General features: G+C 73.0%; 37 protein-coding genes, 6 tRNA genes, 1 pseudogene and 1 riboswitch. Of the genes and pseudogenes, 25 read left to right on the top strand and 19 right to left on the bottom strand.

The window, feature by feature from the left end; translation table 11 throughout:
* Positions 1 to 5 precede the first annotated feature (5 nt).
* The 3 genes from purL to A4V12_RS27350 all read left to right on the top strand — a co-directional run bounded on the left by purL (position 6) and on the right by A4V12_RS27350 (position 3912).
* Complete coding sequence (gene purL, locus A4V12_RS27360; RefSeq protein WP_064072112.1) at positions 6 to 2279, top strand: phosphoribosylformylglycinamidine synthase subunit PurL; 2274 nt, start codon at positions 6 to 8, stop codon at positions 2277 to 2279.
* 137 nt (positions 2280 to 2416) lie between these two features.
* On the top strand, positions 2417 to 2941 hold the full coding sequence (locus tag A4V12_RS27355) for an ArsR/SmtB family transcription factor (protein WP_064072111.1): 525 nt from the start codon (positions 2417 to 2419) through the stop codon (positions 2939 to 2941).
* A gap of 143 nt (positions 2942 to 3084) precedes the next feature.
* Complete coding sequence (locus A4V12_RS27350) at positions 3085 to 3912, top strand: M23 family metallopeptidase (RefSeq protein ID WP_064072110.1); 828 nt, start codon at positions 3085 to 3087, stop codon at positions 3910 to 3912.
* Here A4V12_RS27350 and A4V12_RS27345 read toward each other — a convergent pair.
* Complete coding sequence (locus A4V12_RS27345; protein ID WP_064072109.1) at positions 3900 to 4304, bottom strand: nuclear transport factor 2 family protein; 405 nt, start codon at positions 4302 to 4304, stop codon at positions 3900 to 3902. The two genes, A4V12_RS27350 and A4V12_RS27345, sit on opposite strands and share 13 nt — an antisense overlap.
* 85 nt (positions 4305 to 4389) lie before the next feature.
* On the opposite strand from A4V12_RS27345, the gene A4V12_RS27340 reads away from it, so the two are divergent.
* The 4 genes from A4V12_RS27340 (at position 4390) to purM (ending at position 9243) form a co-directional block, all read left to right on the top strand.
* Positions 4390 to 5193 carry a maleylpyruvate isomerase family mycothiol-dependent enzyme gene (locus A4V12_RS27340; protein WP_064072108.1) on the top strand — a complete coding sequence of 268 codons (804 nt, stop codon included), beginning with the start codon at positions 4390 to 4392 and terminating at the stop codon, positions 5191 to 5193.
* A 236-nt stretch (positions 5194 to 5429) separates the two neighbouring features.
* Positions 5430 to 6281, top strand: coding sequence for an META domain-containing protein (locus A4V12_RS27335; RefSeq protein WP_064072116.1), 852 nt, complete (start codon positions 5430 to 5432; stop codon positions 6279 to 6281).
* A 316-nt stretch (positions 6282 to 6597) separates the two neighbouring features.
* Positions 6598 to 8124: an amidophosphoribosyltransferase gene (purF, locus tag A4V12_RS27330; protein WP_064072107.1), complete on the top strand. Its 1527-nt coding sequence runs from the start codon at positions 6598 to 6600 to the stop codon at positions 8122 to 8124.
* 45 nt (positions 8125 to 8169) lie between these two features.
* Positions 8170 to 9243 carry a phosphoribosylformylglycinamidine cyclo-ligase gene (gene purM, locus A4V12_RS27325; RefSeq protein ID WP_064072106.1) on the top strand — a complete coding sequence of 358 codons (1074 nt, stop codon included), beginning with the start codon at positions 8170 to 8172 and terminating at the stop codon, positions 9241 to 9243.
* 57 nt (positions 9244 to 9300) lie between these two features.
* On the opposite strand, the gene A4V12_RS27320 is transcribed toward purM, so the two are convergent.
* Both A4V12_RS27320 and A4V12_RS27315 read right to left on the bottom strand, forming a co-directional pair.
* A complete protein-coding gene (locus A4V12_RS27320) occupies positions 9301 to 9561 on the bottom strand; it encodes a DUF3073 domain-containing protein (protein WP_064072105.1) in 261 nt (86 codons plus the stop codon).
* A 314-nt stretch (positions 9562 to 9875) separates the two neighbouring features.
* Complete coding sequence (locus tag A4V12_RS27315; protein ID WP_064072115.1) at positions 9876 to 10958, bottom strand: Leu/Phe/Val dehydrogenase; 1083 nt, start codon at positions 10956 to 10958, stop codon at positions 9876 to 9878.
* A 154-nt stretch (positions 10959 to 11112) separates the two neighbouring features.
* On the opposite strand from A4V12_RS27315, the gene A4V12_RS27310 reads away from it, so the two are divergent.
* Positions 11113 to 11958: a hypothetical protein gene (locus A4V12_RS27310; protein ID WP_064072104.1), complete on the top strand. Its 846-nt coding sequence runs from the start codon at positions 11113 to 11115 to the stop codon at positions 11956 to 11958.
* A 612-nt stretch (positions 11959 to 12570) separates the two neighbouring features.
* Complete coding sequence (gene bldC / locus A4V12_RS27305; protein ID WP_003949541.1) at positions 12571 to 12777, top strand: developmental transcriptional regulator BldC; 207 nt, start codon at positions 12571 to 12573, stop codon at positions 12775 to 12777.
* Between the two features lie 275 nt (positions 12778 to 13052).
* Here bldC and A4V12_RS27300 read toward each other — a convergent pair whose 3' ends face one another.
* The 3 genes from A4V12_RS27300 to hrpA form a co-directional block, all read right to left on the bottom strand.
* Positions 13053 to 13268 (bottom strand): DUF6274 family protein, encoded by a 216-nt coding sequence (locus A4V12_RS27300; RefSeq protein WP_064072103.1) that lies wholly within the window; start codon positions 13266 to 13268, stop codon positions 13053 to 13055.
* A gap of 131 nt (positions 13269 to 13399) precedes the next feature.
* Positions 13400 to 13473 (bottom strand) — tRNA-Asp (locus A4V12_RS27295).
* A gap of 98 nt (positions 13474 to 13571) precedes the next feature.
* Positions 13572 to 17507 (bottom strand): ATP-dependent RNA helicase HrpA, encoded by a 3936-nt coding sequence (gene hrpA, locus A4V12_RS27290; protein ID WP_064072102.1) that lies wholly within the window; start codon positions 17505 to 17507, stop codon positions 13572 to 13574.
* A gap of 135 nt (positions 17508 to 17642) precedes the next feature.
* Between hrpA and A4V12_RS27285 the strand changes: the two genes are divergently transcribed.
* Genes A4V12_RS27285 through A4V12_RS27275 form a run of 3 tightly spaced genes read left to right on the top strand, consistent with a single transcriptional unit; the run spans position 17643 to position 19764 of the window.
* Entirely contained in the window at positions 17643 to 18155 is a 513-nt protein-coding gene (locus tag A4V12_RS27285; RefSeq protein WP_064072101.1) for a hypothetical protein, read from the top strand.
* A 56-nt stretch (positions 18156 to 18211) separates the two neighbouring features.
* Positions 18212 to 18943: a DsbA family protein gene (locus A4V12_RS27280; RefSeq protein WP_064072100.1), complete on the top strand. Its 732-nt coding sequence runs from the start codon at positions 18212 to 18214 to the stop codon at positions 18941 to 18943.
* On the top strand, positions 18940 to 19764 hold the full coding sequence (locus A4V12_RS27275; RefSeq protein ID WP_064072099.1) for a cytochrome c biogenesis CcdA family protein: 825 nt from the start codon (positions 18940 to 18942) through the stop codon (positions 19762 to 19764). The genes A4V12_RS27280 and A4V12_RS27275 overlap by 4 nt, the downstream gene beginning before the upstream one ends.
* Positions 19765 to 19897: 133 nt before the next feature.
* Here A4V12_RS27275 and A4V12_RS27270 read toward each other — a convergent pair whose 3' ends face one another.
* The 6 genes from A4V12_RS27270 to A4V12_RS27245 form a co-directional block, all read right to left on the bottom strand.
* On the bottom strand, positions 19898 to 20140 hold the full coding sequence (locus A4V12_RS27270) for a hypothetical protein (protein ID WP_159028945.1): 243 nt from the start codon (positions 20138 to 20140) through the stop codon (positions 19898 to 19900).
* Positions 20141 to 20294: 154 nt separating this feature from the next.
* Positions 20295 to 21113, bottom strand: coding sequence for a DUF2637 domain-containing protein (locus A4V12_RS27265; RefSeq protein WP_064072097.1), 819 nt, complete (start codon positions 21111 to 21113; stop codon positions 20295 to 20297).
* A gap of 671 nt (positions 21114 to 21784) precedes the next feature.
* Positions 21785 to 21858: transfer RNA gene (locus tag A4V12_RS27260), tRNA-Phe, on the bottom strand.
* A gap of 22 nt (positions 21859 to 21880) precedes the next feature.
* Positions 21881 to 21955, bottom strand: a tRNA-Asp gene (locus tag A4V12_RS27255).
* A 39-nt stretch (positions 21956 to 21994) separates the two neighbouring features.
* Positions 21995 to 22067, bottom strand: a tRNA-Glu gene (locus A4V12_RS27250).
* A gap of 81 nt (positions 22068 to 22148) precedes the next feature.
* On the bottom strand, positions 22149 to 23756 hold the full coding sequence (locus A4V12_RS27245) for a metallophosphoesterase family protein (protein WP_064072096.1): 1608 nt from the start codon (positions 23754 to 23756) through the stop codon (positions 22149 to 22151).
* Positions 23757 to 23815: 59 nt separating this feature from the next.
* Between A4V12_RS27245 and A4V12_RS27240 the strand changes: the two genes are divergently transcribed.
* The 9 genes from A4V12_RS27240 (at position 23816) to A4V12_RS27200 (ending at position 34605) form a co-directional block, all read left to right on the top strand.
* Positions 23816 to 24166: a metallopeptidase family protein gene (locus tag A4V12_RS27240; RefSeq protein WP_064072095.1), complete on the top strand. Its 351-nt coding sequence runs from the start codon at positions 23816 to 23818 to the stop codon at positions 24164 to 24166.
* 82 nt (positions 24167 to 24248) lie between these two features.
* Positions 24249 to 24905 (top strand): hypothetical protein, encoded by a 657-nt coding sequence (locus A4V12_RS27235; RefSeq protein WP_064072094.1) that lies wholly within the window; start codon positions 24249 to 24251, stop codon positions 24903 to 24905.
* A 667-nt stretch (positions 24906 to 25572) separates the two neighbouring features.
* Positions 25573 to 27741: a DEAD/DEAH box helicase gene (locus tag A4V12_RS27230; RefSeq protein ID WP_199831399.1), complete on the top strand. Its 2169-nt coding sequence runs from the start codon at positions 25573 to 25575 to the stop codon at positions 27739 to 27741.
* Positions 27742 to 27955: 214 nt separating this feature from the next.
* Complete coding sequence (locus tag A4V12_RS27225) at positions 27956 to 31051, top strand: FG-GAP-like repeat-containing protein (RefSeq protein ID WP_064072092.1); 3096 nt, start codon at positions 27956 to 27958, stop codon at positions 31049 to 31051.
* Between the two features lie 22 nt (positions 31052 to 31073).
* Positions 31074 to 31259, top strand: coding sequence for an FG-GAP-like repeat-containing protein (locus tag A4V12_RS27220; protein WP_064072091.1), 186 nt, complete (start codon positions 31074 to 31076; stop codon positions 31257 to 31259).
* Positions 31260 to 31355: 96 nt separating this feature from the next.
* A tRNA-Lys gene (locus A4V12_RS27215) sits at positions 31356 to 31428 on the top strand.
* 179 nt (positions 31429 to 31607) lie between these two features.
* A tRNA-Met gene (locus tag A4V12_RS27210) sits at positions 31608 to 31681 on the top strand.
* Positions 31682 to 31921: 240 nt separating this feature from the next.
* Positions 31922 to 33076, top strand: a complete 1155-nt coding sequence (locus A4V12_RS27205) for a PP2C family protein-serine/threonine phosphatase (RefSeq protein WP_064072090.1) — start codon at positions 31922 to 31924, stop codon at positions 33074 to 33076.
* A 276-nt stretch (positions 33077 to 33352) separates the two neighbouring features.
* Positions 33353 to 33487: riboswitch (cyclic di-AMP (ydaO/yuaA leader) on the top strand.
* 11 nt (positions 33488 to 33498) lie between these two features.
* Positions 33499 to 34605 carry a M23 family metallopeptidase gene (locus A4V12_RS27200; protein WP_064072089.1) on the top strand — a complete coding sequence of 369 codons (1107 nt, stop codon included), beginning with the start codon at positions 33499 to 33501 and terminating at the stop codon, positions 34603 to 34605.
* Positions 34606 to 34852: 247 nt separating this feature from the next.
* On the opposite strand, the gene A4V12_RS27195 is transcribed toward A4V12_RS27200, so the two are convergent.
* From A4V12_RS27195 to A4V12_RS27180, 4 genes are all read right to left on the bottom strand, one after another.
* On the bottom strand, positions 34853 to 36178 hold the full coding sequence (locus tag A4V12_RS27195) for a PrsW family intramembrane metalloprotease (RefSeq protein ID WP_064072088.1): 1326 nt from the start codon (positions 36176 to 36178) through the stop codon (positions 34853 to 34855).
* Between the two features lie 165 nt (positions 36179 to 36343).
* On the bottom strand, positions 36344 to 37108 hold the full coding sequence (gene trmB / locus A4V12_RS27190) for a tRNA (guanosine(46)-N7)-methyltransferase TrmB (protein WP_064072087.1): 765 nt from the start codon (positions 37106 to 37108) through the stop codon (positions 36344 to 36346).
* 58 nt (positions 37109 to 37166) lie between these two features.
* Positions 37167 to 38375: an L-2-hydroxyglutarate oxidase gene (gene lhgO / locus A4V12_RS27185; RefSeq protein ID WP_064072086.1), complete on the bottom strand. Its 1209-nt coding sequence runs from the start codon at positions 38373 to 38375 to the stop codon at positions 37167 to 37169.
* Positions 38376 to 38445: 70 nt separating this feature from the next.
* On the bottom strand, positions 38446 to 39882 hold the full coding sequence (locus A4V12_RS27180; protein WP_064072085.1) for a hypothetical protein: 1437 nt from the start codon (positions 39880 to 39882) through the stop codon (positions 38446 to 38448).
* Positions 39883 to 40555: 673 nt separating this feature from the next.
* On the opposite strand from A4V12_RS27180, the gene A4V12_RS27175 reads away from it, so the two are divergent.
* A complete protein-coding gene (locus A4V12_RS27175) occupies positions 40556 to 42679 on the top strand; it encodes an asparagine synthase-related protein (protein ID WP_107415524.1) in 2124 nt (707 codons plus the stop codon).
* 113 nt (positions 42680 to 42792) lie between these two features.
* Here A4V12_RS27175 and A4V12_RS27170 read toward each other — a convergent pair whose 3' ends face one another.
* Both A4V12_RS27170 and A4V12_RS27165 read right to left on the bottom strand, forming a co-directional pair.
* Entirely contained in the window at positions 42793 to 44748 is a 1956-nt protein-coding gene (locus tag A4V12_RS27170) for a sigma-70 family RNA polymerase sigma factor (RefSeq protein WP_064072084.1), read from the bottom strand.
* A 149-nt stretch (positions 44749 to 44897) separates the two neighbouring features.
* Positions 44898 to 45707, bottom strand: coding sequence for a TetR/AcrR family transcriptional regulator (locus tag A4V12_RS27165; protein ID WP_064072083.1), 810 nt, complete (start codon positions 45705 to 45707; stop codon positions 44898 to 44900).
* Positions 45708 to 46057: 350 nt separating this feature from the next.
* Here A4V12_RS27165 and A4V12_RS27160 point away from each other — a divergent pair, with 350 nt between their 5' ends.
* Both A4V12_RS27160 and A4V12_RS27155 read left to right on the top strand, forming a co-directional pair.
* On the top strand, positions 46058 to 47461 hold the full coding sequence (locus A4V12_RS27160; protein ID WP_064072082.1) for an NAD(P)/FAD-dependent oxidoreductase: 1404 nt from the start codon (positions 46058 to 46060) through the stop codon (positions 47459 to 47461).
* A gap of 216 nt (positions 47462 to 47677) precedes the next feature.
* Positions 47678 to 49329, top strand: a pseudogene (locus A4V12_RS27155) (ATP-binding SpoIIE family protein phosphatase).
* Here the strand turns inward: A4V12_RS27155 and A4V12_RS27150 are convergent.
* Positions 49326 to 50591, bottom strand: coding sequence for an MFS transporter (locus A4V12_RS27150; protein WP_064072113.1), 1266 nt, complete (start codon positions 50589 to 50591; stop codon positions 49326 to 49328). The pseudogene A4V12_RS27155 and the gene A4V12_RS27150 overlap by 4 nt on opposite strands.
* 142 nt (positions 50592 to 50733) lie before the next feature.
* Between A4V12_RS27150 and A4V12_RS27145 the strand changes: the two genes are divergently transcribed.
* On the top strand, positions 50734 to 51273 hold the full coding sequence (locus A4V12_RS27145) for a MarR family winged helix-turn-helix transcriptional regulator (protein WP_064072081.1): 540 nt from the start codon (positions 50734 to 50736) through the stop codon (positions 51271 to 51273).
* Positions 51274 to 51615 lie beyond the last annotated feature (342 nt).

Below are 51615 nucleotides of genomic sequence, written 5' to 3'. Positions count from 1 at the left end.
ATCTGATGAGCCTCGACACCGTCAAGCACGCCACCGAGACCCCTGATGTCGAGCAGCCGTGGGCCGAGCTCGGTCTGAAGAAGGACGAGTACGAGCGGATCCGGGAGATCCTGGGCCGGCGCCCCACGGGGGCGGAGCTGGCGATGTACTCGGTGATGTGGTCCGAGCACTGCTCGTACAAGAGCAGCAAGGTCCACCTGAAGCAGTTCGGTGAGAAGGCGCCGGAGAACGATGCGCTGCTCGTCGGCATCGGTGAGAACGCCGGTGTGGTGGATGTGGGTCAGGGGTATGCGGTGACCTTCAAGGTCGAGTCGCACAACCACCCTTCCTACATCGAGCCGTACCAGGGTGCGGCCACCGGTGTGGGCGGCATCGTCCGCGACATTCTCGCCATGGGTGCCCGTCCGGTCGCGGTGGTGGACCCGCTGCGGTTCGGTGCGGCCGACCATCCCGACACCAAGCGTGTCCTGCCGGGTGTGGTCGCGGGTATCGGCGGTTACGGCAACTGCCTGGGCCTGCCGAACATCGGCGGCGAGGTGGTCTTCGACTCCTGCTACCAGGGCAATCCGCTGGTCAACGCCGGCTGCATCGGTGTGATGCGGCACGAGGACATCCACCTGGCCAAGGCGTCCGGCCCGGGCAACAAGGTCATCCTCTACGGCGCCCGCACCGGTGGTGACGGCATCGGCGGCGTCTCGGTCCTGGCGTCCGAGACGTTCGACGCTGCGGGCGACAGTGCCTCCGGCACGGGCAAGCCCACCAAGCGTCCGGCGGTGCAGGTCGGTGACCCGTTCCAGGAGAAGCTGCTGATCGAGTGCACCCTTGAGATCTTCAAGGAGAAGCTCGTCGCCGGCATCCAGGACCTGGGTGGCGCGGGCCTGTCCTGCGCAACCTCCGAGCTCGCCTCCGCCGGTACCGGCGGTATGCGGGTGGAGCTGGAGACGGTGCCGCTGCGTGATGCGTCGCTCTCGCCGGAGGAGATCCTCATGAGCGAGTCGCAGGAGCGGATGTGCGCGATCGTCGAGCCGCAGCACGTCGACCGTTTCATGGAGATCTGCGAGAAGTGGGACGTCATCGCCACCGTCATCGGTGAGGTCACCGACGGCGAGCGGCTGGAGATCTTCTGGCACGGTGAGCAGATCGTGGACGTGCCCCCGGGCACCGTCGCCCACGAGGGCCCCACCTACCACCGCCCCTACGCCCGCCCCGCCTGGCAGGACGCTCTCCAGGCCGACGACGCGAACAAGCTGCCCCGCCCGCAAAGCTCCGAGGAGCTGCGTGAGCAGGTGCTGAAGCTGGTGGCGCATCCGAATCAGGCGTCGAAGGCGTGGATCACCGATCAGTACGACCGGTTCGTGCAGGGCAACACGGTGCTGGCGCAGCCCGAGGATTCGGGCATGATCCGGATCGATGCCGACACGAATCTGGGTGTGGCGATCGCGACGGACGGCAACGGCCGGTACGCGAAGCTCGACCCCTACACCGGTGCGCAGTTGGCGCTGGCGGAGTCGTACCGCAATGTCGCCGCCTCCGGCGCGAAGCCGCTGGCGATCTCGGACTGTCTGAACTTCGGCTCGCCGGAGGACCCGGCGGTGATGTGGCAGTTCGCCGAGGCCACCCGTGGTCTCGCCGACGGCTGCCAGAAGCTCGGCACCCCGGTCACCGGCGGCAACGTCTCCCTCTACAACCAGACCGGTGAGGTGGCGATCCACCCCACCCCGGTCGTCGCCGTCCTCGGTGTGATCGACGACGTCAACCGCCGCACCCCCATCGCCTTCGCACAGGAGGGCCAGCTGCTTTACCTGCTGGGCGACACCCGGGAGGAGTTCGGCGGCTCGGCATGGTCCGAGGTCGTCCACCAACACCTCGGCGGCCTGCCGCCGGCGGTGGACCTGGACCGGGAGAAGCTGCTCGGCGAGATCCTGATCGCCGCTTCCCGCGACGGCATGATCGACGCCGCCCACGACCTGTCCGACGGCGGACTGATCCAGGCCGTCGCCGAGTCCTGCCTGCGCGGCAACAACGGCGCCCGCCTCATCGTCCCGGACGGGCTGGACGCCTTCACCTTCCTCTTCAGCGAATCGGCCGGCCGCGCGGTCGTCGCCGTCCCCCGCAGCGAGGAACTCCGCTTCACCGACATGTGCGGCGCCCGCGGCCTGCCCGCCACCCGCATCGGCGTCATCGACGGCAACACCATCGACATCCAGGGCCAGTTCACCATCCCCCTGGACGAACTCCGCCACGCCCACGAAGCCACCATCCCCGGCCTGCTGGCCTGAGCCGCGGGGGCCGATGCGTCGGCGCCCGCGTACCGATCGAAGAACCCCGTCCGGACCTCGCGGTCCGGGCGGGGTTTTTTCGTACCGTCACCCCTGTCGCCTTGCACGTAATTACGTAACTACGTATTCTCTGGGTCATGGAGCTGGAGGAGCGGGTCGCCGCACTGGAGCAGCGCCTGGCGGCGCTGGAATCCGCGCTGGGGCCGGGCACGGGCGGCGACGCCGTTGCGGAACCGCCCGTCGGCGAGGGCGACTTCTGGGCCCTGGAGGGGCTCAAGGCACGGCTCGCCCGCATGGGTGCGGCCGATGGCGGGGTGCTGTTCACCGGAGCCGTACGACTGCCGACGGGGGAGCAGTACGAGTGGCAGTACGGCGTCCTCGCCCAGGAGCAGGTGGACGACGACTGGACCGAGGCCGCCGAGTCGTTCGCCGCGCTGGGCCACCCGGTGCGCCTCCGGCTGCTGCGGGAGATCCTCGGCGGTCGCCGCACCGCCGCCGAGCTGGCCGCGCTGGAGGACATCGGCACGACCGGCCAGATCTACCACCACCTGCGCCAGCTGACCGGCGCCGGCTGGCTGCACGCCACCGGGCGCGGGCGCCACGAGGTCCCGCCGGGCCGGGTGGTGCCGCTGCTCGTGGCGCTGGCCACCGCCCGGCCCTGATCCGCCGGCCTCATCCGCCGCTCCACCAACCCACCGGACCTGTCCCGACCTGACCAGCCGCGACCCGTCCCGACCGGCCACCGGCCACCGGCCACCGGCCGAGCGGAGCCGAACCAAGCCCGACCGAACCATGGGGGAACACCATGTCCATGCGCAGACTCGCCACCACGGCGGCCAACCTCCTGTGGCTGCTGTTCACGGCGCAGGCGATCACCGGCATCTTCGTCGAGCTGCCCTACAACTACTGGCTGGGCTGGCTCCCGCTGCTGGCCGCCGTCGCCATCGGCATCGCGCTGCGCCGCACGCATGAGAGCCGTGACCCCTCCACCAGGCCGGACCCCGTCGAGGTGGACCCGCCCGTCACCGGCACCTGGTCCGCCGCGCACAGCCCCGCGGACAAGGTGCCCAGCCACGGCACGCACACGCTGGCGCAGACGTACGCCATCGACATCGTGGCCGAGTCCGAAGAGCGGCCGCGGCCGCCGTTCGCCCCGCTGTGGCCCGTCGTCCGGCGCAACGCCGACTTCCCCGCCTTCGGCGCACCGCTCCTCGCGGTCGCCGACGCGACCGTGGTGCACGCGGAGGACGGCCTGCGGGACCACCTGAGCCGCAACTCGCTGCCGGCGCTGCCGTACTTCCTGCTGGTGGAGGGGGCGTTCCGGTCGCTGGGCGGGCCGCGCCACATCATCGGCAACCACGTGGTGCTCGACCTCGGCGACGGTACGTACGCGCTCTACGCCCACCTGCGGCGCGGCTCCCTGCTCGTCCGCCCGGGCGACCGGGTGGCCGCCGGGCAGCAGCTCGCGAGCTGCGGCAACTCGGGCAACTCCACCGAGCCGCACCTGCACTTCCAGCTGATGGACGGCCCCGATCCGCGCACCGCCGGGGGCGTCCCGTTCACCTGGCGGGGCGTGGGCGTACCGGCGGGCGGCGACACGTTCACCGTGGGGGCGGGCGCCTACTCGGCCTGATCCCAGAAGGCGTCCGCCTCGTCGATGTCCTCGACGCACTCGTCGATGTCGGTGGCCTTGTCCCCGACGATGGTGAAGAAGAGACCGCCCTTCATCTCGATGCCCCGGTCACCGCGGTCGGCGTGCCACGTGTGCACGGCCATGACGTGGCCCCGGCCGTCCGGGTAGACGCCCTGCAGTTCCACGCGGAAGGTGCCGTGGGTCAGTTCCATGAGCCGGCCGTAGTGGGCCAGGACGTTGTCGCGGCCCTTGAAGTGCCCGGACATCTGACTCTCGCCGGGCGAGTGGTGCGTGCAGTCGCCCGTCAGCAGGCCGGCCAGCGTGTCCATGTCCCCAGCGCTGAAGGCCTCGTAGCCTCGGCGCGCCAGCGCGGCGTGAGGGTGTTCCGCCATGATCCTCCACCCCTCTCGTAGCCCCTTTCCAGTCTCTTCCGTGCCCCTCCCGCCCGCCACACGGGATGCGGCTAGCCTCGGGCCCATGCCTCCCGCCAAGAAGCGTCCGCGTGCCTACGACCCCGCCAAGACACGGAGCGCCGTGCTCGCGCAGTTCGACCACGTACACCGGGCGGTCGTCACCCTCACGCCCGAGCAGCTGGAACAGCCGACCAGGCTGGGGGAGTGGACGGTCCGCGAACTGGCCGCGCACGTCACCATGGCGATGCGCTCGGTCATCCGCGGCGTGGCCGCGCCCGCGCCCGCCACCCGCGACCTGACGCTGCTGGAGTGGCCGCTCGCCACCCGGCGGTACGCCGGGGACGTGGACCACGACACCCGCGAGATCGCCGAGGCGGGGGCGTCCGACCCGGCCGCGCTCGCCGCGCTGTACGAGGAGACCGGCCGCGGGCTCGCCGAGGCCCTGGAGGCGCCCGGCGACCGGCTGGTCGTGACCCGCTTCGGGGGCGTGCGCCTCGCGGACTTCCTGGTGACCCGGACGGTCGAACTGATCGTCCACACCGACGACCTGAACGACGCGACCGGCCTCGCGGTCCCGTACGAGCGCCAGGCGCTGGCCGCCTGCACCCGCCTGCTGGCCGACGCGCTGGCGGGGAAGGCGCCGGGCGGGTCGGTGGAGGTGCGGGTACCGCCGTACGCCGTGGTGCAGTGCGTCGAGGGGCCCCGGCACACGCGCGGCACGCCGCCGAACGTGGTCGAGACCGAGCCGCTCACCTGGATCCGGCTCGCCACGGGCCGGACGACCTGGGCGGACGCCCTCGACGCGGCCCAGGTCCGGGCGAGCGGCGAACGGGCGGACCTGTCGGCGCTCCTCCCGGTCCTCGGCTGACCCTTCGGAGCCGCCGGGGCCCGGTTCTTGGCCGGCCCCGCGGGGCCGCCGCGCCCGGTGTCCTCGGCCCGGCCCCACGGGTCCCCGCGCCCGGTCCTCGGCCGACCCCCAGGACCGCGCCCCGCCCGGTCCCGCGCCGGCCCGCGGAAGGCCGCCGCCCCTGCGCCCCGGCACCCCCGGACGGCCGAGGGACGGAACCGGGCCCGCGCCCGGTCCGTCCCATCACCATGCCGACCATGACGAAGAAGCAGCCGTACGCCACCGGGGCCGCCGCCCTCGTCCCGCTCCTCGCCCTCGCCCTCACCGCCTGCGGCACCCAGTCCGGCGACGGGCGGGGCACGGGCGCCGGCAGCAGTTCCGTACGCCCCGACGTGCCCGTCACCGGGGTGCACTGGACCGTCGAGAGCGTCACCGTCGACGGCAAGCGGACCGCCGCCCCGGCCGGGGCCCACGTGCGGATCGACGACAAGGGCCGGGCCAAGGGCAACTTCGGCTGCAACCACTTCGACGCGCGGGCGGCCGTCGACGGCGACACGATCACCGTCAGCGACACCGGGATGACCGAGATGGGCTGCCCCGAGCCCCTCCAGGGCTTCGAGGACGCGCTGAAGTCCGCGCTCACCGGCAAGCTCAAGGCCACCCTCGACGACGGCCGGCTGACGCTCACCACCGCCGACGGGGACACCGTCCGGCTCGCCGAGCAGCCGCCCGCGCCGCTCGTCGGCACCAAGTGGACGGTGAACTCCTTGGTCTCCGGCCGGGCCGCCACCCCGGTGCCGGCCGGCACCGAGGGCAAGGCGTCGCTCGTGTTCGGCAAGGACGACTCCGTACGCGGGTCGCTGGGGTGCAACCAGTTCAGCGCCCCCGTCACCACCGACGGCTCCACGATGACGTTCGGCCGGGTCACCACCACGCGGAAGCTGTGCGCCGGGCCGCAGATGGAGCTGGAACGCGCCCTGCTCGAGGCGATGAAGGGCAAGGTCACGTACGTGATCGACCACCGCACCCTGACGGTCACCGCCCCGGACGCCTCGGGCTTCGCGGCGGGTGCGCAGAACGCGGCGACCACCGCTCCTCCCCGGAAGTGACGTCCCGCCGCGCTGCGAGGTCCGTCACACCGCACGCCGCCCCCGGAAGGCCCGGCCGCTCCCGGCAGTGCCGGGGGCGGACCCGCCGGCGGACTCCCGGGCCCCGCGGGCGGATCCCGCAGCGACCCGGCTCAGGCGCAGGTCAGCGCGTGATCGCCGGGCGGCCGGGCGAGGTGCGTCGACGGACCCGCGGCTGACCAGCGGCTGATCGGAGCACCCGGTGGCGGCGGCGCGACCGGAACCGTCGCTTCCTCGTGCCGTCTCCCGCCCCGTCCCCAATTCGGACCAGTGGTCGATCTCGCCTACACTCGGTGGCGTGCCACGTGGTGACGGTCGACTCAATCACGATCTGCTTCCCGGCGAAAAGGGCCCCCAGGACGCTTGTGGCGTCTTCGGTGTCTGGGCTCCGGGTGAAGAGGTCGCAAAGCTCACGTACTTCGGGCTCTACGCCCTCCAGCATCGGGGCCAGGAATCCGCGGGAATCGCGGTCAGCAACGGCTCCCAGATCCTCGTCTTCAAGGACATGGGCCTGGTGTCCCAGGTCTTCGACGAGACTTCCCTCGGTTCCCTCCAGGGTCACATCGCGGTCGGTCACGCCCGCTACTCGACCACCGGCGCCTCCGTGTGGGAGAACGCGCAGCCGACGTTCCGGGCCACCGCCCACGGCTCCATCGCGCTCGGCCACAACGGCAACCTGGTGAACACCGCCCAGCTCGCCGAGATGGTCGCCGACCTCCCGAAGAAGGACGGCCGCTCCACTCAGGTGGCGGCCACCAACGACACCGACCTCGTCACCGCGCTCCTCGCGGGCCAGGTCGACGACGACGGCAAGCCGCTGACCGTCGAGGAAGCCGCCGCCAAGATCCTCCCCGAGGTCCGGGGAGCCTTCTCCCTCGTCTTCATGGACGAGCACACCCTCTATGCCGCCCGTGACCCGCAGGGCATCCGCCCGCTGGTCCTCGGCCGCCTGGAGCGCGGCTGGGTCGTCGCCTCCGAGTCCGCCGCCCTCGACATCTGCGGCGCCGCGTACGTCCGCGAGGTCGAGCCGGGCGAGATGATCGCGATCGACGAGAACGGCATCCGCACCTCGCGATTCGCAGAAGCGAAGCCCAAGGGCTGTGTCTTCGAGTACGTCTACCTGGCGCGCCCGGACACCGACATCGCCGGCCGGAACGTGTACCTCTCCCGGGTGGAGATGGGCCGGAAACTGGCCAAGGAAGCCCCTGTCGACGCCGACCTGGTCATAGCGACGCCGGAGTCCGGCACCCCCGCCGCGATCGGTTACGCGGAGGCCAGCGGGATCCCGTTCGGCGCCGGCCTGGTGAAGAACGCGTACGTCGGCCGGACCTTCATCCAGCCGTCCCAGACCATCCGCCAGCTGGGCATCCGCCTGAAGCTGAACCCGCTGAAGGAAGTCATCAAGGGCAAGCGCCTGGTGGTCGTGGACGACTCGATCGTCCGCGGCAACACCCAGCGCGCACTCGTCCGGATGCTCCGCGAGGCCGGGGCCGCCGAGGTCCACATCCGGATCTCCTCCCCGCCGGTGAAGTGGCCGTGCTTCTTCGGCATCGACTTCGCCACCCGCGCCGAGCTGATCGCCAACGGCATGACGGTCGACGAGATCGGCAAGTCGCTCGGCGCCGACTCCCTCTCGTACATCTCCATCGACGGCATGATCGAGGCCACCACCATCGAGAAGCAGAAGCTCTGCCGAGCCTGCTTCGACGGTGAGTACCCGATGGAGCTGCCGGACCCCGAGCTGCTCGGCAAGCAGCTCCTGGAGACCGAGCTGGCCGCCGGACCGGCCGCCACGGCCGCGGCCGACGCCCTCCGTCGCCCGTAGGACCACCCGCAATCCCTGCAGTACGACACGAAAGTTCTCACAGTCATGTCTGAGACTGAGACCACCGGTGCCAGCTACGCAGCCGCGGGCGTCGACATCGAAGCGGGCGACCGCGCCGTCGAGCTGATGAAGGAGTGGGTGAAGAAGACGCAGCGCCCCGAGGTCCTCGGTGGCCTGGGCGGCTTCGCCGGCCTCTTCGACGCCTCCGCCCTCAAGCGCTACGAGCGGCCGCTGCTGGCCTCCGCGACCGACGGTGTCGGCACGAAGGTCGACATCGCCCGGCAGATGGGCGTCTACGACACCATCGGCCACGACCTGGTCGCGATGGTGATGGACGACATCGTCGTCTGCGGCGCCGAGCCGCTGTTCATGACCGACTACATCTGCGTGGGCAAGGTCCACCCCGAGCGGGTCGCCGCCGTCGTCAAGGGCATCGCCGAGGGCTGCGTGCTGGCCGGCTGCGCCCTGGTCGGCGGCGAGACGGCCGAGCACCCCGGTCTGCTGGGCCCGGACGACTTCGACGTCGCCGGTGCCGGTACGGGTGTGGTGGAGGCGGACCGGCTGCTGGGTGCCGACCGTATCCGCGCGGGCGACGTGGTGATCGCGATGGCGTCCTCGGGCCTTCACTCCAACGGGTACTCGCTCGTGCGGCACGTGCTGTTCGACCGGGCCGGGATGCGCCTGGAGCAGCGGGTGGAGGAGTTCGGCCGGACGCTGGGCGAGGAGCTGCTGGAGCCGACGAGGATCTACTCGCTGGACTGTCTGGCGCTGACCCGGACGGCCGAGGTGCACGCGTTCAGTCACATCACCGGTGGTGGTCTGGCCGCCAACCTGGCCCGGGTGATCCCGGACGGGCTGCACGCCGCGGTCGACCGTTCGACCTGGACGCCCGGCGCGGTGTTCGACCTGGTCGGCACGGCCGGCCGGGTGGAGCGTCTGGAGCTGGAGAAGACGCTGAACATGGGTGTCGGGATGATGGCCGTGGTTCCTGCGGAGTCGGTCGACGTGGCCCTGACCACTCTCGCGGACCGGGGCGTCGACGCCTGGGTCGCCGGCGAGATCACCGAACGCGGCGAACACCCCACCGGCGCCACCCTGACCGGCGACTACGCCGCCTGAGCAGCACAGAACCCGGTCCGGGGCGGGGCCCCGGACCGGGTTGAGTGAAATCAGGCGTCAAGCACCGCGACGTTGTGACGAAGGACCGGACTCCTCGTCCTCGTCATCGTCGTCGTTGTACAGCTCCGCGTAGCGGGCGTACGGGTCGTCTTCCTCGTCCTCGTCCTCGAACGGCTCGCCATTCGGCGGCTGCGAGAGCGGTTGCGGAGTAGAAGCGCCCAGCTCACTGGCCAGACGCGACAGGTCAGTCCCGCCGCTGTTGTACTTCAGCTGGCGGGCGACCTTCGTCTGCTTGGCCTTGGCCCGGCCGCGCCCCATGGCTCGACCCCCTCGGTGACGGGGCTCGACGGCCCCAGAGTCTTGACACGCGTTCATGAGTCGGAACGGACTCTCCGCGGAGAGACCGGCCCGTAGGGCTTCAACGGTACCTGCTTCCGCGGCCATACGGTACGCCGCCCGCATGACGCGCCCCGGAACAGGACCGACGAGGAGCCCCGTCCTCGCTGGTCAGCTGCGATTTTAACCTCTTCTTGGCAGTCGACCCGCCGACCGGCGTGAGCCATGTCTCCCTGCGGGGGACACGCTCCTCGCGGCCGGCGGGTCGACGCTGTCAACCACGGCTCGCCCGGGGGCTACCCGCGGCGCGCCTCCGCCATGCGCTGCTCGGCGATCCGGTCGGCCGCCGCAGCCGGCGGAATCCCGTCTTCCTTCGCACGTGCGAATATTGCCAGCGTGGTGTCGAAGATCTTCGTGGCCTTGGTCTTGCACCGGTCGAAGTCGAACCCGTGGAGCTCGTCGGCCACCTGGATCACGCCGCCGGCGTTGACGACGTAGTCGGGCGCGTAGAGGATCCCGCGGTCCTCGATGTCCTTCTCGACGCCCGGGTGCGCCAGCTGGTTGTTGGCCGCGCCGCACACCACCTTCGCCGTCAGTACGGGCACGGTGTCGTCGTTCAGCGCGCCGCCGAGCGCACACGGGGCGTAGACGTCCAGGCCCTCGGTGCGGATCAGGGCGTCGGTGTCGGCGACCACGGTGACCTGGGGGAACTTGTCGGTGATCCGGCGCACCGACTCCTCCCGCACGTCCGTGACGACGACCTCGGCACCGTCCTCGAGCAGGTGCTCCACCAGGTAGTGGCCGACCTTGCCGACACCCGCCACGCCGACCTTGCGGCCGCGCAGCGTGGGGTCGCCCCAGGCGTGCTGGGCGGAGGCGCGCATGCCCTGGAAGACGCCGTACGCGGTGAGGACGGACGAGTCGCCGGCGCCGCCGTTCTCGGGGGAGCGGCCGGTGGTCCAGCGGTTCTCCCGGGCGACGACGTCCATGTCGGCCACGTAGGTGCCGACGTCGCAGGCCGTGACGTACCGGCCGCCGAGGGAGGCCACGAACCGGCCGTAGGCCAGCAGCAGCTCCTCGGTCTTGATCAGCTCCGGGTCACCGATGATCACGGCCTTGCCGCCGCCGTGCTCCAGACCGGCCATGGCGTTCTTGTACGACATGCCCCGGGACAGGTTCAGCGCGTCGGCGACGGCGTCTTCCTCGGAGGCGTACGGGTAGAAGCGGGTACCGCCGAGGGCCGGGCCCAGGGCGGTCGAGTGGATGGCGATGACGGCCTTCAGGCCGGAGGCACGGTCCTGGCACAGCACGACTTGTTCGTGGCCCCCCTGCTCCGATCGGAACAGGGTGTGCAGGACGCCGTCGGTCACATCGGTCACGGTGGTGACTCCCAAGTACGAAGCGGCGGATGAGGCCCTCCTGCGGGTGGGGGAGGACCTTGACGGCAAGAGAGTAAGTCCTACCTGCGCGTAGATGAGAGCCAGTGCGGCGGATCACCCCCTCGCGGAGTACGGGCGTGGAAGGATTCGTGACATGTCAGCCGTCTCCTCGGTCCTCGTCCCGTACGCGTCGTACCTGCGGGTGTACGAGCCGCTGGCGGCCTTCCCGGAGCCGGAGCGGGGCCACTGGGCCCGCTACGCGCGCCGCGGCACCTCGCCGACCGCCCAGGACGAGCTGCGCCGGTCGCTGGCGGACCTGCTGGCGACGCCGCCGGTCGCGGTGCCGGTGCACGAGAGCGCCGACGCCTTCGTGCTGGAGGTGGACGGCGTGGTGTGCGTGTGCCCGTGGCGGACGCGGCTGCGTGGGTGGCTGGCCCTGGAGGAGCTGCCGGGCACGCTGCCGCCCGTGGTGCTGGACGCGGCGCTGCCGCCGGTGGTGCGGGAGCAGGCGGAGGCGGACCACGAGCGGTGGCGGGAGCGGAACCCGGACGCCCGGCCCTGGATCCGGACGTCGGTGTGGCAGGTGCCGGTGCGGTGGTTCGCCCTGTTCGCGGACGAGGAGCGGGAGTACGTCGCGTCCGGCGGCCCCGGCAAGGCGCCGGCCCTGCGCTACCGGACGCCGATGGTGCAGGCGCGGCGGCGGGTGGCGCGGGCGCTGAGGACGCTGCGCGAGTCGCTGGACGAGGGGCCGCTGACCGAGGGTCTGGTGGACGTGGGGCGGTGGCTGGAGGAGTTCCACCCGCGGTCGCTGGTGGAGCTGGACTACGGGGGCCTCGTGCACGCCCTGCGGGAGGACTTCCTCGCCGGCGACCGGTCCGCGGCGGACGTGGCGGCCGGCCTCGCGGCGCTGCGCGCGGGCGACGGCTCGGCGGCCGGGGAGGCGTACCGGCGGCTCACCGAGCGGTGGCGCGTGGTGCGCGGCCTCCAGCACGCCAACTGAAATGATGATCTTGTAGGGGGCGGATGCTGCGGCCGTGCTCCCCGGCGGCCCGCGGGGCGCCGATCCCGGCTGCGGCTCCGGCTGCGGCTCCGGCTGTGGATCCGGCTATGGATCTGACGGCCGATGTGCCGCATGATCTCGCTCCGGGGCTGTCGTGCGCGCGGCGGGGGCCGTTGGTCCCGATCCGGGCCTTTGTGTCAAGCGTGACGGATAGCACTAACTGGGCTCTTGCGCCCATCGCCCGACCTCATGCCAAAATAGGACAAGGAGTCCGGGGAGGGCTCCTTCCGTCCAGGTATGGGCGGAAGGCTCAGCATTGCACGCTATGGGGGGTCTGTTGGCTCCTGATCGCTCTGTGACTGATCGTCACTGTGACGTGACTGTCCGCTATGGCATGGTCCATTGGCTTCCGCCGCTGATGGACACCTGAGAGGGCAATTCCATCGGTTTGGCCGAACGTGGCTGGACAGATGGTGTAGTTGTAGTGCCGAGGACAAGCCGTTCGTCCTATAACCGACTCGGCTCGCGTCCGCCATTTCGGGCAACGCGGGTCAAGGTGCAGAATTTAGAGGAAAGAACCGAGAAGGTTCGGTTCTCCCGAGGAGGCCGCTCATGACCGCTCGCACCCCTGATGCCGAGCCGCTGCTGACCCCCGCTGAGGTTGCCACGATGTTCCGCGTGGACCCGAAGACGGTGACCCGCTGGGCAAAGGCGGGCAAGCTCACGTCCATCCGAACGCTCGGTGGACACCGCCGGTACCGCGAGGCAGAGGTCCGCGCACTGCTCGCGGGCATTCCGCAGCAGCGCAGCGAGGCCTGAACACCCTGATCGACCGGGCATTTCCGGGTCCCCCAACCCGGTCCGCCCACCCCTGGTTCCACCGACCTGAGCCCGCCCCAACGGGCCCTCGTCATCGATCGCGCTGGACTCCGCCGGGTCCAGCGCGATTTTTTTGTGCCCCCGGGGCCGCCCGGCGGCCCGCCCGGCGGAGCCCTTCCTGGAGAGTACAATTGCACATATTAAATCGGGTGGTTGTAGGGAGGGTGTAAGTTGAGGGGTTTTCAAAACTCATTTCGTGACTCGCGTCACACTCGTCACGTGCCGTCCTCGGGGCTCGCCGGCTCCTCCCGGGCCGTGTCGCCGGCCCCCTCCCGGCCCTCCTCGGCCGTGTCCGGGTACTCCATGGCCAGCCGCAGGAGGCGGTGGCAGACGGGGCAGTGCCGGGTCAGATGGCGGTAGCCGGACGCGGCCGCCAGATGGGCGCGGAGCAGTGCGCGAGTCTCGTGCCTGGCTGTGGATGCCGCCGCCATGCGCGTCACCTCCGGTGAAGGGCCCCCGATTCCCTGTTGCTTGGGTACCGGTGGCAGATGACCGCGTCAAGACGCACGACAGAAGGGCCCGCATCCCCGGGGGGATACGGGCCCTTCTGGTACTTCTCCTGCGATCCTGACGGGACTTGAACCCGCGACCTCCACCTTGACAGGGTGGCGAGCTAACCAACTGCTCCACAGGACCTTGGTTTCGCGGCCGCCGTGCGGCTGCGAAACACACTGTACAGCAGGTCAGAGGGTCCGGTCGACCTCACGCAAGGCGACGGGCCCGACACGGTCCCGTCAGGGGGCCGCGGCGTCGATCGCCTTGACGATCCGCTTGTCGGAGACGGGGTACGCCGTGCCCAGGGCGTGGGCGAAGTAGCTGACCCGCAGCTCCTCGATCATCCACCGGATGTCCAGCACCTCCTGGGGCACGGGACGGCCCTTGGGCAGCTGCTCCAGCAGCCAGGCGTACTCGTCCTGCATCTCGTGGACCTTCTCCATCCGCGTGGTGTCGCGCTGGACGGACGTGGGCATCTGCTGGAGCCGCCGGTCCACCGCCACCAGGTAGCGCATCAGGTCCGGCAGGCGCCGCAGACCGGTCGCCGTCACGAAGCCGGGCGGCACGAGGGCCGCCAGCTGCTCCCGGACGTCCTGGACGTTGTTCACCAGGACCAGGCTGTTCGTGGCCTTCAGGCGGCGCTCGCAGGCCTGCCAGGCGGCCAGGATCTGCTGCACCTGGTCCACCGTGCGGATCGTCAGCTCGACGAGGTCGGCGCGGACCTTGTCGTACAGCTTGCGGAACGACTCCTCGTCCCAGGCCGGACCGCCGTGGTCGGCGATCAGCCGGTCCGCGGCGGCGGTCGCGCAGTCCTCGAACAGCGCCTGCACCGAGCCGTGCGGGTTGCGGGACAGGGCCAGCTTCTGCTGGTTCGTCAGCCGGTCCGAGGCGAACTTCGCCGGGTTCACCGGGATGTTCAGCATGATCAGCCTGCGGGTGCCGCGCCACATCGCCCGCGCCTGCTCGGCCTCCGTGTCGAAGAGGCGCACGGACACGGTCTCCCCGGCGTCCACGAGGGCCGGGTACGCCTTGACGGGCTGGCCGGCCCGCCGGGTCTCGAAGACCTTCGTCAGCGTGCCGATCGTCCAGTCCGTCAGCCCCGTGCGCTCCAGGGACTGCCCGGAGCCCGAGGGGCCCGCCGTGGCCGCCTGGGCGGCCTTGGAGAGCGCCTGACGGGCCTTCGGGCGCAGCCGGAGCTTCAGCGCCTCCAGGTCCTTGTCCTCGGCCAGGTTCCGGCGCCGCTCGTCAACGATCCGGAAGGTGATCTTCAGGTGGTCGGGGACGCGGGAGAGGTCGAAGTCGCCGGCGTCGACCGGGACACCCACCATCCGCTGGAGTTCCCGGGCCAGGGTCACCGTCAGCGGCTCCTGGAGCGGCACGGCCCGCTCCAGGAACTTCTTCGCGTAGTTGGGCGCCGGGACGTAGTGGCGGCGGACCGGCTTCGGCAGCGAGCGGATCAGCTCGGTCACGACCTCTTCGCGCAGACCCGGGATCTGCCAGTCGAAGCCCTCGTCCGTCACCTGGTTCAGCACCTGCAGCGGGACGTGGACGGTCACGCCGTCCGCGTCAGCGCCCGGCTCGAACTGGTACGTCACCCGGAACTTCAGCGCGCCCTGCCGCCACGAGTCGGGGTAGTCGGCCTTGGTGACCGCGCCCGCCTTCTCGTTGATGAGCATCTCGCGCTCGAAGTCGAGCAGGTCCGGCTCCTCGCGGTGCTTGTGCTTCCACCACGAGTCGAAGTGCGCGCCCGACACGACGTGTTCGGGCACCCGCCGGTCGTAGAAGTCGAACAGCGTCTCGTCGTCCACCAGGATGTCGCGGCGCCGGGCCCGGTGCTCCAGCTCCTCGACCTCGGTGAGCAGCTTGCGGTTGTCCGCGAAGAACTTGTGGTGCGTCCGCCAGTCGCCCTCCACCAGGGCGTTGCGGATGAACAGCTCGCGGCTGACCTCGGGGTCGATGCGCCCGTAGTTCACCTTGCGCTGGGCGACGATCGGCACGCCGTACAGCGTGACCTTCTCGTACGCCATCACCGCCGCCTGGTCCTTCTCCCAGTGCGGCTCGCTGTACGTGCGCTTCAGCAGGTGCCCGGCGAGCGGCTCGATCCACTCGGGCTCGATCTTCGCGTTGACCCGCGCCCACAGGCGCGAGGTCTCCACCAGCTCGGCCGACATGATGAACCGCGGCGGCTTCTTGAACAGCGCGGAGCCGGGGAAGACGGCGAACTTGGCACTGCGGGCGCCCAGGTACTCGTTCTTCGCGCCGTCCTTGACGTCCTTCATCCCGATGTGGGACAGCAGGCCGGCGAGCAGCGAGACATGGACGCGGTCCTCGGGTGCGTCCTCCTCGTTGAGGTGGATGCCCATCTGCTTGGCGACCGTGCGCAACTGCGTATAGATGTCCTGCCATTCGCGGATGCGCAGGTAGTTCAGGTACTCCGACTTGCACATCCGGCGGAAGGCCGAGGACGACAGCGCCTTCTGCTGCTCGCGGACGTAGCGCCACAGGTTCAGGAACGCCAGGAAGTCGGACGTCTCGTCCTTGAACCGGGCGTGCTGCTGGTCCGCCTGCGCCTGCTTCTCGGCCGGCCGCTCGCGCGGGTCCTGGATCGACAGGGCGGCCGCGATCACCATGACCTCGCGCACGCAGCCGTTCTTGTCGGCCTCCAGGACCATCCGGGCCAGCCGCGGGTCCACCGGGAGCTGCGCCAGCTTGCGGCCCGCCTGCGTGAGCCGCTTCTTGGGGTCCTTCTGCGCCGGGTCGATCGCGCCCAGCTCCTGGAGGAGCTGCACGCCGTCGCGGATGTTGCGGTGGTCCGGCGGGTCGATGAAGGGGAACTTCTCGATGTCGCCGAGCCCGGCGGCCGTCATCTGGAGGATGACCGACGCCAGGTTCGTCCGGAGGATCTCGGCGTCCGTGAACTCGGGGCGGGCGAGGAAGTCCTCCTCGTCGTACAGCCGGACGCAGATGCCGTCCGACGTACGGCCGCAGCGGCCCTTGCGCTGGTTGGCGCTGGCCTGGCTGATCCGCTCGATCGGGAGGCGCTGCACCTTGGTGCGGTGGCTGTAGCGGGAGATGCGGGCGGTGCCGGGATCGATGACGTACTTGATGCCCGGGACCGTCAGGGACGTCTCGGCGACGTTCGTCGCGAGGACGATCCGGCGCCCCGCGTGCGCCTGGAAGACCCGGTGCTGCTCGGCGTGCGAGAGACGGGCGTAGAGAGGGAGGACCTCGGTGTTGCGCAGCTTCTTCTTGACCAGCGCGTCCGCCGTGTCGCGGATCTCGCGCTCCCCGGAGAGGAAGACCAGGATGTCGCCCGGCCCCTCGGCCTGGAGCTCGTCGACGGCGTCGCAGATGGCGGTGATCTGGTCGCGGTCGGACTCCTCGGAGTCCTCCTCCAGCAGGGGCCGGTAGCGCACCTCCACCGGATACGTGCGACCGGACACCTCGACGATCGGGGCGTCGCCGAAGTGGCGGGAGAAACGCTCCGGGTCGATGGTCGCGGAGGTGATCACGACCTTGAGGTCGGGACGCTTGGGGAGGAGCTGGGCCAGGTAGCCGAGGAGGAAGTCGATGTTGAGGCTGCGCTCGTGGGCCTCGTCGATGATGATCGTGTCGTAGGCGCGCAGCTCGCGGTCCGTCTGGATCTCGGCGAGCAGGATGCCGTCGGTCATCAGCTTGACGAAGGTGTCGCCGCCCACCTGGTCGGTGAAGCGGACCTTCCAGCCGACCGCTTCCCCGAGGGGCGTTTTCAGCTCGTCGGCGACCCGCTCGGCCACCGTGCGGGCGGCGATCCGCCTGGGCTGCGTATGGCCGATCATGCCCCGGACGCCGCGCCCCAGCTCCAGGCAGATCTTGGGGATCTGGGTGGTCTTGCCGGACCCGGTCTCACCCGCGACGATCACGACCTGGTGGTCGCGTATCGCCTCCAGGATGTCGTCCTTCTTCTGGCTGACCGGCAGCTGCTCGGGGTACGTCACCTCCGGCACCCGGGCCGCGCGCTCGGCCGTCCGGGCAGCGGCCTTCCCGGCCTCGGCGGCGATCTTGTCCAGCACGGCCTGCCGGGCTTCGGGCTTGCGGATGCGGCGGGCGCCTTCGAGACGGCGGCCGAGCCGGTGCGCGTCGCGCAGCGAGACCTCGGCCAGCAGGGTCTGGAGGTCGGCGAAGGAAGTAGACATACCTGACCCAGGATCTCACTCGCGGCGACGGAGTGGCGAACCGATTTCCCCGTACCATTTCCGGCGAGTCGAAGAGCCCCGGACGATCCTGGAAGGCGGTGCCCCGTGCCCTGTGCCGGCAGCCGGTGGTGCCGCGTGGCGGCCGCCGTGCTCGCGCTGGTGGGGGCGCTGCTGGTGTGCGGGCCGGCCGCCGGGCCGGGGCGGGACGTGGCCGTGTCCGCCGCGTCCGCCGTCGCCGCCGTGGCCGCCGGGCCGGTGGTACCGGCGGGGCGGGCGGTGGCCGCGGATTCCGCCGAGTCGGCCGTGTCCGCCGTCGCGGCGGTACCAGTGGTCCGGGCGGTGGCCGCGGATTCCGCCGAGCCTGCCGTACCCGCCGTCCCGGCTGTGGCGGCGGTCTCCGCCCACGACGGCGGGCCGGGTGCCGGCCGGGTGCCCGGGTGCGGTTCCTCCGACGACGGCGGCGGCCTGTCGCCCGCCCTGCCGCCCCGCTCCGGCTCCCTCGGCGAGCTGCTGTCCGCCCCGCCCGTCGCCCGCGCGGCGGCCGGCACGTGGGGCGCGGACGCCGCCGCCCCGGACGTCCGGCCGGAACGGGGGCCGCCGCCCCTCGTGCCGCCCTCCCCCCTGGACCTGTCGATCCTGCGCGTATAGCCGGCGCGCCGCCCCCGACCCGCCGGTCCCTTTCCCCTGCGCACAGGAGTCCCACCATGCCCAAGTCCACCTCGTATCTCATCGGCGCCGGTGTCGCCGCCGCGGCCGCGCTGCTCGGCGCCGTCTCGTACACCGCCACCAAGCCGGCCGAGCGCTCCCCCGCCGTCGTCGCCGAGGCGCCCGCCGCGGCCTCCGCCGGTGCGTCCGCCGAGCCGCAGGCCGGCGTGCACCCGGAACTGCAGAAGTACGCCCGGCGCGACGCCAAGGACCCGCTCGCCGTCGGGCGCGCCGACGCCCCCGTCGTCCTGATCGAGTACGCCGACTTCAAGTGCGGCTACTGCGGCAAGTTCGCCCGCGAGACCGAGCCGGAGCTGATCGAGAAGTACGTCGGCGAGGGCACCCTGCGCATCGAGTGGCGCAACTTCCCGATCTTCGGCGAGGAGTCCGAGCGGGCCGCCCGTGCCGCCTGGGCCGCCGGGCAGCAGGGGCGGTTCTGGCAGTTCCACAAGGCCGCGTACGCCGACGGCGCCAAGGAGCGGGGCTTCGGCGAGGAGCAGGTGACGGCGCTCGCGCGCGAGGCGGGCGTCGCCGACCTCGCCCGCTTCGGCCGCGACCTCGACAGCGACGCGGCGCGGCGGGCCGTGGCCGCCGACCAGGAGCAGGCGTACGCGCTCGGTGCCACGTCCACGCCGTCGTTCCTGGTGAACGGGCGGCCGATCGCGGGCGCCCAGCCCATCGAGACGTTCACGGCCGCGATCGAAGCCGCCGGGCGGGAGGCCCGCCGATGACGGACATCGGCTATCTGGCCGCCTTCCTCGGCGGGCTCCTCGCGCTCCTGAGCCCGTGCAGCGCGCTGCTGCTCCCCGCCTTCTTCGCGTACTCCATCGACACCCGGGCCCGGCTGGTCGCCCGGACCGGGATCTTCTACGCCGGTCTCGCCACCACGCTCGTCCCGCTCGGCGCCGCCGGGTCCTACGCGGGCCGCCTCTTCTACGGGCACCGCGACCTGCTGGTGGCGGTGGGCGGCTGGACGATCATCGCCCTCGGCGTGGCGCAGGCCGTGGGCCTGGGCTTCGCCTCGCGCCGGATCGCCGAGGTGAGCGGCCGGATCCGTCCCGTCTCGGCGCTCTCCGTCTACGCCCTGGGCCTGGTGTACGGCTTGGCCGGCTTCTGCGCGGGCCCGATCCTGGGCAGCGTGCTGACGGTGGCGGCGCTCGGCGGGAGCCCGGCCTACGGGGGGCTCCTGCTGGCCGTGTACGCCCTCGGCATGGCGGTGCCGCTGTTCCTGCTGGCCCTGCTCTGGGAGCGCTACGACCTGGGGCGGCGCGGCTGGCTCCGGGGGCGCGAGCTGCGGGTGGGCCGTTTCCGGCTGCACAGCACCTCGCTGCTGTCGGGGCTGTTCTTCGTCGTGCTGGGCACGCTGTTCCTCGCCTTCGACGGCACGACCGCCCTGCCGGGCCTGCTGTCGGTCGACGCCTCGTACACGGTGGAGGAGTGGGCCGCCACCCTCGGCCGCGCGGTCCCGGACTGGGCCCTGCTGCTGTCGGTGGTGGCGGTGGTCGCCGTCACGCTCGGCGTCCGCGGCTGGCGGAGCCGCGAACGGACCTGACGGCGGCGGGCCCCGCGGGCCCCGCGGGGCCGTGCCGGCGGCACCGGGCCGCCGGTGGCATCGGGTCGGTGCCGTCACCCGGCCGGTGCCGTCACCCGGCCGGTGCCGTCACCCGGCCGGTGCCGTCATCCGGTCAGCGGCGGTCCACGGCCCTCTGCCCCGGGGCGCCGGTGGCGTCCGCCGGGGCGGTGTCCACACGGGCTCCGGCGGAGAGGGCCCGGCCGAGGTTGTCCCGCAGCACACGGATCAGGAGTTTCCGGCGGTGCATTTCCCGGGTGTCGAGCCGGGACATCCCGGTCCGCATGGAGAGCAGGAGCGCCGGCGCCATCGAACATGCCGAAGCACATGCCAAGACGGGCCAGAAGGCTGCGCTCATGGTCGACCGTCCTTTCTGGGATGAGATGACTTAAGAGTGCGGGCCATCCGCAAGAGTGAGTGATCTTGCGATGTCGATCTTGTTCCTGGAAAAGTGCTCCCGGGGAGCGGGGGGTCCTCCGTGAACGGCGGGGCGCACACCTGCCGGTGCCGGTTCAGGAAGAGGGTCGAGGGGGAAGCTGTTCGAGATTCCGATGGCGGGGCTTCGTCCGGCGGGGAGGCCGGGTGAGGGTGATGAAGCGCACCATCTGCTGGAAACAGGCGAGTGAGGCGACCGTCGGAAGTGCCGCCACCGCCATGTCCGTGTAATTCCGGGGGGCCTCCGTCACGCACAACAGCATTCCGGTGAAGGAGAAGAGGAGGACGACCGCCCAGGAATGCGCGGCGCGGCGCTGGTGCAGCGCGGCCCGCAGGACCGAGAGCGACGCCACCGCCCAGGGGCCGTAGACGAGCAGGGGCCACCAGCCGACCGTGCTCGTGGGGGAGTGGCCCTGGGCGACCTCCCGCAGCGGGTCGTAGGCGATGATGCCGCTGAACACGCTCACCGTGGACACCAGCGTCACCGAGAGCGCCGCCAGGAAGAAGCTCCCGACGCGTGCCCAGGTGAGGACGGGCGCACGCGCCCTGCGGCGGCCGTGACCGGGCGGCACCGGTGTCGGCGGCAGGCTCGCCGTCATGCCGGCGAGGGTGGCCATGCCGTCGCGCTCGATGGGGCAGTCCGTACTCTCCGGGATCTCCGGCGGGGGCGGCTGGGCGGCCGAGCGGATCCGGTCCTCCTCCCTGGCCTCCTGGAGGAGGAAGGCGAGTTCCTCGGCCGGGTCCCACGCCATCCCCTGTCCGTCCGTCGAGGGATCCGCCAGCCCGAGGGGCCCGTGGAGCGTGGCGTGGAACGGGGACGTCTGGACCCAGGGCTGGTCGGCGTCCGGGACGGGCACGTAGGGGCTGAACGCATCGTCCGCGTAGTACTCACGCATGTTTATGGACCCTTGTCCGTCCTCCGTCGGCTTTCGTGGAGAGCCCGGCCCTGCTCCAGGAGTCCGTGAACGCCTTCTCGAGGTCTTCCATCGTTTCCGCGAGTTCCTGCAGTACCGCCCCGGACCATGTCAGGTAAATGGCCGCGCCGCGTCCGTGCAGGGTTCCGTTGATTCCCGAGGCGGGGGACGACGCGGGAAAGAAAAGGAATTCGCCCATGGGGAAGGATCTGGTCGCCCAGGAGGGTGCCTTGTGTTGGTCGACGGGGTGACCATCAGTGAGTGCCGCTGTCATAACCCAGCTAACGCGCGCACGAAACGTCACGGGTCTGCGCCGTACGGGTGGTGGCAGACGCTCGTCCGGGCGACCTCTTGACGTCTAATCGGTTCTGCAAGTGTGCCCAAAGGATAGTTAAGAAGATTACGCGGGAGACAACCCCCGGCAAAACGCCCACGTATCGACGGCTGAGCATATTTTCTCCCGCCGTGTGCACGGTGTGACGCATGGGGCTGAGGATTTCAGGGATTCCTCCACGGAAACGGCACGGGAATTCACGGAAAATGCATTCCTCGTGGGTCCGCCGTCCTCGCGTCGCCGGCGGCGGGAGGGGGCCGGAACGACAACACCCCCTCCGGGAGATCCCGGAGGGGGTGTGTGCCCTGATGGGCTGCGGTGGCTGGGGCCGGGGTCGAACCGGCGACCTTCCGCTTTTCAGGCGGACGCTCGTACCAACTGAGCTACCCAGCCACGCGACTCTTGCGAGCCGCAGCGGTCCTGACGGGATTTGAACCCGCGGCCTCCACCTTGACAGGGTGGCGAGCACTCCAAACTGCTCCACAGGACCAAGCAATGTGCGAGAACCAGTCTCGCACACGGTGTTGCGTGCCCCCAACGGGATTCGAACCCGTGCTACCGCCTTGAAAGGGCGGCGTCCTGGGCCACTAGACGATGAGGGCTAAGAGGCCCGCCTGGGCGCTTCGTCAGCGCGTCGGGGACGTGAGAAGCATATGGGATGCGGGGACCGTTCGCCAAAACGGTTACGGGGAACGGGTCGGGGGCGGGGTCCCGGCGGGGGGAACGGCGGCCGGAGCGGTGCGCGGACCGGAGGGGCTCCCGGACGGCGTACCGGACGGTCCGCCGGTGGGGGAGGTCCCGGGCGCGTCCTCCGGGACGTGGCGGCTGACCTCGGCCGTCGTGAGGCCCAGGCCGCCCAGGGTGATCTCGTCCCAGGCCTGGAGGCGGCGGGTGTCCCGGTCCAGGTAGAGGACGGACGCGTGGACCTTCTCCGGCTCGTCCTTCTCCAGGGCCCGCAGACCGCCGCCCCCGGTGGAGCCCTCGATCTTCAGGCGCGTGCCGTCCGGCAGGAGCTTGTTCACCCGGCGGTGGACGTGACCGGCCAGCACCAGCGGGACCCGGCCGTCGGTCTCCTGGGCGGCCACCGGGTTGTGGGCCACCGCGATGTCGACGGGGGTGCCGGCCCGCGCCTGGGCGCCCAGCGCGGCGGCCAGCCGGGCGCCCGCCGCGCGCTCGGCGTCGTCGCCGGCCGGCAGCACCGAGCGGTCCGGCGTGAACTGCGGGTCCCCGGTGCCGGCCACCCGCAGGCCGGCGACGGTGACGGCGCGGCCCTCGTCGAGGACGTGGACGTTCCGCAGGCCCTCCAGGTACCGCTGGGTGACCTGCGAGTCGTGGTTGCCGCGCACCCAGACGTACGGCGCGCCGAGGTCGCTGATCGGGTCGAGGAAGCCGTTCTCGGCGGCGGTGCCGTGGTCCATGGTGTCGCCCGAGTCGATGATCACGTCGATCCGGTACTGCTCGACGAGCGAGCGGACGATCTCCCACGCGGCCGGGTTCAGGTGGATGTCCGACACGTGCAGCACCCGCATGGTGCCCGGGTCGGGCTGGTACGTGGGCAGCGTGGAGGCGGCGTCGTACAGCTTCGTCACATTGGTGACCAGCCGGGCCAGTTCCTTCTGGTAGACGTCGAACTCGCTGACGATCGAGCGGGCGTTGCCCACCACGGACGGGGCGGACGACAGGAGTCCCGAGAACTTCGGCTCCAGTACCGACTTGGGGTTCCAGGTGGCGTACGCGGAGACACCCGCGGCCCCCAGCAGCGCCAGCGCCAGGCCGCCGGCCGCGAGGGCGCGGCGCGGGCGGCGGTAGACGGCGAGGCCCAGGGCGGTGGCGCCGGAGACGACGGCGACGCACGAGCGCAGGGCCAGCTCGCGGGTGCCGTCGGCGACGTCCTGGGTGATCTCGTCCTGGAGGCCGGTGATCCGTTCGGGGTGCTCGACGAGGGCCTGGGCGCGGGCCGGGTCGAGCTGGTCGACGTCCACGTCGAGGCGGATGGGCGCGGTGTGCGAGTCGAGTTCCAGGGCGCCCAGCGGCGAGACGTTGATCTTCGTCCCGCCGTGCAGGGAGGGCCGCAGGGTCATGCTCGTGTCCATCGGGCCCACCGGCGTACGGACGCTGCCGACGATCAGGAGACCCAGCCACGCGCCCAGAAGGACGACGGCCACCAGGCCGAGGGCTCGGGCATACGGGTGAGGGGCGTGGACCAGGGCGGAGGTGGGGGCGGAGCGGCGGGAGCGGTAGTGCAGCAGCAGGCGGGCATAGGTGGTGCGGAGGGCAGCTCGGGCGGCCATGGGCGCCGTATGCCCAAGCGGACGGGTCACTATGCCCGGCCATCCGTGACAATGGCCGCGTGCTGGAGATGACACGCGAGGAGTTCGAGGAACTGGTCGCCGAGGCGCTGGACAGGATCCCGCCGGAGCTGACGCGGCTGATGGACAACGTCGCGGTGTTCGTGGAGGACGAGCCGTCACCGGACGACCCGGATCTGCTGGGGCTGTACGAGGGCACCCCGCTGACCGACCGGGGCGAGTGGTACGCGGGCGTCCTGCCCGACCGGATCACCATCTACCGGGGGCCGACGCTGCGGATGTGCGATTCGCGGGAGGACGTGGTCGCCGAGACGGAGGTGACGGTGGTGCACGAGATCGCCCACCACTTCGGCATCGACGACGAGCGGCTGCACGAGCTCGGGTACGGCTGATCCGGGCCCCGGGGCGGCGTGTCCTTGTGGGGCCTGGGGAGTTGGGCAGGGAAACCCGTCCCGCACCCATGGAGGTGCCCTCGTGCGCCATCTGCCCGCCCCCGTCCGATGGGCCGTCACCGCGCTGGCGGTAGCGGCCTCCGCAGGCTCCGTCAGCGGCTGCATGAGCGTGTCCGACGAGGGCGCGAAGCCGGGGCCCGCCAGGTCCGTCGGGCCGGCGGACGCCGCCGCGGCGGAACCGGAAGGCGTCGCCGGCGCCCCGGGCGGGCTGCACGGCGTGCGGAGCGGCCCCGGCGTGCAGGGCCAGGCGGGCGGCGCGCCGGGCGAGGAGGACGCGGCGTCGCCGGAGCCGAGCGGCGCGCGGAAGGCGCCGAAGCCGTCGGGCAGGCCGTCGGCCGAGCCGCCGGCGAAGGGCCGGCCCGGGGCGCGGCCCGCGCACCCGCCCGCTCCCTCGCCGTCCGGTGGCGGCGGTGGAGGAGCGGGCGGCGGCGGGGGCGGCGGAGCGGCCGGGGGCGGCGGGGCGTCGCCGAGCGGGCAGCCGGAGCCGCCGGAGCCGACCGAGCCCCCGGCGTCGACGCCCGACCCGACCCCGCCGGCCGAGCCGAGCCCGGACCCCTCGGAGCCGCCGTCCGCGACGCCGCCCGCCGACACCCGTACCCAGTCGCTCCGGGCGCCCGAGGGCCGGTACGCGGGCTCCGTGGCCGAACCGGCCGCCTCACCGCAGGCCGCCCCCGCGTGACGCCCGTCGACCGTGTTGTCCCCGGCTCCCCGCCCGGCGACCGGCGGCGTATCCCCCCGGCCCGCGCGGCCCCGGCTGCCCGCGCGGCACCCGGCCCGGTGTGACGCCGCTGCCCGTGGCGCTCGGCCCTCGCGTGGCCACCGGCGGCGGCACCCGGCCCCCGGCCCCGTGAGCCTCCCCGGAGGGGCCCGCACGCCGGCCGGGCAGGCAAGCCCGTGCCACGAGAGAGCCGGCGCCGCGTGCCCGGAGCCGGCGCCACGGCGCGGGCGGGCGGGACGGCGGGCGTGCACCGCGACCGCGTGCGCAACGGCGGGCCGGCACCACGGCGGCCGGCGCCGCGTGCCTGGAGCGGGTGCCGCGCCGGCCGGGCGCCGAGGCGGCGGGGGCCAAGAACGGCCCCCGGCCGGGGGCCGTTCAGGGGGATCGGCGCCGGGTGAGGCGGACGTCACAGGCGCGGTGGCGTGGGACGGTTTGCGCTGAGTGGGGGGGAGTGCGTATGGTGGTAGATCGTTTGATCCCATGTTCCCCTTTGCCCGGCGCCACTACCGAGAGCGCCGCGTGTGGCGCGTACTCTCCCTTGCCGTGGCTGACCGCATCGAGGCGGTCGAATTGCGAAACACGGAGTTGACGGGCGCGTGCCGAGACTCCGGAAGGTTTCGCATTTCGCATGTCCATTTTCAGTCCTGACCACGCCGTCATGCCCGAGAACACCGAGCTCGACGAGAGCGCCGCTCTCGCCGACGAGGCCGTCGAGGCCGTCGAGTCCTCCGAGCAGGAGACGACGGACGAGCCCCAGATCACCTTCGGCGACCTGGGCCTGCCCGAGGGCATCGTCCGCAAGCTCGCCCAGAACGGCGTGACCACCCCCTTCCCGATCCAGGCCGCGACCATCCCGGACGCCCTGGCCGGCAAGGACATCCTCGGCCGCGGCCGCACCGGCTCCGGCAAGACCCTCTCCTTCGGTCTGCCGCTGCTCGCCACCCTGGCCGGCGGCCACACCGACAAGAAGAAGCCCCGCGGCGTCATCCTCACCCCGACCCGTGAGCTGGCGATGCAGGTCGCGGACGCCCTCCAGCCGTACGGCGACGTCCTCGGCCTCAAGATGAAGGTCGTCTGCGGCGGCACCTCGATGGGCAACCAGATCTACGCCCTCGAGCGCGGCGTCGACATCCTCGTCGCCACCCCCGGCCGGCTGCGCGACATCATCAACCGCGGCGCCTGCTCGCTGGAGGCCGTGAAGATCGCGGTCCTCGACGAGGCCGACCAGATGGCCGACCTGGGCTTCATGCCCGAGGTCACCGAGCTGCTCGACCAGATCCCCGAGGGCGGCCAGCGCCTGCTCTTCTCCGCCACGCTGGAGAACGAGATCGACAGCCTGGTCAAGCGGTACCTGGTCAACCCCGTCACCCACGAGGTCGACCCCTCCGCCGGTGCCGTCACCACGATGACCCACCACGTCCTGGTCGTGAAGCCCAAGGACAAGGCGCCGGTCACCGCCGCGATCGCCGCCCGCAAGGGCCGCACCATCATCTTCGTCCGCACCCAGCTGGGCGCCGACCGCATCGCCGAGCAGCTGCAGGACACCGGCGTCAAGGCCGACGCCCTGCACGGCGGCATGACGCAGGGCGCCCGTACCCGCGTCCTCGAGGACTTCAAGAAGGGCTACGTCAACGCCCTGGTCGCCACCGACGTCGCCGCCCGCGGCATCCACGTCGACGGCATCGACCTGGTCCTGAACGTGGACCCGGCCGGTGACCACAAGGACTACCTGCACCGCTCGGGCCGTACCGCCCGCGCCGGCAAGTCCGGTGTGGTCGTGTCGCTGGCCCTGCCGCACCAGCGCCGCCAGATCTTCCGTCTGATGGAGGACGCGGGCGTCGACGCCACGCGCCACATCGTGGGCGGCGCCGGGGCGTTCGACCCGGAGGTCGCCGAGATCACCGGCGCCCGGTCGCTGACCGAGGTGCAGGCCGACTCCGCGAACAACGCCGCCAAGCAGGCCGAGCGCGAGGTCGCCGACCTCACCAAGGAGCTGGAGCGCCTCCAGCGCCGTGCCGTCGAGCTGCGCGAGGAGGCCGACCGCCTGATCGCCCGTGCAGCCCGTGAGCGGGGCGAGGACCCGGAGGCCGCCGTCGCCGAGGTGACCGAGGCCGCCGAGGCCGAGGTGCAGGCCGCGATCGCCTCCGTACCGGCTCAGCCGGCGCGCGAGACGCGCGACGAGCGTCCGGCGTACGACCGTTCGTCCTCCTACGAGCGCCGTGAGCGCCGTGACGACCGGGGCAACTACGAGCGCCGCGACCGCCGTGACGACCGGGGCGGCTTCGAGCGCCGTGACCGCGACGACCGCGGTGGCTTCCGCCGTGACGACCGCCGGGACAACGACCGCGGTGGCCGTTCCTTCGAGCGCCGTGACGACCGCGGTGGCTTCCGGCGCGACGACCGCCGGGACAACGACCGTCCGTCGGGCGGCTTCCGCCGCGACAACGACCGTCCGTCCTCCGGTGGTTTCCGCCGGGACAACGACCGTCCGTCCTCCGGTGGTTTCCGCCGGGACAACGACCGTCCGTCCTCCGGTGGCTTCCGCCGCGACAACGACCGCCCCTCCGGCGGCTTCCGCCGCGACGACCGTCGCGACGACCGCCCCTCCGGCGGCCACCGCGGCAGCGACCGTCCGTTCAACCGCGACCGTCGTGACGACCGCCCCTCGGGCGGCGGCTTCCGCTCCGGCGGCCACGAGCGCCCCTACGGCCGCCGTGACGACCACCGCGGTGGCTCGAACACCGGCTCCTCCTTCGGGCGCCGTGACGACAAGCCGCGCTGGAAGCGCAACGGCTGACGCGCACGTCCGCCGAGCGCCGAGCACTGAGCGCCCGGCACCGGGAGCAGGGCCCGTATTCCGTACAGGGATACGGGCCCTGTCCTGTTACGATCCGGCTCACTTGCCGCGGGGGGTCGCGTCCGGGGGGAATCTTCGAGCCGGCGCATCATGCCATTGACATGTCTTTGTCGACTCCCCGTGCGTTCTCGCACTTCTCCTGGGGAGGACCCGAGTGCCCCGACGCGCTCTCGTACGCCATTCCGCCGCCGTCGTCGCCGCGGTGACGCTCGCCACCGGGGCCGGGCCGCTCGCCCCGGCCGCGGTCGCGGACGACGCGCCCGGTGTCGTCTTCGACGCCACCGAGGCCGCCCACCCGCGCAGCGTGATCCCGCTCTCCGCCGGCCCGACGGGCTACCTGCGGTACGAAGAGGGCCGCGGCCACTTCCGGAGCACGTACACCGGTACGACCACGCCCGTGTACAACGAGGCCGAGGGCCCCGAGGAAGGCGCCACGTACGGTGCCGGCTCCGACGTCATCGCCGCACTGGGCACCGGGCCCACCAGCGCCGGCCGCGTGCGGCTGTTCGACCCGGCCGGCGGGACCAACACGTACATCGACGTCCCCGCCGGACACCGGTACGTCGGTACGTACGGCTCGACCGTGGTGACGTACACCCGGGCCGACAGCACCGCCGAGCCCGAGTGGCACACCCACCGCCTGTCGGGCGGCACGGTCGCGAGCACGCAGGTGACCGGCTGGCCCGCGGGCGCCGAACGGCCGTACAGGATCGAGTCGGCGAGTGCCGACGGACTGGTGACGTCCGTGCGCCAGAACGGCGTCACCCGGCCGGTCTGGATCGGCGACGGGCAGGTCAGGGCGCTCGCCCGCACCACGACCGCCGCGACGGCGGACACCGCGCTCACCCCCGACCACGTCCTGGAGTGGACCGTGGACGGCAAGCTCGCGTTCTACGCCAGGACCGGCGCGACCGCCGGGGGCGCGCTGGCGCAGACCCGGGTCGCGGACCTGCCGTACCAGCAGGGCGCCCGGCTCCTCGGCCTCATCGGCGACCGGGCGTTCGTCGCCCGCCCCTCCGGGCTCGGCGGGACCGCCCCGTACCGCGTCGTGAGCGTCCCGCTGTCCGGCGGGGCGGAGACGACCGTCCTCGCGTACGCGCGCGCCCACGCGGCGCCCACCCCCGACGGCACCCGGCTGCTGCTGGTCGGCGGCGACAGCGCCGGCGCGCTGGGCGTCCAGCTCGTCGGCGTCACGGACTCCGGGCCCACCGTCGAGCAGCTGACGGGCATCAGGCCCATGACGTCCATGCCGCGCTCCTTCGGCTTCGCCAACGGCAAGCTGTACTCGCTGGAGCGGATGCCGGACCTGAGCAACGCGTTCCGCACCCGGACCGTGTCGGTGACGGGGGCGCTGACGGCCGGTGCCACCGAGGACCTCGGCGCCCTGGGCACGGACCTCACCGACTGCACGGACAGCACGGGATGCCCGGAGATCACCGCCACGGGCGACGGGCGGCTGCTGATCCGGCCGGACTCCAACCACGGGCAGTTCCCGCTGCTGGTGCAGCCCGGTGGCACCCAGGGCACGCCGGTGACCGCCGGACTCGCCCGGCTGGAGGCGGTCGGCGCGTCCGGCCGCTACCTGACCGCGCACGGCGACCGCGCCGACGGCTCGTACACGGGCCTGATCACGGTCGACCTCGACACCGGCAGGCAACTCGCCTCCCTGCCCGCCGTCCGGGCGCTCGACTCCGACCTGTACGGGGACACCGTCTGGGCCGCCGGTGAGGTGGCCGGCACGGTGAAGGGCTACGACGCCAGGACCGGCGCGGTGAAGCGGACCGTGAACCTGGGCAGCGGCTGCAAGGCCGAGTCCATCAAGGTGACCGCGCACTGGCTGAGCTGGGACTGCGCGGGATGGCCCGCCAGGAGCGGCGTCTTCGACCTCGACAAGAACGTCAACCACCCCACCTCGGAGCCAATCTCCGAGCTCGGCGACGGCTATGTGGTGTGGGGCAACGGCTCCGACGTCAAGGTGACCGACATCCGGGGCGCCCAGCCCGTGCACGTCGCCACCCACCGGGTCGCCGACGACAACGAGCGGGAGTACAAGTACGCGGTCGACCCAGCGACCGGACGGATCGCCCTCACCGCCACCACCGACGGCGACATCCGGGTCGTGGACGCGGGCGTGCCCGCCTCACCGATCGCCCGCATCGACGCCGACGTCCCGGCCGCGCAGGACGTCAAGGGCGGCGGCGCGCCCTGGAAGCCCCGCTGGTGGCTGTCCAAGCCCGCCGCCTCCTGGCAGCTCACCGTCAAGGACGGCTCCGGCGCCGTGCGGCGCACCCTGACCGGCGGTGAGGCCCGGGGCGTGCTGGGCGCCGCCTGGGACGGCAAGGACGCGTCCGGCGCGGCGGTCGCCGACGGCGCGTACACCTGGACACTGACGGCGCTCCCGGCGGACGGGCAGGGCGCCGCCCTGACGCAGTCCGGCACGGTCACGCTGTCCGGCGCCACCGTCGCCCCGGTCACCCCGCCGGCGCGGCGCGACCACAACGGCGACCGTGTCGGTGACCTCGTGTCGCTCAGCTCGACCGGCACCCTCGCGGTCCGCTACGGGACGGGCGCGGGGACGCTGTCCGGCGCGGTGAGCGGCAGCGGCTGGTCCACCTCCGCCGTGGCGGTGCCCTTCGGGGACCTGAACGGCGACCGGTGCAACGACGTGCTGGTGCGGCTGCCGAGCGGCGAGCTGCGGGCCTACCGGCCCGGCTGCGGCAAGGCGCTGGTGCCGACGGCCCCGTACACCTCGCTCGGCACGGCGTGGGCGCAGTTCAACGTGCTGACCTCGCCGGGTGACCTGACCGGCGACGGACGGGCCGACCTGGTGGCCCGTCAGGCGACGACCGGCGACATGTACCTGTACGCGGACGACGGCGCCGGCAAGCTCAAGGCGCGGGGCCGGATCGCCACGAACTGGAAGGCCTACCGTGCGGTGTTCGGGGCCGGTGACCTGAACGGCGACGGCGCCGGCGACCTGCTCGCGGTGGACGGTGCCAACTCGCTGTGGCGGATGAACGGCACGGCGGCCGGCACGCTCAAGGCACGCGTCCTGGCGCTCGGCAACAACTGGGCGACCGGCCGCAACGCCTTCGTCGGGGTCGGCGACCTCAACAAGGACGGCAAGGCGGACCTGCTCTCCCGCAACACCGCCGGTGACCTGCTGCGCAACAACGGCAATGGCGCCGGGTCGTTCGGCTCGACGGTCAAGCTCGGCACCGGCTGGCAGGCGTACAAGGGCCTCTTCTGAGGCCCGGTACAACCGGCGGGCCGTGCGGGTGGCCGTCGTCGGCACCGACATCCTCGGGGTCGGGGACCTCACCGGCGACGGCCTGCCCGACCTGCTCTCCCGCGACGCGAACGGCGAACTCCTGCGCAACAGAGGTGACGGCGCGGGGTCGTTCGGGGCGACGGTGACGGTGGCCACCGGCCGGCGGCACTACCGCGCGCTGTTCTGACGGCCCGGCCGCCGCGGCGGCGCGACGGCGCCCGTTCACCCGATACCCGATCGGACGGCGGGCGCCGTAGGGCTATGCTCAGGGGTGACTCGTCGAGGGCCGTTAGCTCAATTGGCAGAGCAGCGGACTTTTAATCCGTTGGTTGTGGGTTCGAGTCCCACACGGCCTACCGAGCCAGCCCCAGGTCAGAGCTTCGCCGGCCTGGGGCTGACGTCTTTCCCGCCCCTGCCGCCCCTCCCGCGCCGCCGGGCCCCGGGGCGCGCGGCGCCCGTTTCGTCCCTTCCCGGTGGCTACCAGGGATATTGGTTAGGGATAGTGCGTCGGATGGCGTAGGGTGGTGTTCACCGACGCGGGGTGGAGCAGCTCGGTAGCTCGCTGGGCTCATAACCCAGAGGTCGCAGGTTCAAATCCTGTCCCCGCTACTGCGGACGAAGGCCCGGTGCATTGCGCACCGGGCCTTCGTCGTGTTCGTCGTTCGTCGGGTCCGTCGTGTCGGCCGTGTCGGCCGTGAACCCCGGGCCCGGCGTGACTCCCGGGGTACGGGCCGGGCGGCCGTCCGTCACCCGGTCGGCGGACGGCGGGTCGTCGTGCGGCGCGGCTCCGGCCGGTCCGGGTGGGGCGCGGTACCGTCCGCAGCCGTGGGTGGACCGGGCAGGAGACCAGTGGCGGGGCAGCGGGCGAGTGACGGCGACGGCGGGCGGGAGGGTGCCCCCCGGAGCCGCCGGTTCGTCCGGTCACTGCCGTGGCTGCTGGTCGTGGGGGGTGTGGCGTACGACCTGCTGACCCCGCCGCGGTTCACCGCCGTCCCGCTGTTCGCGGCCGCCCCGCTGGTCGCCGCGCCGCTGTTCACCGCCCGGACGACCCTGCTCGTCGGTCTCTTCGCCGTGACGGCCATGCTGGCCCTGCACCTGGGCAACGACACGCTGGGCGAGACGCAGACCGTCACCGAGCTCGTCACCGTGGCCGTGGTGGCGGCGCTCGCCCTGCTGATCAACCGGGTGGTGCGGCGCAGCGGTGAACGGCTCGCGTCGGCCCGGGTGATCGCCGAGACGGCGCAGCGGGCGGTGCTGCCGACCCCCGCCGAGCGGATCGGGGGGCTCCAGGTGGCGGCGCGTTACGAGGCCGCGCAGGCGGACGCGTTCATCGGTGGCGACCTCTTCGCGGTGCAGGACACCCCGTACGGTGTGCGGCTGGTCGTCGGGGACGTGCGCGGGAAGGGGATGGGCGCGGTCGAGGCGGTGGCGGTGGTCATCGGGGCGTTCCGGGAGGCGGCCGAGCAGGAGAGCTCGCTGGAGGGCGTGGCGCAGCGGCTGGAGCGGGCGCTGGCCCGGGAGGGGACGCGGCGGGACGGGCTGGACGCCGTCGAGGGGTTCACCACCGCGGTGCTGGCGGAGATCCCGCGCGGCGCGGCCGTGGTGCGGGTGGTGGACCGGGGGCACCCGGAGCCGCTGATGCTGTACGCGGACGGGCGCGTCGAGCTGCTGGAGCTGGCGGAGCCCGCGCTGCCGCTGGGCATGTCCGACCTGGGGGCGTGGCCGGACCGGGCGTACGAGGTGCCCTACCCGGCGGGTGCGACGCTGCTGCTCTACACGGACGGGCTGTCGGAGGCGCGGGACGCGGCGGGGGTCTTCTACGATCCGGTCGCGCGGCTGGCGGGGCGGCTGTTCCCCGGGCCCGAGGCGGTGCTGGACGCCCTGGTGAGCGACGTACGGCGGCACACGGGCGGCGGGGCGACCGACGACCTGGCGCTGCTGGCGGTGAGCCGGCCGGCGGAGGGGCAGCCGGGGCGGCGGCGGACGATTCCGGTGGTGCCCTGAGGCGTGCCATGCCGGCGTGGGTGCGTATCGGACCGCGAGCACGCTCCGTGAAGGGTGCGTGCCGCTCCGCATAACATATGACGCACCGTCAGCATCAACGTGGTCGGTAAATGTTTCTGATGCGCGGTCAACTCGCCCGACCCTGTCCCGGTGTGGGCTGGTTGGTGCACGGCCCGTCCGGTTAATGATCAGTAGGAACAGCTTGGAATCCGGAGCCCACGTCTATTAACGTTCGATAACGCAGCGCGGTCGTCCCAGCCGTCGAAGAGACGGCACCGCGCGCGTGCGCCGAATTCCGCAAGGGAACCGGGGAACCACCACCTTGGGGTGAATCGGGCCGAAGTGGGCCCGTAGGAGACCTTCCTGCTCCGAACCCGTCAGCTAACCCGGTAGGCGAGAAGGAAGGAAAGGAGTGCGCCTCCGTGGCGTCCAACAGGCCTGCCCCCGAAGCCCCGTACGGCTCGATCGACTCGTTCAACTCTTCGGGTATCCCGGACGCCGCATCCGTAAACGGACCGTTTGAGGAATGGAATCCCACCGAGGAGACCGTCCGTCCCGTGCGGGGGCGCCACCGGGTGGCCAAGCAGCGCGGCGGACTCGCCCGTAGCTCCACGGTCCTCGGTGTCGGCGTCATCGCCGCGGTCGGCGCGGGCGGCATGGCCACCGCGCAGGACAAGCCGGCGGTCTCCATATCCCTGCCCGACGCCATCACCGACAGCCTCCCGGACGCGGAGTCCCTGCCCGGCATCGGCTCCCTGATGGGCGGCGACTCCGACGGGGAGTCCGGCGACTCCGACGGGACGGACAGCGGGCCGCTCACCGCCGCGTCCCTCACCGGCGCCCAGGAGACCGAGGCCGCCGGGCAGCAGAGCGGCGCGGACGCGGGCGAGGCCCTGCGCGCCCGCATCCTCCAGCAGGCCGAGCAGCAGCAGGCGACCGCCGACGCCGAGGCCAAGGCGGCCGCGGAGGCGGCGGCGGCCGAGCAGGCCGCGGCCCAGGCGAAGGCCCAGCAGACCGCCGCCGAGAAGGAGGCCGCCGCACAGGCGGCCGAGGAGAAGGCGAAGGCCGAGGCCGAGGCCGCCGCCAAGGCGAAGGCCGCGGAGGAGGCCCGGCTGGCCGAACTCGCCGCCAGCTGGTCCCTGCCGACCTCCTCGTACACCATCACCTCCACCTACGGCCAGGCCGGCAACATGTGGTCCTCCGGCTACCACACGGGCCTGGACCTCGCCGCGCCCACCGGCACTCCCGCCAAGGCCGTCCACAGCGGCACGGTGAAGTCGGCCGGGTGGTCGGGCTCGTACGGCTACCGCATCGTGCTGGAGCTGGAGGACGGCACCGAGGTCTGGTACTGCCACCTGTCGTCGATGACGGTCGGCGCCGGGCAGAAGGTCGGCACCGGCGAGACCATCGGCCGCGTCGGCGCCACGGGCAACGTCACCGGGCCGCACCTGCACCTGGAGGTGCACACCGCGGGCGGCGGTGGCATCGACCCGCTGGCCTGGCTGCGGGACAAGGGCCTCACCGTCTGAGCCTCCGCTCCCCGTCGACCCGTGCCCGGTCGCCACGACCGGGCACGCGCGCGCGACCACCCCGCCGCGGCCCGGCGCCCGAATCCCGGGCACCCGATTCCCCGACGCCCGAGTCCGGGGCGCCCGAATCCCGGGCCCCGGCCTCGATTTCCGGCAGTCCTGGCGACAACCCCCCGACGCCAGGGCTGCCGGTTTGCGCGTCGTGGCCGCCGTACCCCGGAGCCCGGCACGATCCGAAAGAGGCGCCCTAGTACCGGTAGGGGTTGTAGCCGGCGTAGTCGAGGTGCGGGGGCGGTGTCCACACCCGGCCGGTGATCCGCGCGGCGTACGTCAGGGCCGGCGCGGCGACCTCCTTGCGCTGCCACAGGTGGTGCAGCAGCTCCTGCTCGCGCGCCGTGAAGTCGGCGCCCACCGCCCCGCGCCGGGCCCGGTGGCGCAGAAACGCCAGCGAGGTGGCGAACGACTCGTACTCGCTGACCGCGCGGGCCGCCGCAGGACCGAAGCAGCGGGCCGCGTACCCGCGGGCCAGGCTGCGCGCCCGCATGGAGGAGAGCGCGAGCGGCTCCGCGGGCGTGAGCCAGCCGGCCGCGGCGTACGCGGGCAGTTCGCCGGATATCGTGCGCAGCTCCCGCTGCCGCGACCAGATCGCCAGCCAGGTCAGCAGGCCGAACGCCGGCACCATGAACGCCCCGTACACGGCGTAGAACCCCCACGGACCGAGCGCCGCCGAGCCGTTCCACAGCGCGTGCGTGCCCATCGCCAGGGTCAGCCCCAGCGACGGAAGCGCGACCCTGCGGATCCTGTGGCGGTGCGCGGTGATCGCGGCGAAGCCGAAGCCGATACCGGTGAGCACGGTGAACAGCGGGTGCGCGAACGGCGACATCACGATCCGCACGAAGAACGTCGCCGCCGTGACGGACGCGAAGCCCGACGTCCCGAACTGCTGGTCCTCGCCGAAGGCGTTGCCGAGGTAGAGGATGTTCTCGGTGAAGGCGAAGCCGGTGGCGGTGAACCCGGCGATGACGACGCCGTCGACGATCCCGGTGAAGTCCCGTCTGCGGAAGAGGAACACGAGCAGTACGGCGGCGGCCTTGGCGCTCTCCTCCACGACCGGCGCGACGACCGTCGCGCCGAGGGTGTCGGCGGACGCCGGGTCGGCGGTGGCGGTGGCTATCCACCGGGTCGCGAAGGTGTTGGCGACGATCGCGACGAGCGCGGCCGCGCACGCCCCCCACGCGAACGAGAACAGCAGGTTCCGCCACGGCCCCGGGTCCACCCGGTCCAGCCAGCGGAACGCCGCCATGAGCAGCGGTACCGGCAGGACGGCGAGGCCCAGCCCCACCAGGAAGCCCTCCGTACCGGTCTGCTGCCGCACCAGCGCGAGGATCACCAGCCCGCACAGGGCGAGCACGACGGCGACCGCGGACGCCCGCACCACCTTGCTCCGCCAGAACGCGCGGCGGGGCTTGTAGTGCCATCGGGCACGGTCCGGCACGGCGTCGAACGACGGGTGTGGTTCGTACGCCGGGACGGCCGGATACGGCGACTGGTGCTGCGCAGACGAATGGGACACGCGATCGACCCTAACGACCGTCACCGACAGCCGTGGCGGGATCGCCGCCCCCGCCGGGCGTCCGGCGCGTCCGGTGCGCGCGGCGGGTCGGGTGCCGGTCCGGGTGGCGGTCCGGGTGGGTCCGCGGGGCTCGCGGTCACGCGCGGCGGGTGACCGGTCCGCCCGTCACACCCGCGCGAACAGCAGGTCGTGCACGACGTGGCCCTTGTCGAGGCCCTGCCCCTCGAAGCGCGTGAGCGGCCGGAACGCGGGGCGCGGCGCGTAGCCGCCGTCGGGCACGGTGTTCTCGAAGTCCGGGTGCGCGGTCAGCACGTCCAGCATCTGCTCGGCGTACGGTTCCCAGTCCGTGGCGCAGTGCAGCACGGCGCCCGGCTTCATCCGGGTGGCCACCAGGCTCAGGAACTCGGGCTGGATCAGCCGGCGCTTGTGGTGCCGCTTCTTGGGCCAAGGGTCGGGGAAGTACACGCGCACGCCGTCCAGGGCGTCGGGCGCCAGCATCTCCCGGAGCAGGATGATCGCGTCACCGTTGGCCACGCGGACGTTGGTCAGCCCGGCCTTCTCGGCGAGGGAGAGCAGGTTGCCCTGGCCGGGCGTGTGCACGTCCACCGCGAGGATGCCGGTCGACGGGTCGTCGGCGGCCATCTGCGCGGTCGCCTCGCCCATGCCGAACCCGATCTCCAGCACGACCGGGAGCCCGCCGAACAGCTCGCCCAGGTCGAGGGTGCGCTGTCCGTCGATGTCGAGCCCCCACGCGCCCCACAGCCGGCGCAGGGCGTCGCCCTGCCCGGGCGTGACGCGGCTGCGGCGGGGCTGGAAGCTGCGGATCCGCCGCTCGAAGTGCGACCCGGCGGGATCGGGCGCGGGCCCCTCGGGGAAGCGGGGCTCACCCTTGGGGCGGCGGGGGACTGCGGTTTCACGGGACTCAGACACAATGCCCCGATTCTACGGCGCCCCCGCGGCGGACCGCCCCGGCCTCGGACCGTCCCGGTCAGCCCAGGTGCGCCAGGGCCCGGCGGGCGACCTCGCGGCCGATGGGGAGGGAGGCGGTCGCCGCCGGGGACGGGGCGTTCAGCACGTGGACCGTGCGGCGGGCCTCGCGGATCAGGAAGTCGTCGACCAGGGTGCCGTCCCGCAGCACGGCCTGGGCGCGCACGCCCGCCGGGGCGCGGTGGAGGTCCTCCGGGCCGACCGACGGCAGCAGCCGCCGCACCGCCTCCGTGAACGCCCGCTTCGACACCGACCGGTGCAGCTCGCCCGCCCCGTACCGCCAGTGGCGGCGCGCGATCCGCCAGGAACCCGGCCACGCCAGCGTCCCGGCCAGCTCCCGCGGCCGGACCACCGACCAGCCGTACCCCTCGCGGCCCAGCGCGGGCACCGCGTTCGGCCCTACGTGGACGCCCCCGTCGATGCCGCGCGTCAGGTGCACGCCCAGGAACGGGAACGCCGGGTCGGGCACCGGGTACACCAGGCCGCGCACCAGCTCGGGCCGGGCCAGCTCGTAGTACTCGCCCCGGAACGGGACGATCCGCATGCCCGGGTCGTCACCCGCGAGCCGCGCCACGCGGTCGCAGTGCAGCCCCGCGCAGTTCACCAGGACGCCGCCCCGGACGATCGTGCCGTCCGCCGTCCGCACGGCCACCCCCCAGGGGCGCCGGTCCACAGCGACGACCTCCGCCCCGTACCGGATGTCCGCCCGGGACGCCTCCGCCAGCTGCGCCGCCACCGCCCCGTAGTCGCACACCCCGGTCGTGCCGACGTGGATCGCGGCCACGCCCCGCACCCGTGGTTCGTACTCGGTGATCTGGGCCGGGCCCAGCTCGCGCACCGGGATGCCGTTCTCCCGGCCGCGCTGGACCAGGGCGTGCAGCCGGGGCAGCTCGGCACGCTCGGTCGCGACGATCAGTTTGCCCGTGACCTCGTGGGGCAGGCCGTACTCCGCGCAGAACTTCACCATCTCGGCGGCGCCCCGCACCGCGTACCGCGCCTTGAGGGAGCCGGGCCGGTAGTAGATGCCGCTGTGGATCACCCCGCTGTTGCGCCCGGTCTGGTGCCGCGCGGGGCCCCGCTCCTTCTCCAGCACCACCACCCGCGTCCCCGGGGCGGCGCGCGTCACCGCGTACGCCGTCGACAGGCCGACGATCCCGCCGCCGATCACGAGCACGTCACAGTCGAAGCGATCACTGCCGTACGCGGACACGTGTGCCACCTCCCACCCCAGATAGTGCACTGGCCCACTGACAAGGGCCTTAAACCAGGTGGGACACGGCTCACGCCGGAGCCATCAGCAGCGGGCGCGCCCGCTCGCGCAGCTCCGCCACCCGCGGCTCGTCGCCGTACGGCTCCAGCCGGTGCAGCAGGTCGCGCACGTACTCCGTGGTGCGTGCCGAGGAGATGCGCCCGGCCACCTCCACCGCGCGCGTGCCGGCGGCGCAGGCGGCGTCCAGGTTGCCCGACTCCAGCTCGGCCACGGCGCTCACGATCAGCCGTAAACCGTGCGAGCGGACGTACTCCTCCGTGGGGCGCGACAGGGCCTGCTCCGTGAAGCGGCGCACCTGGCGCGGCGCCTTGAGGTCCCGGTAGCACTCGGCGGCGTCCGCGCAGAACCGGTCGTAGGAGTAGAAGCCCAGCCAGCTCGGGTCGGGGTCGCCCTCCCGGGACCGCTCCAGCCAGCCCTCCGCGGCCCGCAGCGCCGCCCCGGCCGCCGCCGCGTCACCGGCCTTGGCGTGGGCACGGGCCTCCACCAGCCGGAAGAAGGACATGGTCCGCGCGGTGGCCAGGCCCCGGTTGCGCTCCAGCGCCGCCTGCGCCAGGTCGACGCCCTCGTCGGCGAAGCCCCGGTAGGTGGCCTGGAGCGACATCGACGCCAGGACGTACCCGCCCAGCGGCACGTCGGCGGCGGCCCGCGCGAGCCGCAGCGCCTGGATGTAGTAGCGCTGGGCGGCCTCCTGCTGCCCCGTGTCGAAGGCCATCCAGCCGGCCAGCCGGGTCAGCTCGGCGGTCGCCCCGAACAGCGCCCGGCCGACCTCGTCCGAGTAGGAGCCGAGCAGCAGCGGCGCGGCGTCCACCCGAAGGCACTCCGGCACCATCGAGGAGCGCCAGTCCCCGCCGCCGTACTTGGAGTCCCAGCGCCGCGCGTCCTCCGCGGCCTCCCGCAGCTTCGCCACGTCGCTGTGGCCGACCCGCACCGCGCCGCCGTCGTCCGCCGTGCCGTCCGGCGCCGCCGGCACCGAACGCTCGACCGAGGAGTCCGCGGGGGTTATCAGCCACCTGGAGGCAGGGGTCGCATAGGCGCTGACCGCGAAGGATCCGGCCAGCGACTGCCAGATCCCGCCACCGCCGGCGCGCCGCCCGGCCAGATCGAGCCGGTACAGCTCGGTCGCCGACCGCACCGCCTCGCCCACGTCGCGCGGGAAGGCCAGCCCCACCTCGGGCGCCGGGTCGGCGTCGGCGAGGCCGATCTCGTGCAGTGGGACCGGGCGGCCCAGCTTCTGCCCGATCGCGGCCGCGATGAGGTGCGGTGCGGCGCCCTGCGGCACCATGCCCTTCGACACCCACCTGGCGACCGACGTCTTGTCGTACCGAAGGGTCAGACCGCGCTGCGCCCCGAGGTCGTTGACCCGCCGGGCCAGACCGGCGTTGCTGATTCCCGCGAGGGCGAGAACGGTGCCGAGCTTCTCGTTCGGCCCGCGTTGCTCCCTGGACATGCGCCACCCCTCGACCCACAGACGGCCGCCGCGACGCCAGGCATAGGCGCGCGGCATTCGTAAACCCAGCGTAGTTCGCCGCATCCCCACCGTTAAGGGGCGGTGTTCCGTATGGCGGGATTGTTGTGCGTACGGGTGGTCGCGCGGCCGGCCGGCGCCCGGCCGGTGCGCGGGCGCTGCGCGGCGGGGCGTGCGGCCGTGCGGTGGCACGCGCGCGGGCGGCGCGCGCCCCGCGCCGGGGCGTCGTGCCGGGGCCGTGCTCCCGGCGTGTGGCCGTGCGCCTGTCCGTGCGCTCTGGCTCGTCGGGTGGGGGAGCGCTTCCATGGGTGCTGCGTGGGTCGGCCCGCTGTACTGGAAAGCGGCGGGCTGGGGGACACCGCCGCCTCAATCCCCGCGGGTGGCGGACCGGTCCGGGGGGCGGACAGCGCCTCCCGGACCGAGCTTGTGGGTACGTATGAGAGCACTTGTACGGTTTGATCATGCTCGGAGATTGGCTGAATAACGCCCATCGTTCGACGGGTCGAACCGCTTCCGGGGCGTCGTCAACTGGCCATTGCCAGCGGCGCGTTCCCATTTCGTCGGGCCGTGGCCCGTAGGCCCTCCCGCACGCCGTTGTCGTGGCAGCATGTCTCCATCAAGGGTGCTGAGTTGTCCACAGGCTGTGGAGGCGGCGATGCGGTGGCTGGTGGGGTGGAGCAGTATCGCCGCGAGTTTCGGTACGGGCCACCACGCCACCGCCGGGGCCGCCGGGGCCGTCGGCAACGATGACGAGAACGGCACCGTGCACCCCGTCGGCGCCCAACTCCTGTGGGGCGACCCCGATCCGCTCTGGGCCGTCGGCGACTGGCGCCCCGACGAGATCCGCGTCGTCGCCGTCGACGCCGACACCCGCCTCGCGGTACTGGGCTGCTGCGCCGCCGACGACGACCAGCTGAGGGTCGGACTGTTCGCGGCCCGCGGCGGCGCCATGCGCCACCTCACCGCCTGGCCGGGCAGCTACACCGCCGTCGTCAAGGTCGGCCGCCGCATCATCGTCACCGGCGACCTGGCCGGCGCCCGGCCCGTGTTCCACACCCCGTGGGCCCGCGGCACCGCGTACGCCACCGCCGCCCTGCCCCTCGCCGACCTCATCGAGGCGCAGCTCGACATCGGTCACCTCGCCGCGCTGCTGGCCTGCCCCGAGACCCCCGAGGCGCTCCGCGACTCGACACCGTACGTCGGAGTCAAGCGCGTCCCGCCCGGGCACGCGCTCGTGCTGCGCGAGGGCTCGCGCGAGATCACCGGGTACGAACCGGTCGCCTCGCTCGCCGTCGCGGCACCCCAGATCGACCCGGGCCGGGCCGTGGACGGCGTGCGCGACGCCCTCGTCGAAGCCGTCCGCGCGCGGCTCACCGCCCCCCGGCACGCCCCCGAGACACTGCCGCCCGACCCCGGCCCCGTCCCCGGCATGGGCCCCGCCGAACGGCGCGCCGCCCGCGGTGCCCCGGCGCCCGGCATCGGCGCCGACCTCTCCGGCGGCAGCGCGTCCGGGACGCTGGCGCTCCTCGCGGCGGGCCTGCCCGGCGTGCCCGGCACGATCCTCGGACACGGCACCGAGGCCGGCGAACGGCTGCTCGCCGTGACCTTCAACGACCTGGCCACCGGCGGGCGGGACGCCGAGGCGGAACGGGTCCGCGCCCGCGCCATCGCCGAGAACCCGCGCCTGCACCACGTCGTGGTGGCCGCCTCCGAGGAGGCCCTGCCGTACGCCGGACTGGAGGGCCCGCTCACCGACGAACCCGGGCCCTCACTCGTCACCGCCGAACGGCACCGGCGGCGCCTCGCGGCGGGCAGCGCCGACCACTTCACCGGACACGGCGCACGGCAGGTGCTCGACGCCCACCCCGCGCGCCTGGCCGACCTGCTGCTGGACCGCAGACGCCGCCACCTGCTGCGGCCGGTCGCCGCCCTCGCCAAGGCCAGCGGGCCGTCGGCCGGTTCCCTGTTCGTCCCGCTCACCGTCTACCGGGCCGCCCGCCGACTGGCCCGTACGCCCTACCGCGCCGGTCTGGAATCGGCCGCCGACCGGCTCCTGGAGGCCAACCGGACCGCCCCCGCCATGAGCGGCCCGCTGTCCGCCTCCCTCGCCGCACTGGCCTGGACGCGGCCCGGCCCCGCCGCCCGCTGGCTCACCGGCGAAGCGCTGGCAGAAGTATCGGTTCGCCTCAACCAGGCCGCCACCAGGCCGACTTCGGTCCAGCGCCCCGGCGAGGCACGCGCCCGCGCGGCCCTCGCCCGGTACGCGGCGGACCACCGCATCCTGGAGCAGGCCGCCGAGATCCGCAGCCAGCGCCTCCACTCGCCGTTCCTCGACAACCAGGTCGTACGCGCCTGCCGCGACCTGCCCGAAGCGCTGCGCGTCCAGCCCGGCGCCCGCGCCGCGATCCTGCGCACCGTCCTCGCCGGCGCGGGCATCCACGACCTCCCGCCCGGCTGGGGCGCCACCTCCCACGCCCCGGCCGCCGCCGCCCACCGCGCGGGGCTGCGCGCCGCCCTCCCGCAGCTGATGGCCCTCTTCGACGCACCGCTCCTCGCCGACGCGGGCCTCATCGAGGCCCGGGTCGTCCGCAAGGCCCTGCGCGCCGCCACCGAGGGCGAACCGGTCCCCCTGGACGGGCTCGCCGACCTGGTCTCCACGGAGCTGTGGCTGCGCCGCCTCCTGGCCCGCCGGGGCACCTGCTGGACCGGCACGGCGGCCCCGCGGCAGCGCGCGGTGGCGGCCGGGGTGCCGCCCCGCCCCACGCTCCGGTCGACCTGAGCCGTGTCCGGGGACGGCGGGCCGGGCTGTCCGGCACGGCGGGCCGGGCGGGGCGCCCCGCCGCGCGTGCGTCGTTCCCGCTTCCCGCATGCGTACCCTCGCCCGAGCGCCCGCTAGCCGCAGGTGATCCGCGCGTGCGCCCAGTCGGCGGGCGCCACGGCGCCGAGGGGCGCCGCCGGGTCCGGTTCGACGACCAGCCGGACCGTCCTGCGGCCCGAGATCCCCACGCGCAGCGGTACCGCCGCGTCGCCGCCGCGCAGCACCGGTGAGCGCCACAGCCGGGTGCCGTCCCCGTACACCGAGAACCGCACCGCGCCCAGCCCCAGCGCCATGTCGTCCACGCCGGCGAACGCCTCGTAGGCCGTGCAGGGGCGGTTCAGGTCGATGGTGAGCGACGACCGGGCGTGCACGGTGACGCCGTGCCCGTACCGCTCGCCGCCGATCGACATCCCCCACCGCTGCCACATCCAGCTGGACGCCCCGAGCCGGACCTCCGGCCCCGTGCGGTCGCCGTGGAGGCCGTAGGGGAGCCGGTTGACCTGGTAGACGGCGGGCGGGGGCGGGGGCGGAGGGGGCGCCGGCGCGGGGGCCGGCCGCGGCGCGGCGGGCACGGGCCGTGCGACTGCCGGCACCGGTTCGGGCGTGGGTGTGGGCGGGGCAGGCGGGGCGGGCTCCCGGCTCGGCGGGGCAGGCTCCGGCACGGGCCCCGGTTCCCGCACCGGCGGTGGTGCGGCCAGGCTCGGCGCCGCCACGGGCTGCTGCGGTACGACGGGTTCGACGGCCGGCGGCTGCGCCCGGGGCTCCGGGGCGGGCCGCGGTGCCCCGGACAGGGCCCACACCACCCCGGCGACGGCGGTGACCGCGACGGTCACGGCGATGCCCGCCTTCGCCGGAGCACCGAGCGCCCCGCCGCCCGCCCCGCCGGCTCCGGACGCCGCGCCTCCCGATCCGCCCGCCGCGGCCGCCGCCCCCGCACCGGCACCCGCGGCACCCGCCGCCCCACCGGCGGCCAGCCCGGCCGCCTTGAACGAGAACCCGGCCGCGAACCAGCCGATGACGGCCACCGGCAGCAGCGCCGGGATCCCGGCGTTGACGTGCTCCAGCTCCCCCACCGCCAGCCGGCACCGGGCGCACTCCTCCAGGTGCTTGCGCAGGCCCCGCTCCGCCCGCGTGCGCAGCCCGCCCCGGGCATAGGCACCCAGCCGGTCCGCGTAGCGCGCGCAGTCCCCGCCCTCCGTGAGCGACCGGCTCACGTGCGCCTGGAGGTACGCCTGCTTCAGCCCCTCCCGGGCGCGGCTCGCCAGCACCGCCGTGGCGTTGGCGGTCAGCCCGAAGAGCGGCGCCACCTCGCTCGGAGACTCCTCCTCGACGGTGGTGTGCCACAGCACCGCCTGCCACCGCTCGGGCAGCGAACGGAAGGCCCGCATGGCGAGCGACCGCTCCGCCTCGCGCATCGCCCGCACATCGGCACCCACCTCCTGGGTGTCGGCGTCCGACAGCGCCGGGACCCGCACCGCCTGGGCGGCGAACACCGCGAAGTCCTCCACCAGGTGCTCGCGCCGCGCCGTGCCCGCCCACGCGGCGGCCACCCGCCGCACCGTCGTCAGCAGGTACGCGCGCACGGCGTGCCGGGGACCCGCGCCGCCCCGCACCGCCTGGAGCGTCCGGGCGAACACCTCCGCCGTCAGGTCGTCCGCGGTGTGCGCGTCCCGGCAGCACGTCCGGGCGTAGCGCCGCACCGCGTCGGCGTGCCGGCGGAACAGTTCCTCGTACGCCGAGTCGTCGCCGTCCCGCAGCCGCCGGAGCAGCTCGGCGTCGGACGGCGGCAGCTCGACCGGTGGCGGCAGCACGGATTCGGACCCCGTGGTGCCGCCCTCGCGCTGCGCGGGCACCGTGGCCTCCGCGTCGCCCCTCGCCGGGACCGGGACCCGAGCGGACGACCCGGGCCGGCCCTGGCCCGGCACTCTCGGCGCGGGCGCGGCGGCCGGCGGGGGAAGCGGTGCCGCGGACGGCCCACCGGCCTCCGCCGCCCCGCCGCCCAACGGCTCGTCGCGACCCTCACCGCTCATCGCGGAAGCCCCCGTACCCCTGCTCAGACCCGGACATCGGGTCAGAGTCCCACAGGGAGAGGCCCCCGCCGGGGGCAAGCGCCCGTCAACCACTCATCCGGGGACATGACCCGAACAGCGGAGCCGTGCATGCCCCGTTCGAGTGACCCTCACGCGGGGCGGGACCGGAGCCCCTCCAGCAGGATGTCCAGCAGCCGGGCCGACGCGGCGCTCTGCTGCGCGGCGTCCGGCAGCGAGGGCGCCGCCGTCGCGATGACCAGCAGCACGTCCGCCACCGTCACGTCCCCGCGCAGCTCACCCGCCTCACGGGCGCGGTCGACCAGCCGCCCGACGACCTCCAGCAGCTCCGCCGCCCCCGCGTCGTCCAGCTCCGCCGCCGGCACCGCGCGCGGCGGAACCACCCGCAGCTCCGGCACGGCCGGTACGCCCCGCTGCTGCGGCACCCGCGTCGCCTCGTCGGCCGGCCCGCCGGCCACCGCCGGGACCACGCCCGGCTCGTCCACGCCCACCCGCAGCACGTGCGGCGGCAGCAGCCGCCCCGCGCCCGAGGCCACCGACGTCCGCAGGAACCGGGAGAGGGCCGACCACGGCTCGTCCTCCTGCCCCAGCGCCGTACGCGCCTGCTCGGTGAGCCGGGAGGTCTCCTCCTCGGCTATTCGGCGCACCAGGACGTCCTTGCTCGGGAACCGCCGGTACACCGTGCCGACCCCGACCCGCGCCCTGCGCGCCACGTCCTCCATCGGCGCCCCGTAACCGAGCTCGCCGAACACCTCCCGAGCCGCGCGCAGCACGTGCTCGAGGTTCCGCTGCGCGTCGACCCGCAGCGGTGCCGTACGGCTGGAAGGCCCGCCGGAACCGATCCGGCCGTTCACCCCGCCGCCGAGCCCCTCCGCCGAAGAAGCGGACGACGTGGACGCCGAGGCGACAGCGGTCGACCAACGCGAATCCTGAATATGCATGAATGTTCCCCCGGAAATGATGTGTCTCCCCCCGGAGACTCCCCCACCCTGACAACCGGGGCCCGGACCACACGCTCAGGTCATGCGCATCGACCCGACTCCCCGACGACATACGAACATAGTTGAGTCGAGGTCAATTCAGAAGGGGCAGTTCCGACCGGTGCGCCCCCCGATCGGAGCAAGGACCGGAAGACTCCCGATTCTGCCCCCTCCCGCCACCCCACTCCCACGCCCTGACCTGCGCGCCTTTCCCCGTACCCGCCTCCCGCGCCACCCCGGACCCCAGCCGGCCTCCGGTCACACAATTTGCCGGGCCTGTGGACAAACCCCGAACGCCGTTGCGTCATGGGATGGTGACCGAACCTGTGCGCATTCTCGTTGTCGGCGGTGGCTACGTCGGGATGTACACCGCCCTGCACCTCCAACGGCTGCTCAAGGCCGAGCTGAGAAGCGGCACGGCCGAGATCACCGTGGTCACCCCCGACCCGTACATGACCTACCAGCCGTTCCTGCCCGAGGCCGCCGCCGGCAACATCTCGCCCCGCCACGTCGTCGTCCCGCTGCGCCGCGTCCTCGACAGGTGCCACATCGTCATCGGCGAGGCCGAGTCCGTCGACCACGCCAAGCGCACGGCGACCATCACCACCCTCGCCACCGACGAGGAGGGCACCGGGCCCGTCCAGCTCACCTACGACGAGCTCGTCATCGCGCCCGGCTCCATCTCCCGCACCCTGCCCGTGCCCGGTCTGGCCGACTACGCCATCGGTTTCAAGACCGTCGAGGAGGCCATCGGGCTGCGCAACCACGTCATCGAACAGATGGACATCGCCTCCTCCACGCGCGACCCCGCCATCCGCGACGCCGCCCTCACCTTCGTCTTCGTCGGCGGCGGCTACGCGGGCGTCGAAGCCCTCGGCGAGCTGGAGGACATGGCCCGCTACACCGCGCGGTATTACCACAACATCAAGCCCCAGGACCTGAAGTGGGTCCTGGTCGAGGCGACCGGCCGCATCCTCCCCGAGGTCGGCGAGGACATGGGCAAGTACACCGTGCGCGAGCTGCGCGCCCGCAACATCGACGTACGCCTCGAAACCCGCCTGGAGTCGTGCGAGGACCGGGTCGCCGTCCTCAGCGACGGCACCCGCCTGCCCACCCGTACCGTCGTGTGGACCGCCGGCGTGAAACCCGCGCCCGTCCTCGCCCGCACGGACCTGCCGCTCGACGAACGCGGCCGCATCAGGTGCACCGCCCGCCTCGGCGTCGAAGGCGTCGAACACGCCTGGGCCGCCGGCGACGCGGCCGCCGTCCCGGACCTCACCGCCGACGCGCCGGGCCGCGAATGCGCCCCCAACGCCCAGCACGCCGTCCGCCAGACCAAGGTCCTCGCCGAGAACCTGGTCGCCTCGCTCCGCGGCCGGCCCCAGAAGGACTACGCCCACAAGTACGCGGGCTCGGTGGCCTCCCTCGGGCTCCACAAGGGCGTCGCCCACGTGTACGGACGCAAACTCAAGGGTTACCCCGCCTGGTTCATGCACCGGGCGTACCATCTCAGCCGCGTCCCCACTTTCAACCGCAAGGCGCGCGTCCTGGCCGAGTGGACCCTCGCCGGCCTCTTCAAGCGGGAGATCGTCTCGCTCGGCTCCCTGGAGCACCCGCGCGCCGAGTTCGAGCTCGCCGCCGGCCCCAAACCGCCCGAACCGCAGGACGAGGCGTCCAAGGGCGGAACCGCCGACGGCGGCGCGAAGTCCGACTGATGAAGGGGTCCGACGGCAGGACCTGACGAGAGGTCCCGCCCGAGGACCCCGACGGAAGGCCCCGACGAAGGCGCCCTGACGAGGCGGAGTCGCGACAGACGGCTCCTGTCAGTGCGGTCGGTCACACTGGACGTGTGACCATAGGTGGGCTCACACCTGCACAGAGTGACTCAGCACGGCAACGCACGGCAACGACACCATGAGGCATACAGATCCGTGAACTTCACGCGTTGGAGCGCCCGGCTCCCCGGTACGCAGCGCCGCGCCGCCGCGCGCGGCACCGACCACGGGGTCTCGCCGGCGCAGCGGGCGGACTCCGTCCCCGCGGCGCGAGGTGAGTCCGACCAGCAGCTGGAGCCCGTGTCCGACGACGTCCCCGCCCTGGAGGACTTCTCCGTACGGGAGATCCTCGGCAGCCTGCCCGGCCTCGTCGCCCTCACCTACGGCCCCGAGCACCGCGTCGCGTACGTCAACGACGCCTACGCCGCCGCCTTCGGCCCCCGCCCGCCCGGCGCGACCGTCGCCGCCGTCTGCCCCGAGCTCGCCGAGCTGGGCCTGCCGCCGCTCATGGACCAGGTGCTGCGCAGCGGCAAGCCCCGCACGGTCAAGTCCCGCCGCACGCACGCGGGAGGCTCGTACACCGTCACCTGCCTGCCCGTCGACACCCGCGGCACCGCCGAGTCCGGGGTCCTCGTCCACGCCGCGGACGTCACCGACCACGCGGAGGCCGCCGAACGGCTCCGGGCCAGCGAGCGCCGCCACCGCGAGACCGCCGTCACCCTGCAACGCTCACTGCTGCCGCAGGAGTTGGAACAGCCCGACGACCTCCGTGTCGCCGCCACCTACCAGCCGGGCGGAACGGACGCCGCGGTCGGCGGCGACTGGTACGACGTGATCACCCTCGGCGCCGGCCGCACCGCCCTCGTCATCGGCGACGTCATGGGCCGCGGCGTGCGCGCGGCGGCCGTCATGGGCCAACTCCGCACCGCCGTCCGCGCCTACGCCCGCCTCGACCTGCCGCCCCACGAGGTGCTCCAGCTGCTGGACGGCCTCGCCGCCGAGATCGACGCCAGCCAGATCGCCACCTGCGTCTACGCCGTCCACGACCCCAACGAGGGGCGCCTCGTCTACGCCTCCGCCGGCCACCTGCCGATCCTCGTCAGGGACGAGGACGGCACCGTGCGCCGCGCCGAGGAACCGACCGGGCCCCGCTCGGCACCGGCGGCTGGCTCCACGCCTCCGGGACCATCGCCCTCCCGCCGGGCTCCACCGCCGTCCTCTACACCGACGGCCTGGTCGAGCGGCGCCGGGAGGACATCGACGAAGGCGTCGCAGCCCTGGAGCGCGCCCTGTCCGGCGCCACCGGCAGCCCCCAGGTGGTCTGCGACCGGCTGCTGCGCGCACTCGGCGTCACCGCCGAGCACGACGACGACGTCGCCGTCCTGGTGCTCCAGCACCCCTCCCGCACCGGTCCGGACGCCGAGCTGTTCCACAACGCCGCCCTCGACCTGCTCGGCGGCGTCGAGGCGGCGCCACGCGCGCGTGCCTTCGCCTCCGGGGTCCTCTCCAGCTGGCGCTTCCCGGTCGAGCTGCGCGACCTGGGCGTGCTCGCCACCAGCGAGCTGGTGGCCAACTCCCTCCAGCACGGCACCCCGCCCATGCGGCTGCGGCTCCGCCGCACCGACCGGCGCCTGATCATCGAGGTGACGGACGGCGACGACCATCTCCCGCGCCGCCGTCGCGCCGAAACGGAGGACGAGGCGGGTCGCGGCATCTCGATCATCGCCACGATCGCCTCGTCCTGGGGAAGCCGCCGCACACCGGGAGGTGGCAAGGCGGTCTGGTGCGAGTTCGCGCTGCCGGGTTAGGCGGCCGCCTCCACGACCCGCTCCGGCTCGTGCCGCGCCACCACCCGCGTCGTCGCGACGAGGTACGGGTGGTCCTGCGCCGGCGTGAGCTTCCTGCCCAGCCGCAGCGCGAGCAGCGTGATGCCCAGCGAGAAGAGCACGAACGTCACGATGTACGGCCCGTGCAGCGAGGCCCCCATGGGACCGCCCACGGCCGGACCGACCGCCAGCGCGAGCTGCTTGACCAGCGCGAACGCCGAGTTGTACTGCCCGACCATCGACTCCGGAGCCAGATCGGCCACCAGCGGCGCCACGGTCGGTGACAGCATCGCCTCGCCCAGCCCGAACAGTCCGTACGTCGCGATGAACGCGGCCGTGGCCATCGCCTGGCTGCCGTGCCCCAGGCCCGCGTACCCGGCGATGAGCCACGCCACGGCCCAGATGAGCCCGACCCAGGCGATCACCCGAGTCCGACGGCGCCGCTCCACGAACCGCAGCACCAGGAACTGGGCCGCGACGATGACCGCCGTGTTCGCGGCCAGCGCCATCCCGAGCGCCGACGGCTCGATCCCGGCGGCCTCGGTCCCGTACGCCGCGAGACCCGACTCGAACTGGCCGTAGCAGGCGAAGAACAGCACGAAGCCCAGCACGCACAGCTGCACCATCGCCCGGTGCGCCAGCAGCGCCCGCAGCCCGCCCTTGGTCCTCTCCCCCCTGGGGGTCTGGCCGAGGGACGGCGAACGCGGCATCGTCACGGTGGCGGCGATCCCGGCGAGCACCAGGAACATCGCGGCCTCGATGGAGAACAGGAGCAGGAAGCTGCCCGGCCGGCTCGCGTCCACGAGCTGCCCGCCGATCAGCCCGCCGACGCCGAGGCCCAGGTTCTGCAGGAAGAACTGCATGGCGAACGCCCGGGTGCGGGTGCCCGGGGACGAGCACCACACGATCATCGTGGCGAGCGCCGGCTGCATCACCGCGGTACCCGCGCCGAGCAGCGCGGCCGCCCCGACGACGGTCGCCACGCTGTTCGCGAGCCCCATGCCCAGCGCCCCGGCGGCGGCCAGCAGCGCGGCCCCCACCAGCACGGGCAGTGGCCCCCGGCGGTCGATGGCCCGCCCGGTGAAGGGGAGGACCACCAGCGCGGCCATGGCGAAGACCGCCAGCACGGCCCCAGCCGCACCGGCGCCCAGGTCCCGCACCTGAGCCACATACACATAGAGATACGGAACGGTGAACCCGAGCCCGAACGCGCTCAGCACGTTCCCCGCCTGGATCCGGCGCATCGCAGCGCCCATCGCCTTGGTCACACTCACCTACTTCGACTCTGTAGGACTCAGTCCTGAAGACTTCAACACTAAAGTTCGATGCTTAACTGTACACATCGAAGGACTTCAACGCCAACGACCGGCGTGGGATACTCCCCGCATGTCCGACACGCAGGAACCGAGCCTCGACGAGCAGATCGCCGCCTATCAGCGAGAGTTCCGCGACCTCGACCCCCAGGTGGAGCAGGTGGTCTCGGCCCTGGGCCGGCTGAACCGCCGCATGAACGTCGCGTACGGCCGCCAGGTCGCCGAGCTGGGCATCAGCAATGCCGAGTGGGAGGTCCTCAAGCACCTCGTCCTCTCCGGCGCGCCCTACCGCCTGGGCCCCGGCGAGCTCGCCAAGCGGCTCGGCCTCACCCCCGCGGCCATGACCCACCGCATCGACCGCATGGCCACCGAGGGCCTGGTCACCCGCGACCGGGACGAGACCAACCGGGTGCGCGTCATCGTGGAGCTCACCGACGAGGGCCGCACCAAGTGGCTGGAGGCCATGCGCATGGCCACCGCCTTCGAGGAGGACCTGCTCCAGGACCTGTCCTCGGAGGAGCGCGGAGCCCTGGGCGAGATGCTGATCCGCCTGCTGCGCCGCGTGGAGCACGCGCAGCCCGACGCGGGCGGCCGGCTCACCGACCTGGGCTGAAGCAGCCCCCCACGGACCGGGGTTGACACGCCCCTCGCCGATCCGTAAAGTTCTTCGGGTTGCCACGGAGCCGTAACGGTTCTTCGGCAGCCGATCCCGCCGCACTGCGCGGCAACCAAACTCAGCAAGGACTCCCGAACGGGACGAATTTCGGCATGCCGAAATTCATTTCGAGCCTCGATTATGAGTCGCCCGGGAAATCCGCTAGGGTTTGAAACGTCGGAACGGCCCAACAGCCGGAAAGACAACCCCCTCTGACTGGGAATCAGGCCCGAAAGGATCTGATAGAGTCGGAACCGCCGGAAAGGGAAAGCGCGAAAACGCAGAACAGCCCGGCAGCCC

The organism is Streptomyces noursei, assembly GCF_001646665.1.
Lineage (GTDB): Bacteria > Actinomycetota > Actinomycetes > Streptomycetales > Streptomycetaceae > Streptomyces > Streptomyces lavendulocolor.
The sequence above is the reverse complement of the archived record's forward strand: the minus strand, read 5'-3'. Positions and strand labels throughout refer to the sequence as shown.

Bases quoted from the DNA above. Each gene is read 5' to 3' on its own strand.
- purL (WP_064072112.1), top strand. From the start codon at position 6: ATGAGCCTCGACACCGTCAAGCACGCCACCGAGACCCCTGATGTCGAG.
- A4V12_RS27355 (WP_064072111.1), top strand. From the start codon at position 2,417: ATGGAGCTGGAGGAGCGGGTCGCCGCACTGGAGCAGCGCCTGGCGGCG.
- A4V12_RS27350 (WP_064072110.1), top strand. From the start codon at position 3,085: ATGTCCATGCGCAGACTCGCCACCACGGCGGCCAACCTCCTGTGGCTG.
- A4V12_RS27345 (WP_064072109.1), bottom strand. From the start codon at position 4,304: ATGGCGGAACACCCTCACGCCGCGCTGGCGCGCCGAGGCTACGAGGCC.
- A4V12_RS27340 (WP_064072108.1), top strand. From the start codon at position 4,390: ATGCCTCCCGCCAAGAAGCGTCCGCGTGCCTACGACCCCGCCAAGACA.
- A4V12_RS27335 (WP_064072116.1), top strand. From the start codon at position 5,430: ATGACGAAGAAGCAGCCGTACGCCACCGGGGCCGCCGCCCTCGTCCCG.
- purM (WP_064072106.1), top strand. From the start codon at position 8,170: ATGTCTGAGACTGAGACCACCGGTGCCAGCTACGCAGCCGCGGGCGTC.
- A4V12_RS27320 (WP_064072105.1), bottom strand. From the start codon at position 9,561: ATGGGGCGCGGCCGGGCCAAGGCCAAGCAGACGAAGGTCGCCCGCCAG.
- A4V12_RS27310 (WP_064072104.1), top strand. From the start codon at position 11,113: ATGTCAGCCGTCTCCTCGGTCCTCGTCCCGTACGCGTCGTACCTGCGG.
- bldC (WP_003949541.1), top strand. From the start codon at position 12,571: ATGACCGCTCGCACCCCTGATGCCGAGCCGCTGCTGACCCCCGCTGAG.
- A4V12_RS27300 (WP_064072103.1), bottom strand. From the start codon at position 13,268: ATGGCGGCGGCATCCACAGCCAGGCACGAGACTCGCGCACTGCTCCGC.
- hrpA (WP_064072102.1), bottom strand. From the start codon at position 17,507: ATGTCTACTTCCTTCGCCGACCTCCAGACCCTGCTGGCCGAGGTCTCG.
- A4V12_RS27280 (WP_064072100.1), top strand. From the start codon at position 18,212: ATGCCCAAGTCCACCTCGTATCTCATCGGCGCCGGTGTCGCCGCCGCG.
- A4V12_RS27275 (WP_064072099.1), top strand. From the start codon at position 18,940: ATGACGGACATCGGCTATCTGGCCGCCTTCCTCGGCGGGCTCCTCGCG.
- A4V12_RS27270 (WP_159028945.1), bottom strand. From the start codon at position 20,140: ATGAGCGCAGCCTTCTGGCCCGTCTTGGCATGTGCTTCGGCATGTTCG.
- A4V12_RS27265 (WP_064072097.1), bottom strand. From the start codon at position 21,113: ATGCGTGAGTACTACGCGGACGATGCGTTCAGCCCCTACGTGCCCGTC.
- A4V12_RS27245 (WP_064072096.1), bottom strand. From the start codon at position 23,756: ATGGCCGCCCGAGCTGCCCTCCGCACCACCTATGCCCGCCTGCTGCTG.
- A4V12_RS27230 (WP_199831399.1), top strand. From the start codon at position 25,573: ATGTCCATTTTCAGTCCTGACCACGCCGTCATGCCCGAGAACACCGAG.
- A4V12_RS27180 (WP_064072085.1), bottom strand. From the start codon at position 39,882: ATGTCCAGGGAGCAACGCGGGCCGAACGAGAAGCTCGGCACCGTTCTC.
- A4V12_RS27175 (WP_107415524.1), top strand. From the start codon at position 40,556: ATGCGGTGGCTGGTGGGGTGGAGCAGTATCGCCGCGAGTTTCGGTACG.
- A4V12_RS27170 (WP_064072084.1), bottom strand. From the start codon at position 44,748: ATGAGCGGTGAGGGTCGCGACGAGCCGTTGGGCGGCGGGGCGGCGGAG.
- A4V12_RS27165 (WP_064072083.1), bottom strand. From the start codon at position 45,707: ATGCATATTCAGGATTCGCGTTGGTCGACCGCTGTCGCCTCGGCGTCC.
- A4V12_RS27160 (WP_064072082.1), top strand. From the start codon at position 46,058: ATGGTGACCGAACCTGTGCGCATTCTCGTTGTCGGCGGTGGCTACGTC.
- A4V12_RS27150 (WP_064072113.1), bottom strand. From the start codon at position 50,591: ATGCGCCGGATCCAGGCGGGGAACGTGCTGAGCGCGTTCGGGCTCGGG.
- A4V12_RS27145 (WP_064072081.1), top strand. From the start codon at position 50,734: ATGTCCGACACGCAGGAACCGAGCCTCGACGAGCAGATCGCCGCCTAT.